At 38.8% G+C, this 57,671-nt stretch carries 58 protein-coding genes and 1 riboswitch (2 of these 59 cut by a window edge); of the genes, 8 read left to right on the top strand and 50 right to left on the bottom strand.

What is annotated here, in order from left to right:
• The 3 genes from AAJG31_RS22970 to AAJG31_RS22960 form a co-directional block, all read right to left on the bottom strand.
• Positions 1–561: the 5' end (the start) of an ATP-binding protein gene (locus AAJG31_RS22970; protein WP_279495433.1), read on the bottom strand. 4,575 nt of this gene lie to the left of the window's left edge; only the first 561 of its 5,136 coding nucleotides appear in the window; the start codon lies at positions 559–561; its stop codon lies off the left edge, out of view.
• Between the two features lie 845 nt (positions 562–1,406).
• The gene (locus AAJG31_RS22965; protein WP_279495436.1) at positions 1,407–2,450 is read right to left on the bottom strand and encodes a beta-carotene 15,15'-monooxygenase; all 1,044 of its coding nucleotides are present in this window, start codon (positions 2,448–2,450) and stop codon (positions 1,407–1,409) included.
• A gap of 98 nt (positions 2,451–2,548) precedes the next feature.
• Positions 2,549–3,442 carry an AraC family transcriptional regulator gene (locus AAJG31_RS22960; RefSeq protein WP_112118334.1) on the bottom strand — a complete coding sequence of 298 codons (894 nt, stop codon included), beginning with the start codon at positions 3,440–3,442 and terminating at the stop codon, positions 2,549–2,551.
• Positions 3,443–3,548: 106 nt separating this feature from the next.
• Here AAJG31_RS22960 and AAJG31_RS22955 point away from each other — a divergent pair, with 106 nt between their 5' ends.
• Both AAJG31_RS22955 and AAJG31_RS22950 read left to right on the top strand, forming a co-directional pair.
• Positions 3,549–4,466: a DMT family transporter gene (locus AAJG31_RS22955; protein WP_279495437.1), complete on the top strand. Its 918-nt coding sequence runs from the start codon at positions 3,549–3,551 to the stop codon at positions 4,464–4,466.
• 160 nt (positions 4,467–4,626) lie between these two features.
• On the top strand, positions 4,627–5,676 hold the full coding sequence (locus tag AAJG31_RS22950; protein ID WP_048392318.1) for a Cj0069 family protein: 1,050 nt from the start codon (positions 4,627–4,629) through the stop codon (positions 5,674–5,676).
• Positions 5,677–5,706: 30 nt separating this feature from the next.
• Here AAJG31_RS22950 and AAJG31_RS22945 read toward each other — a convergent pair whose 3' ends face one another.
• The 3 genes from AAJG31_RS22945 to AAJG31_RS22935 form a co-directional block, all read right to left on the bottom strand.
• Positions 5,707–6,339, bottom strand: a complete 633-nt coding sequence (locus AAJG31_RS22945; protein WP_048392317.1) for a LysE family transporter — start codon at positions 6,337–6,339, stop codon at positions 5,707–5,709.
• 102 nt (positions 6,340–6,441) lie between these two features.
• Positions 6,442–7,170, bottom strand: a complete 729-nt coding sequence (locus AAJG31_RS22940; RefSeq protein ID WP_233732036.1) for a hypothetical protein — start codon at positions 7,168–7,170, stop codon at positions 6,442–6,444.
• Between the two features lie 105 nt (positions 7,171–7,275).
• The gene (locus tag AAJG31_RS22935) at positions 7,276–8,988 is read right to left on the bottom strand and encodes a methyl-accepting chemotaxis protein (RefSeq protein WP_054549178.1); all 1,713 of its coding nucleotides are present in this window, start codon (positions 8,986–8,988) and stop codon (positions 7,276–7,278) included.
• 202 nt (positions 8,989–9,190) lie between these two features.
• Between AAJG31_RS22935 and AAJG31_RS22930 the strand changes: the two genes are divergently transcribed.
• The 3 genes from AAJG31_RS22930 to nspC all read left to right on the top strand — a co-directional run bounded on the left by AAJG31_RS22930 (position 9,191) and on the right by nspC (position 12,189).
• Entirely contained in the window at positions 9,191–9,397 is a 207-nt protein-coding gene (locus AAJG31_RS22930; RefSeq protein WP_054549177.1) for a hypothetical protein, read from the top strand.
• Between the two features lie 426 nt (positions 9,398–9,823).
• On the top strand, positions 9,824–11,053 hold the full coding sequence (locus AAJG31_RS22925; RefSeq protein ID WP_048392314.1) for a saccharopine dehydrogenase family protein: 1,230 nt from the start codon (positions 9,824–9,826) through the stop codon (positions 11,051–11,053).
• Positions 11,050–12,189: a carboxynorspermidine decarboxylase gene (nspC, locus tag AAJG31_RS22920; protein WP_004231219.1), complete on the top strand. Its 1,140-nt coding sequence runs from the start codon at positions 11,050–11,052 to the stop codon at positions 12,187–12,189. The genes AAJG31_RS22925 and nspC overlap by 4 nt, the downstream gene beginning before the upstream one ends.
• Positions 12,190–12,234: 45 nt before the next feature.
• Here the strand turns inward: nspC and AAJG31_RS22915 are convergent, their stop codons facing one another.
• The 16 genes from AAJG31_RS22915 to AAJG31_RS22840 form a co-directional block, all read right to left on the bottom strand.
• Positions 12,235–13,116, bottom strand: a complete 882-nt coding sequence (locus AAJG31_RS22915; protein ID WP_066036258.1) for an amidase — start codon at positions 13,114–13,116, stop codon at positions 12,235–12,237.
• 43 nt (positions 13,117–13,159) lie between these two features.
• Positions 13,160–13,251, bottom strand: a riboswitch (cyclic di-GMP riboswitch).
• Positions 13,252–13,388: 137 nt separating this feature from the next.
• Positions 13,389–13,877, bottom strand: a complete 489-nt coding sequence (locus AAJG31_RS22910; RefSeq protein ID WP_004231214.1) for a CheW domain-containing protein — start codon at positions 13,875–13,877, stop codon at positions 13,389–13,391.
• 23 nt (positions 13,878–13,900) lie between these two features.
• Positions 13,901–15,016, bottom strand: a complete 1,116-nt coding sequence (locus AAJG31_RS22905) for a M20/M25/M40 family metallo-hydrolase (RefSeq protein WP_066036221.1) — start codon at positions 15,014–15,016, stop codon at positions 13,901–13,903.
• Between the two features lie 134 nt (positions 15,017–15,150).
• Positions 15,151–16,104, bottom strand: coding sequence for a hypothetical protein (locus AAJG31_RS22900; protein WP_066036220.1), 954 nt, complete (start codon positions 16,102–16,104; stop codon positions 15,151–15,153).
• Between the two features lie 106 nt (positions 16,105–16,210).
• Positions 16,211–17,758, bottom strand: coding sequence for an acyl-CoA carboxylase subunit beta (locus tag AAJG31_RS22895; protein WP_066036219.1), 1,548 nt, complete (start codon positions 17,756–17,758; stop codon positions 16,211–16,213).
• Between the two features lie 5 nt (positions 17,759–17,763).
• Complete coding sequence (gene mce, locus AAJG31_RS22890) at positions 17,764–18,177, bottom strand: methylmalonyl-CoA epimerase (RefSeq protein WP_004231207.1); 414 nt, start codon at positions 18,175–18,177, stop codon at positions 17,764–17,766.
• 243 nt (positions 18,178–18,420) lie between these two features.
• Positions 18,421–19,431 carry an aromatic acid exporter family protein gene (locus tag AAJG31_RS22885; protein WP_081010952.1) on the bottom strand — a complete coding sequence of 337 codons (1,011 nt, stop codon included), beginning with the start codon at positions 19,429–19,431 and terminating at the stop codon, positions 18,421–18,423.
• A gap of 152 nt (positions 19,432–19,583) precedes the next feature.
• Complete coding sequence (locus tag AAJG31_RS22880; RefSeq protein WP_004231203.1) at positions 19,584–20,024, bottom strand: BrxA/BrxB family bacilliredoxin; 441 nt, start codon at positions 20,022–20,024, stop codon at positions 19,584–19,586.
• Positions 20,025–20,185: 161 nt separating this feature from the next.
• Positions 20,186–21,283, bottom strand: a complete 1,098-nt coding sequence (meaB, locus tag AAJG31_RS22875; RefSeq protein ID WP_048392309.1) for a methylmalonyl Co-A mutase-associated GTPase MeaB — start codon at positions 21,281–21,283, stop codon at positions 20,186–20,188.
• Complete coding sequence (scpA, locus tag AAJG31_RS22870; RefSeq protein ID WP_279495444.1) at positions 21,283–23,436, bottom strand: methylmalonyl-CoA mutase; 2,154 nt, start codon at positions 23,434–23,436, stop codon at positions 21,283–21,285. The genes meaB and scpA overlap by 1 nt, the downstream gene beginning before the upstream one ends.
• Positions 23,433–25,136 (bottom strand): methylmalonyl-CoA mutase family protein, encoded by a 1,704-nt coding sequence (locus AAJG31_RS22865; protein WP_279495445.1) that lies wholly within the window; start codon positions 25,134–25,136, stop codon positions 23,433–23,435. The genes scpA and AAJG31_RS22865 overlap by 4 nt, the downstream gene beginning before the upstream one ends.
• A gap of 121 nt (positions 25,137–25,257) precedes the next feature.
• Complete coding sequence (locus AAJG31_RS22860; protein ID WP_259950890.1) at positions 25,258–26,601, bottom strand: dihydrolipoamide acetyltransferase family protein; 1,344 nt, start codon at positions 26,599–26,601, stop codon at positions 25,258–25,260.
• A gap of 170 nt (positions 26,602–26,771) precedes the next feature.
• The gene (locus AAJG31_RS22855) at positions 26,772–27,755 is read right to left on the bottom strand and encodes an alpha-ketoacid dehydrogenase subunit beta (protein WP_016993882.1); all 984 of its coding nucleotides are present in this window, start codon (positions 27,753–27,755) and stop codon (positions 26,772–26,774) included.
• Positions 27,755–28,771 (bottom strand): thiamine pyrophosphate-dependent dehydrogenase E1 component subunit alpha, encoded by a 1,017-nt coding sequence (locus AAJG31_RS22850; protein WP_048392305.1) that lies wholly within the window; start codon positions 28,769–28,771, stop codon positions 27,755–27,757. The genes AAJG31_RS22855 and AAJG31_RS22850 overlap by 1 nt, the downstream gene beginning before the upstream one ends.
• Positions 28,772–28,857: 86 nt before the next feature.
• Entirely contained in the window at positions 28,858–30,285 is a 1,428-nt protein-coding gene (gene lpdA / locus AAJG31_RS22845) for a dihydrolipoyl dehydrogenase (RefSeq protein ID WP_054549169.1), read from the bottom strand.
• A 178-nt stretch (positions 30,286–30,463) separates the two neighbouring features.
• Positions 30,464–31,558 (bottom strand): Glu/Leu/Phe/Val dehydrogenase, encoded by a 1,095-nt coding sequence (locus AAJG31_RS22840; protein ID WP_048392303.1) that lies wholly within the window; start codon positions 31,556–31,558, stop codon positions 30,464–30,466.
• A gap of 387 nt (positions 31,559–31,945) precedes the next feature.
• Between AAJG31_RS22840 and AAJG31_RS22835 the strand changes: the two genes are divergently transcribed.
• The gene (locus AAJG31_RS22835; protein ID WP_004231186.1) at positions 31,946–32,182 is read left to right on the top strand and encodes a DUF2627 domain-containing protein; all 237 of its coding nucleotides are present in this window, start codon (positions 31,946–31,948) and stop codon (positions 32,180–32,182) included.
• Between the two features lie 47 nt (positions 32,183–32,229).
• On the opposite strand, the gene AAJG31_RS22830 is transcribed toward AAJG31_RS22835, so the two are convergent.
• The 20 genes from AAJG31_RS22830 to AAJG31_RS22735 all read right to left on the bottom strand — a co-directional run bounded on the left by AAJG31_RS22830 (position 32,230) and on the right by AAJG31_RS22735 (position 47,920).
• On the bottom strand, positions 32,230–32,958 hold the full coding sequence (locus AAJG31_RS22830) for a glycerophosphodiester phosphodiesterase (protein WP_279495447.1): 729 nt from the start codon (positions 32,956–32,958) through the stop codon (positions 32,230–32,232).
• Entirely contained in the window at positions 32,951–34,522 is a 1,572-nt protein-coding gene (locus AAJG31_RS22825) for a FapA family protein (RefSeq protein ID WP_048392301.1), read from the bottom strand. Before AAJG31_RS22825 ends, AAJG31_RS22830 begins: the two co-directional genes overlap by 8 nt.
• A 278-nt stretch (positions 34,523–34,800) precedes the next feature.
• Positions 34,801–34,980, bottom strand: coding sequence for a hypothetical protein (locus tag AAJG31_RS22820; protein WP_081010951.1), 180 nt, complete (start codon positions 34,978–34,980; stop codon positions 34,801–34,803).
• Positions 34,981–35,493: 513 nt separating this feature from the next.
• A complete protein-coding gene (locus AAJG31_RS22815) occupies positions 35,494–35,748 on the bottom strand; it encodes a hypothetical protein (RefSeq protein ID WP_131521578.1) in 255 nt (84 codons plus the stop codon).
• Positions 35,749–36,116: 368 nt separating this feature from the next.
• The gene (locus tag AAJG31_RS22810) at positions 36,117–36,383 is read right to left on the bottom strand and encodes a DUF4190 domain-containing protein (protein WP_279495449.1); all 267 of its coding nucleotides are present in this window, start codon (positions 36,381–36,383) and stop codon (positions 36,117–36,119) included.
• Between the two features lie 241 nt (positions 36,384–36,624).
• Complete coding sequence (locus AAJG31_RS22805; protein ID WP_279496361.1) at positions 36,625–37,245, bottom strand: recombinase family protein; 621 nt, start codon at positions 37,243–37,245, stop codon at positions 36,625–36,627.
• A 442-nt stretch (positions 37,246–37,687) separates the two neighbouring features.
• On the bottom strand, positions 37,688–38,041 hold the full coding sequence (locus tag AAJG31_RS22800; RefSeq protein ID WP_279495450.1) for a phBC6A51 family helix-turn-helix protein: 354 nt from the start codon (positions 38,039–38,041) through the stop codon (positions 37,688–37,690).
• 191 nt (positions 38,042–38,232) lie between these two features.
• Complete coding sequence (locus AAJG31_RS22795) at positions 38,233–40,227, bottom strand: tape measure protein (RefSeq protein ID WP_279495451.1); 1,995 nt, start codon at positions 40,225–40,227, stop codon at positions 38,233–38,235.
• A 287-nt stretch (positions 40,228–40,514) separates the two neighbouring features.
• Positions 40,515–40,850, bottom strand: coding sequence for a hypothetical protein (locus AAJG31_RS22790; RefSeq protein WP_279495452.1), 336 nt, complete (start codon positions 40,848–40,850; stop codon positions 40,515–40,517).
• Positions 40,851–40,930: 80 nt separating this feature from the next.
• Positions 40,931–41,173, bottom strand: a complete 243-nt coding sequence (locus AAJG31_RS22785; RefSeq protein WP_279495453.1) for a hypothetical protein — start codon at positions 41,171–41,173, stop codon at positions 40,931–40,933.
• A 2-nt stretch (positions 41,174–41,175) separates the two neighbouring features.
• Positions 41,176–41,853: a hypothetical protein gene (locus tag AAJG31_RS22780; protein ID WP_279495454.1), complete on the bottom strand. Its 678-nt coding sequence runs from the start codon at positions 41,851–41,853 to the stop codon at positions 41,176–41,178.
• Entirely contained in the window at positions 41,843–42,268 is a 426-nt protein-coding gene (locus AAJG31_RS22775; protein ID WP_279495455.1) for a hypothetical protein, read from the bottom strand. Before AAJG31_RS22775 ends, AAJG31_RS22780 begins: the two co-directional genes overlap by 11 nt.
• A 315-nt stretch (positions 42,269–42,583) precedes the next feature.
• Positions 42,584–43,138 carry a hypothetical protein gene (locus tag AAJG31_RS22770; RefSeq protein ID WP_345803563.1) on the bottom strand — a complete coding sequence of 185 codons (555 nt, stop codon included), beginning with the start codon at positions 43,136–43,138 and terminating at the stop codon, positions 42,584–42,586.
• Entirely contained in the window at positions 43,123–43,356 is a 234-nt protein-coding gene (locus AAJG31_RS22765) for a helix-turn-helix transcriptional regulator (RefSeq protein WP_279495457.1), read from the bottom strand. The genes AAJG31_RS22770 and AAJG31_RS22765 overlap by 16 nt, the downstream gene beginning before the upstream one ends.
• Before the next feature lie 113 nt (positions 43,357–43,469).
• Entirely contained in the window at positions 43,470–44,198 is a 729-nt protein-coding gene (locus AAJG31_RS22760) for a hypothetical protein (protein ID WP_279495458.1), read from the bottom strand.
• Between the two features lie 46 nt (positions 44,199–44,244).
• Positions 44,245–45,447: a DEAD/DEAH box helicase family protein gene (locus AAJG31_RS22755; RefSeq protein ID WP_279495459.1), complete on the bottom strand. Its 1,203-nt coding sequence runs from the start codon at positions 45,445–45,447 to the stop codon at positions 44,245–44,247.
• A 376-nt stretch (positions 45,448–45,823) separates the two neighbouring features.
• Positions 45,824–46,045, bottom strand: coding sequence for a hypothetical protein (locus AAJG31_RS22750; protein ID WP_279495460.1), 222 nt, complete (start codon positions 46,043–46,045; stop codon positions 45,824–45,826).
• Between the two features lie 280 nt (positions 46,046–46,325).
• Complete coding sequence (locus AAJG31_RS22745) at positions 46,326–46,856, bottom strand: hypothetical protein (RefSeq protein ID WP_279495461.1); 531 nt, start codon at positions 46,854–46,856, stop codon at positions 46,326–46,328.
• A 371-nt stretch (positions 46,857–47,227) separates the two neighbouring features.
• Positions 47,228–47,590: a hypothetical protein gene (locus AAJG31_RS22740; protein WP_279495463.1), complete on the bottom strand. Its 363-nt coding sequence runs from the start codon at positions 47,588–47,590 to the stop codon at positions 47,228–47,230.
• An 81-nt stretch (positions 47,591–47,671) separates the two neighbouring features.
• Positions 47,672–47,920, bottom strand: coding sequence for a hypothetical protein (locus AAJG31_RS22735; RefSeq protein ID WP_279495465.1), 249 nt, complete (start codon positions 47,918–47,920; stop codon positions 47,672–47,674).
• Between the two features lie 184 nt (positions 47,921–48,104).
• On the opposite strand from AAJG31_RS22735, the gene AAJG31_RS22730 reads away from it, so the two are divergent.
• Together AAJG31_RS22730 and AAJG31_RS22725 are read left to right on the top strand one after the other, a co-directional pair.
• Positions 48,105–48,329 (top strand): helix-turn-helix transcriptional regulator, encoded by a 225-nt coding sequence (locus AAJG31_RS22730; protein WP_009371981.1) that lies wholly within the window; start codon positions 48,105–48,107, stop codon positions 48,327–48,329.
• A gap of 193 nt (positions 48,330–48,522) precedes the next feature.
• A complete protein-coding gene (locus tag AAJG31_RS22725; RefSeq protein WP_279495467.1) occupies positions 48,523–48,888 on the top strand; it encodes a hypothetical protein in 366 nt (121 codons plus the stop codon).
• A gap of 192 nt (positions 48,889–49,080) precedes the next feature.
• On the opposite strand, the gene AAJG31_RS22720 is transcribed toward AAJG31_RS22725, so the two are convergent.
• The 8 genes from AAJG31_RS22720 to dxs all read right to left on the bottom strand — a co-directional run.
• Positions 49,081–49,794, bottom strand: coding sequence for a hypothetical protein (locus AAJG31_RS22720; protein ID WP_279495468.1), 714 nt, complete (start codon positions 49,792–49,794; stop codon positions 49,081–49,083).
• A 726-nt stretch (positions 49,795–50,520) separates the two neighbouring features.
• Entirely contained in the window at positions 50,521–51,492 is a 972-nt protein-coding gene (locus tag AAJG31_RS22715; RefSeq protein ID WP_279495469.1) for a tyrosine-type recombinase/integrase, read from the bottom strand.
• Between the two features lie 140 nt (positions 51,493–51,632).
• Positions 51,633–52,424 carry a sporulation transcription factor Spo0A gene (gene spo0A / locus AAJG31_RS22710; RefSeq protein WP_016993890.1) on the bottom strand — a complete coding sequence of 264 codons (792 nt, stop codon included), beginning with the start codon at positions 52,422–52,424 and terminating at the stop codon, positions 51,633–51,635.
• Positions 52,425–52,808: 384 nt separating this feature from the next.
• Entirely contained in the window at positions 52,809–53,756 is a 948-nt protein-coding gene (locus tag AAJG31_RS22705; protein WP_048392300.1) for a SpoIVB peptidase S55 domain-containing protein, read from the bottom strand.
• Between the two features lie 122 nt (positions 53,757–53,878).
• Entirely contained in the window at positions 53,879–55,570 is a 1,692-nt protein-coding gene (recN, locus tag AAJG31_RS22700; protein WP_054549167.1) for a DNA repair protein RecN, read from the bottom strand.
• A gap of 33 nt (positions 55,571–55,603) precedes the next feature.
• Positions 55,604–56,053, bottom strand: a complete 450-nt coding sequence (gene argR, locus AAJG31_RS22695) for a transcriptional regulator ArgR (RefSeq protein WP_004231170.1) — start codon at positions 56,051–56,053, stop codon at positions 55,604–55,606.
• 100 nt (positions 56,054–56,153) lie between these two features.
• Complete coding sequence (locus AAJG31_RS22690; protein WP_004231167.1) at positions 56,154–56,972, bottom strand: TlyA family RNA methyltransferase; 819 nt, start codon at positions 56,970–56,972, stop codon at positions 56,154–56,156.
• Positions 56,972–57,671, bottom strand: the final stretch of a protein-coding gene (gene dxs / locus AAJG31_RS22685; protein ID WP_048392297.1) for a 1-deoxy-D-xylulose-5-phosphate synthase. It continues 1,202 nt past the right edge of the window; the window shows 700 of its 1,902 coding nt (coding positions 1,203–1,902); its start codon lies off the right edge, out of view; it ends in the stop codon at positions 56,972–56,974. The genes AAJG31_RS22690 and dxs overlap by 1 nt, the downstream gene beginning before the upstream one ends.

Genomic DNA, 57,671 nt, shown 5'->3' with positions numbered 1-57,671 from the left:
CAGTGCATATAAATCTGTCCGATAGTCTACCTCTAAATGAAGTCTGCCAGTTTGCTCAGGTGCATAATAGGGTAGCTGTTCTAGTCGTTCATAGGGATTTTCAATCACAACTGGAGATTCTACATCATATTTTGTACTAAATTCAGAGCTTAATAGTTTTATTTTTAAAGAATTAGGATTGATTAAGATTTGATTAGGATGTAGGTGTAGATAAAGTAAACCACTTTGTTGCATTTTCATACAAATATTGACAAGGTCAATGGCAATCTGGAGAAATTGATGCAAAGAAATCAAGTTATTACTGAATTGCTTTAAGGGGACTCCATTAAAATTTTCATAGATGATTGCATATTGATCATCTATATAATCAATAGCTATTGGCTTTAATAACCAAGGATTTTGCTCATTCGAAAACAAGGAAAATTCATATTGTAGTTTGGCTCTTGTCTCTGCTGAATTATGATGAACACTTTTTACCAGTACCAGTTTGTTAAACTTCTTCATATACATTCTCTGTAGATGCCAATCTTGACTAGACTGTAAAAGAATGCAATCGTTCATACACAATCCCTCCTCTTCTATGCTAGTTATTTATCATCTTTGTAACCGCTTTATATTTTTGCAATGCTACTCTTCGAATGAACAGATAGTAGCGTTTCTCAATAACTCCTCTTTACTTGTTGTAGTGTCGATCATAGTAGGACGGATATCCTTTACATAAAAAACACCAGTAAAGGAATACTTGCTCGTAGATTTTGATCGACTAGAAAGATGCAGAGGTTTTTGTTTTCGTATCTTTTGTTACTCTTACATTTTCATTTTCTAACATTACTTGTTCTTTAAGAACATCGATTGGATGTACGGGAATAAAAATTTTTGTAATGCTGTCAGAAATGGTATGTTGTTCAATAAGCTTATTATAATATTTCTCCAATAAATGCGCTTCGCCTTTTAATAAAGAAAATTTTGGAACAAGTGATCTGGTGTTTCTACATAATATGTAATCTGCTCATATCGTCTTTCTGTCCTTAATTCTGCTAGTGCAGGCTGGAATTTTGTCATTTCAATCCGTTCACTACATACCAAAGGATGGCTGTTGCTCTGTCATAGACTGTATTTGATTGATCTCTTCGTTATTGGAACTTCCATATAGCCCTGTTGAACATTGCGGTTTTTTAATCATGTACTAATTCGTGCTGTTATTACACTTCCCCTTTTATCTCAGGCATACAATTTTCTCAATCTTTCGCTAAAACAAAGCCCTCCTGTAAATCAATCATTCTCAGTACATTAAAACTATAAAATCCGAAGGTTAAAATTAGTTTAAATAGTATTAAAATCAATCAATAAAAAAATAGTCAATGTTTTGATCACAAAACATTGACTACTACTTTTTTATACTAATTTTAATGATGTTGACTCATTGCCATTCCTTCTACAAGCATTTGTCTAAATTCTTGAACCTGGTCTGCTTTAATGGCTATGTGACTATAGTGCTTCTTGATCCCTAGCATAAACGTTACTTCCACAGGCTCCTTCATTTTCAAAATAAAATGCGGATAGGCCTCACCAAAATCACGTGCTATAAAGTCTATCGTATCTTTTGATAATTTTCCCTCTAACCGCTCCTTGTCTTCGATGATTTCAGCAATATGATCAAAACGAATTTCAGTACGTTTCATTAATCCCAGAGATAAGTACAATGTATCATTTGTGACATAAACAGGATTTAGGCGAATAGCCTGCATATCCGCAAGAAAGAAGATTACTGAATAAATATTAAAAACAAGCAACACAATGGAAAGTATCATTGACTTTTCATGTAGCCACCAGTGAATACCAATCGTTTCAATAGCAATCCCATGAATAATCATGAGCTGAAAAGCGATATAGCTAGAATTTTTATGCAAAGATAAACCTTGTCGTTCTTGTCTTTTCCAACTCGCGAAACCATAATAAAGCACTAATAAATCAGCACAGATCATCTGAATAACTGGATGCTTGGGTGCATGTTGTTCTACAGCTTTTGAAAATGAAAAGAGATCTGGTAAAGAGCTTCTCCGCACTTCCCCTAGGATTTTTGGCAGGTATCGTACAAGTGTTGCCACTAGGATAATTTCTAATAGAATAATAGACCCTTCAATCGCAAAGCCAGCCCATGTCACTGCCACATAAGGCTGAAGGTGTTCCATAGGAATGATAAAACGTGCAGCAATACAGCCAGCTGCAGCTAATAGGATGGCTTGCTTTAATGAAAATTTACCTTTATAAAGCATAAATAGCACAGGCACCACCACAATACAGTCAATTAATGAGCCCATGACAACACCATTTGTTTCGATAGGTAAAAGGGATGTGCCAAATCCTGTATTATAGAGTGTATAGTTACTCGCTAATACCACTAATAATAAGGCTAGCCAAATATTTTGCTTACTTTTTAAGACCATCATTCACAATGCCCCCTCTCTACTAATAATTTTACTTTATGCCAAATGGTTCATCTTGTATAGAATTTGAGAATAAAAGATGGTCCTATTTCCATTCACGTTCAATTATTTTTCACACTTAAAAACTTCTTACGATAAACATGTGGCGGATAGCCAGTGTATTCTTTAAACTTTTCAATATAATAACTGACGGTACTAAAGCCTGTATTAACAGCTATTTCTGTTATCGATAGCTCATTACCCTTCAATAATTCTATGCTTTTGCGCAGTCGATATTGGCATAAATAGGTAAACGGTGTCATGCCCACTATTTTCTTAAAAAAACGACTACATTCAGCGCGACTTATATACACATGGCTAGCTAAATCTTCTAATGCTATTTTCTGCTGATAATGTGCATGTAAAAAATCTAGCATAGCTTTTGCTCGTTCATGCTGCACAATAGTGGCAGAATCCATTATTTGTTCTGTCAATAAGGATTGGGTTAGCATGGATTCCCAAATAAATAGAAGCTCTCTCCGTACCTTTAACTCAAAAAAAGCGGTTTGCTCTCGCATTAATTCCGCAATCGTTGCTACTTTCTGTGCCAACTCTCCTGTTAGTTTGACATAAGGTATTCGATTTCTTGTAATATACGGTTCTACATATTTTGAGAAAAAGATACTGCCCTCATGCCCCCCCATTAACTTTGGATCTACATTTACACAATAAACGATCGCTTGCTCAATTTGATAAGGCTTTGCTTCATGTAATCCAGAGGCATTAATAAAGAGCCCCTCGCCTTGGTTCAAAACAAAAACGTCGGTCCCCACTCGATACTGAGCACATCCCTTTTTTATCAAAACAAATTGTATTTCTTTATGCCAATGGAGAGGTAGAAAATCCATGCTTTCTAATCGCATAATCGTTTCATACAAGGCAACTGGAAATTCTTTTGTTCCATGCAAGGTTAATTCTTGTAAATCCTTGGCAATTTTAATATGTGTTAACGGCATCTCTAACACCTCAATATATTGATATTTTATTGGATTAAATCGATATTTATTTCCACTTAGTCACTTTATAATCATCTTATATTGATAGTTTAGGAGATGTAAACAGATGAATCAAATTATCCAAAATAAACGTACACTGGGCTTTCTACTAGTTATTCTTGGAGCAAGTTTCTGGGGAATCGGAGGGGCCGTTGCCCAACGACTATTTCAGCAGGACAATTTAGAGGTCGGCTGGCTTGTTTCTAGTCGTTTACTTTTAGCAGGTCTGTTACTAATAGCTATATATAAAATGACCCATCGGCATGAATCCATTTTCGTCATATGGCGCACAAAGCAAAATGCTTTTAGACAAATTTTATTTAGCCTACTCGGCATGCTTGCTGTCCAATACACCTATATGATGTCAATCGCTATTGGTAATTCAGCTGTAGCCACATTATTGCAATATTTAGCACCACTGTTTATCATGGCTTATTACTTTCTAACGAGGCAAAGTCCATTGACAAAGCAGGATGGTATAGCTGTGTCACTTACACTTGTGGGGACCTTTTTATTATTAACAAACGGTTCTTTTTCAACATTGTCCGTTCCTTTAATGGCTGTGTTATGGGGTATCTTATCTGGTCTTTCTGTTGCATTTTATACCATTTATGCCGTCCCACTTTTACGGCAATTCCATTCATTACTAGTTGTCGGCTGGTCGATGATCATCGGTGGTATAGTAATGAGTATAGCTCACCCACCATGGGCTATCGATCTATCTGATTGGACGTTTTCAACCATTGCCTATTTTCTCTTTATTGTTATTTTTGGGACAATGCTCGCTTTTTGGTTTTATATTGCTAGCTTGCACTATCTTTCACCAAAGGAGTCAAGCCTACTAGGTAGTCTTGAACCATTAATGGCTGTCATCACAAGTGTTTGGTGGTTAAAGATTGCTTTTGGTGGCTATCAGTTTATTGGTACATTGCTAATTCTTCTTATGATTTTATACCTTACAGTATTTCAGAAAAAGCAAGCTTGAAAACAGAAAATTAAGAGAGTTATGAATTTTAATAGTCAATACCTCCTATTACCGAGATAGTAATATATGAATTTATACATAAAATTTACATATTTTATCTATCTTTTCTCCTTATTTGTCTACTATACTGAACATAACAACAGATATAAGGAGGTATTTTATGGATAAAAAAGTTATTTTTTTCGAGGTGGAAGGCGGCACAGATAAAGGCCCAGATGGCTATCGCCCAGATACAATGCCAATGGTGGAAGCGCTACAGCAACGTGGACAGGATGCAGAGGTACTCTTCTTTGATATCACAAAAAAGCAGGAAATCTTTCACTATGTTAAGGAACATGGTATTGCCTATGTATCTCGCATTAACCCAGGCAACTTACAGCATGAGGAAGAGTACTTTGCTATGCTACGCGAGCTATGCCAAGCTGGCGTTATAGGGATGCCACATCCAGACGCCATGATTAGCTATGGTTCAAAAGACGTATTATCAAAACTGACGACAACAAATTTAGTACCTGATGATACATTTGCCTACTACACAATCGAAGCATTCAAAAAACAATTCCCTACTTCCTTAGCTTTAACAGAGCGTGTTTTGAAGCAAAATCGTGGTTCAACTGGAGAAGGTATTTGGCGTGTAAAATTGGTGGAACCGCTAGCAGAGGGTATCACTGAAGTGCCACTTGATGCACAAATCAAATGTACTGAAGCAAAAGATAATCATGTAGAATATTGGCAGCTTGGCGACTTTATGACATTTTGTGAGCAGTATATTACAGGGACGAATGGTATGTTAATCGATATGCGCTTTCTTCCAAGGATTACAGAAGGCGAAATCCGCTTATTCATGTTGCGCGATCATCCTGTACACGTCGTACATAAAAAACCAGCTGCTACCGAGGATGCCTTTAGTGCAACTCTATTCTCTGGCGCTCAATATCGCTATGACAAACCTGAAGACTGGCAAGAGCTGGTACAAAACTTTTTAAAGCAGCTCCCTCAAGTAACAAACCTACTAGGCAATTATGATTTACCGCTAATCTGGACAGCCGACTTTATGCTAGATACCAATGAAGTCGGAGAAGATTGCTATATTTTAGGTGAGATGAATTGTTCTTGTGTTGGCTTTACTTCAGAACTAGCATTAGCGCATGAAGTAGCAGAAGAAATTTTAGCTTGTTTAAAAGAGCATACTGAGGCTATTGCGCAATAAAAAAAGTGCGATCTTTAGGGATCGCACTTTTCATATATAAATCTTAATTCCTTGTATAAATTCATAGATAAAATAACAAGCAAAACCAATCAATAAGAATCCTGCGACAATGGTAAATGTCCTAATCATCTTCCGATTCATAGCTTTACGAGTAACCGAGACAATGGTCAGCAAACCGATATCGTGGAGTAAAATTCCACTTAAAACACCAGCAGCAATAATTAAAAAGCTCGTTGACTCCCCTTGTCCATAAGATTTTGCTAGCACCACACCAAATACGTTGACCCAAAAAACAAGATTACCAGGCGAAATGGCCACTAGTAAGCCGTTAAAATAAGAGGCAAAAAACGATTTGGTTACTTTTTCTCCTGCCAATGTAATATCATGGTCAGCGTTCTTGATAGAATCATAGCCTAACAAGAATAAAAAGCCCGCTCCAATAATCCACATAGGTAGTTGAATTAAAGGCATAGCCAAGATGGAAGCTAGTCCCATATACAAAGCAAAAACCAATACAATATCAATGGTCATGCCACCAAGTCCAACTGCCCAGCCGTGCATAAAACCATTTTTGAGTCCTTGCTTTGTCATTTCTACTGTAATAGCTCCTACAGGCATGGCAATGGCAAGTCCTACCAATACATACGCTACATATAAACTCAAAAAAACACTTCTTTCATGTCATCGATAAGCTTCATACGTCCGTTTATGGTTTCACTATAGCATAATTATACTTGAAAGGAAATAATTATTAATAGATACCTGTTAGAGCATTTGCTTTTTCCATTGCGCTAACAAATCTTTTGACTTCTCCAAATCCAATTTCAATGTGACCTGCTTAGCTGTACAACGTTTTTCAGCTTTCTCCCATGCTTCTTCCAAGGCAGGTAAATAGCTTAAATTTTTTGTCGCTGCTACTAGCTGGAAAAATATATTACCTTGAATATAGTGCCAACGAGGATTCATTCCATCTAGGAGTATTGCTTCTTCAATCAGTCTTAATGCCGAATAAGGGCTACCTTCGTGACGATTTAAAAACTGTGCAAATGCTCCCCAATACAATGCCTTATTAGGCTGCAATTTGATTGCCTCCGCATACTGTACTGATGCCTTATCCTGTTCTTTTGCAAGGACATAATATTCTGCCATTGTATAGTAGGCGTTCGCCTGCGCTTCTATAGGTCCTGCTAATAATTCATCGACCACTTTACCAAATTGCTCATCATCCTGACTACCTATATAAGCTGCGAGAACATCTCGTTCTGGATATGAACCATCTATACGTTCCACACTTTGCTTTGCTTTGTCATCAGTAGGCTGAGGCATATTTGCATACCCATTTGCCTCTAGCATTGCCACATGCTGCTGAATGACTTGATAGGCCTCTTCTGCGATCGCTGTATCATTGCCCAATATTTCTTTGGCTAGTTGATAACTTTCCTTTACTTGACCACTCAAAAATAAGTCATTGACTTGTTGAACTTGCTCGTTCATTTGTTTTACCACCATTAAAATCCTCACCTTCGCAAAAGAAAAATCTTATTGCTAGTTTACCATTTAAGTAGTATTAGCAAAAGCCAACATGTCCTAATCTTTCTATTATTCTTTTAATTTAAACGCCTTTACATGCTGTTCGAGTGTGTGTGCCATGTGATTTGTTTCATTAGAGCCATGTGCCACCTCATCAATGCTTGCAGTTGTTTGCTGTGCTGCGACAGTAATCATATTCATCGTTTCTTCTATATCACGAATAGATTCTGTTAATTGTTGAATCATCTGCACAATACGTGTAGATTTTTCGTTTTCAGCGGTCATAGCATTAGAAATGGTAATCATTTCTTCTACTGTGGCAGCCACTGCTGTAGAAATATTTCCTAAAGATTGTGCGGTTAGACGTACTGTCTCTGTTCCTTTTTCAATATATTGCGTATTATCATTCGTAGATGACATGACCTGCTGCACATGCTTCATTATATCCTGAATAAGCTGTTCAACTTGCAATACCTCTTGATTAGATTGCTCAGCAAGCTTCCGTACTTCCTCAGCAACAATAGCAAAGCCTTTGCCATGCTCCCCTGCTCTAGCCGCTTCAATGGAAGCATTCAGTGCTAGCAAATTTGTTTGTGATGCGATGTTTGCAATAGACGTTGTAATCGTTTGAATTTTGGTTGCAGATGTAACCAAGTTTTCTACTGTTTGTTGTACCTCACCCGATCCGCTGTGGATTAATGCCATATCATTGCTTATATCTTTTGCTAGTCGCTCACCCTCTGTTGCTAATTCCATCGTTTGTCTAGCATTATCAGCACTGTTATTGGTATTGCTTTGAATCATTTGAAGGTCCTGCGCTAAAGAAGTAAGAACATCTGTCGCATTTTCAGCATGGTGCATCCCTGCCGTCACGGCACTTGTTACCTCTTCGATATTATTAGCGACACCTTGAATGGTATTGCTCATATCGTTCAGGGTGGAAGCGGTTTCATCTGCGTTATTCGTTAAAGTGTTAGAAGTGGAACGCATCGTCATAATCATATTTTGTAAATTAGCTGTCATTCGATTTAATGTATTCGCTAAATCCGCTACTTCATCTTTACTGTTAATTTTTGTTTCAGGTACAGCTAAATTACCATTGGCAATTTCTTTCGCCTGCTGAATCAGCACACTAATCGGTCTTACTTTACGACGAATTAAAAAGCCTGTAATGATGGAAGCAATTAGCATAGGGAAAATACTAATTAAAATCCCATTTCGTACAACATCCCATGTTCGCTCCTTCACGATATTAGCATCAAAGTCGATGACACTAATGGCAATAATTTCTTTACTGGAATCATGGTCTTTAAAAATAGGGGCATAGCCAGATAAACGGTCCATCCCTGCATAGGTATAAGGCTGTGAATATGTTGGATGCTTATGTGTAAGCAACATATCAATAGCTTCTTTATCTAAATAAAATTGATCACCAGGGGCATAACCTTTTTCAGCCAAATGATCATCAAGCGCTAATAATGTGCCATCCAACGATAAAATATATTGTGTTTGGAAAATATCTTTATGACCTGTTGTCCAGTTCAAATCGTTCCCAATGCTTTCCTGTACAGCCTTGTCGCCTTGAATGGCCTTGTCCAATTGTTGCGGATTGATCAAACCTGTCGTAATATTGGCACAGCCATAGGCCTCAACACCAGCAGCATCATAAAGTTTATTGTAAGCAGTTATGTATGTAGCGAACGAAGTAATCCCTAGCATCACCACTAAAATACCAGCGATAATCGTCCCAAGTTGAAAAGTTAATGAATTGCGTAATTTCACGATCCATCCTCTCCCCTTTCTTGTAATAATCTATGAATATTCCTTTTGTGTTTCATCATACTACAAAAAGATGTATTAAAAAAGCATCTTTAATTATTCTAGTAAGATAAAAACATTGGAAAAAGTTCTGAATTGTGCGATAATTGAAGTTAATTATCTTAAATCCTGAGCATTACCAATTCATCTAATAGGAGGGCTTGCTATGAATAAACGCTTTCATCTAGTATCGATTGTTACAGGCAACTTGTTAACAATAGGGGCCATTTTTATTTATGCCATGCAAAGTCAAGTGGGAGTAGCCCTCAGTACGTATGCTCTTGTGATGGGTTTTTTTAGTACTTTGCTTGTGATTTTCTTCTATATATGGGGGGAAGAAAAACAACAAGTATCCAATCGTTTTCTGAAATAATATGCATCATTTTCCAGTACACAGATTTAATGTGGTTCCTTCCCTTTCTATATGTAGAGGGATTTTTTTATGTAAAGTTAGTAGAAATGATTTAGTAGATGGTATCAAATCGTCAATCGGAAGAGATACTATGTCAAAACATTCATTTAGAAAAATATTTACTTGATGTCGTAGTATCTTGGATGAATTGTGATGAAACTTCACCAATTATTTAAGTCTATACAACAGCTATTTTTACTAAAATGGCGTTGTAGATTTATTCATGATTCCCTTCTTTTCCGAGGCAATCCCCTCCGTATACGTCTAATTGTTGTAGAAAAATAAAATTTTTTGTAGAAAATTTTAAAACAATGATTGAGTAGTATATCAATTTTCTGTATAATCAGCTTGTTTGACAATACTTTATATGAACTTGGGGGTAGACAATTGGGTAAAGCATTGATTATCGGAGCTGGCGGAGTTGCCAGTGTTGTGGTACACAAGTGTGTTCAAAATTCGGACGTATTTGAGGAAATTTGTATCGCAAGTAGAACTGTTTCAAAATGTGACGCTCTAAAAGAAAAACTAGACGGCGGAAAAACAAAAATTCATACTGCACAGGTAGACGCAGACAATACAGAAGAGGTTATTGAGCTTATTAAAGCTTTCGGACCAGATGTAGTGATTAACGTGGCTCTACCTTATCAGGACTTAACGATTATGGATGCTTGCTTAGCGACAGGTGTGCACTATGTGGATACTGCAAACTACGAGCCACCTGAAACGGCAAAATTTGAATATAAATGGCAATGGGCTTATAAAGAGAAGTTTGAAAAAGCTGGCTTAACTGCATTACTTGGAAGCGGTTTTGACCCAGGTGTAACAGGCGTTTTCACAGCTCATGCACAAAAACATGAATTTGATGAAATCCACTATATCGATATCGTGGATGCCAATGCGGGAGATCATGGATATCATTTCGCAACAAACTTCAACCCAGAAATTAACATTCGTGAAATTACAGCGAATGGTCGTTACTGGAAAGAAGGCGAGTGGATTGAAACTGCACCACTTGAGAAAAAAGAAGTGTATAACCTACCTGAAATCGGACCAAAAGATATTTACCTTCTATACCATGAAGAGCTTGAATCCCTTGCAAAAAATATCAAAGGTTTAAAACAAATCCGTTTCTGGATGACGTTCTCTGAAAAATACTTAACACACTTAAAAGTGTTAGAAAACGTAGGTATGACGTCAATTGAGCCAATCGAATTTGAAGGACAAATGATTCAACCAATCCACTTCCTTAAAGCGGTATTACCAGATCCAGCTTCACTTGGACCACGTACAAAAGGTAAAACAAACATTGGTTGTATCATTCGCGGTCTAAAAGATGGCAAAGAAAAAACGTACTATGTGTACAACGTATGTGACCACGAAGAGTGCTACAACGAGGTTGGTTCACAAGCGATTTCTTATACAACTGGCGTACCAGCTATGATCGGTGCAATGCTTGTGATGAACGGTGAATGGCGTAAACCAGGTGTATGGAATGTGGAAGATTTCAATCCAGATCCATTCATGGATGCACTAAATAAATGGGGTCTACCATGGCAAGAAAGCCATAACCCAGAATTATTAGACCTTGATTTAGATGCAAAGGAATTAAGCCGATGAAACCAATTGATTTTTCAAAAGTTCCATCCCCTTCTTATGTAGTGGATGAGCGATTATTAACAAAGAATCTTGAGCTTTTAAAATCAATTCAAGATCGAACAGGCTGCCGCATTTTATTAGCCCTTAAAGGCTTCTCTATGCATTCAACATTCCCGCTAGTAGGGGAATATTTAGCGGGCATTACATCTAGCTCACTGCATGAGGCACGTCTTGGCTATGAAAAAATGGGCAAAGAAGTTCACGTTTATGCACCTGCTTATATTGAGCATGAAATGGACGAGCTTCTAGGCTATGTGGACCACATCGTATTTAACTCATTTAACCAATGGGCTCAGTTCAAGGATAAAGTTAAATCTGCTGGTAAAACAATTGAATGTGGTATTCGTGTGAATCCTGAATACTCTGAAATTGAAACAGCTCTTTATGATCCTTGTTACACAAACTCTCGCCTTGGTACAACATTGGCTAACTTTGATAAATCACAGCTTGATGGTATCGATGGCTTACACTTCCATGCGATGTGTGAACAAAATTCTGATACATTAGAGCGTATTATTGAAGTAGTTGAGGAAAAATTTGGTGATGTTTTACACCAAATGAAATGGTTAAACTTCGGTGGCGGTCACCATATTACACGTGATGATTATGATGTAGAAAAACTTGTGAACATCATTAATTATATTCAAGAAAAGTATAACCTGCTTGTTTATCTTGAGCCAGGTGAAGCAGTAGCCCTTAATACAGGCTATTTAGTAGCAACGGTGCTAGATATTCAAGAAAATGGAATGGATCTTGCTATTTTAGATACATCAGCAACATGTCACATGCCTGATGTACTTGAAATGCCTTACCGTCCAATGATTATTGGTTCTGGACAAGCAAATGAATTAGCACACACGTATCGCTTAGGTGGACTAACATGTCTAGCTGGTGATGTGATTGGCGATTATTCGTTTGAACAGCCATTAAAACCAGGTGATCGTCTTGTATTCACAGATATGGCTCATTATTCAATGGTGAAAAACCATATGTTTAACGGTGTCAACTTACCATCTATCGTTTCTTATAATGATGAAGAAGGTATTAAAGTCATTCGTGAATTTAAATTCGAGGACTACAGTGGTCGACTGTCCTAATACCAATAGAAAAGCCCTTCCAGTTTAACACTGGAAGGACTTTTTTTATGGACGCATGGTCATCCAATTCTCCACATAATGAATGGCTACTCCATGAAAAGCATCGTTATTTGAAAAATGTCGCTGAACAAGTATAAGCTGTTCATTCATAAAGGCTTCTCCATTATCATAAAAAGTAATATTTTCCCCTTCCTCTGAAGCGCCTGTTTCTACACCAATTACAATTGATTTATTCACAGTGGAAGCATACGCGATTTCATGTTCTACAATAGAGATAATATCTTTTGCAGCATCACGATAGGCCATGATCGTCACACTATCCGTATGCTCAATGACCCAATCAGCTAATAACCCTTTTCCAAATTGGTTATTATACTGAACTTCATCAAACCAAAATGGCATATCTACTTCTAAAGTAAGTTGTAACTGACTTGCTTTCTCACTTGCTTTCATTATTAGTGTTTGATAGGATTCTATCGTTTGTGCTTGATGTAAGCTCCATCCACTATTTAAATAAGGTTCTACATCAAGATGAACCCCAGAAAATTGCTCAGATTCAGTTGAATTCTCATTATATGTATGTAACCAATTAAACAATTCGTCTTGGCTTCGACTACCCTCAGCTGAAACCCAGCTTGCAGCACCATCCAATGCATAAATGCGAATACCTCTGTGAGAAGCGTTACTAATAAAATGCTTATAGTCATTGCTCGCTATGCCTTGATCGATTTGCAGATAAACTTTATTGACATCGTTATGTTCTAAAAATAATAATATTTTTTCTTGGTCATCAATGATGAGGGATGTATCCCACAGCCAAGTAGCCTTTTCCTGTATAGACATTGCATCAACCTTTCCACTTGATAAAGCTAATGAACTAATCATGATGACGATTAGTGCGGTCCATACTTTTAATTGTCTCTTCATACGAACTAACTCCATTCTACTCGCCACGGCTCCTAGAACAGAACCTGGCAACCTGACAATCTTGCACTGAAATTATAGTGTTTAGACTCATGGCTTTGCGTCCCTCCCTTTCGGTGAAGTTTGCCTTTTTCAGTTTTTTCTTAATCATTATCATACGCGGTTAGTAATTGTTTGTCTGTAGGTATAATGCATAATTGTCACATGTATGATCAGGTAAAAACGACAAAATACAGGTTAAATTTACTATTCAAACATAAAAAAACGTAGAGTACTTAAGCCTCTACGTTTTCCTTTTCATTTTCAAGCATTTTGTGTAAATAATCGATAATTTCCCTAATTCCCTCTAATGAATTAACCAGTATTTTTGGATCAACATATGTTATCATTCGATTTTCAAGATTAGCTACCGCAGTAAAATAGCGTGTTTTACTATAATTGACTAGACCCAATTGCTGAAGTACTGATTCATCGAAATCAAGAATTTCACGTGCTTCTGTAACAAGTAATCCATAATTAACAACATCTGTATTCAACACAATGATACGAGCAGTTGCTGTATTCGATGAACGATTGTACAGTATGCGTTCAAAATCAAGAACAGGTACAAGCTCACCGCGAATTCTTGTAAAGCCTAGAAGATAGTTAGGTAAATGAGGAATAGGTGTTACTTGCTCTAATTTTTCAATTGAAATCGCTTGCTCCACAGGCACAGCATACTCCTCTGTCCCACAAGCAAAAACGACTGCTTTGACACTTTCCATAGGGTCACATCCTTATTCGACTGTTAGTTTTTCGCCGATTCTTTGACGATTTCTACTAGTAAATCTGCTAATTTTTCAAGTTCTTCTACTGGTATTTTTTCATTTGTTGTATGGATATCCTCGTATCCAACAGATAAATTAACTGTAGGAATACCAAAGCCTGCGATGACGTTTGCATCTGAGCCTCCACCAGAAATGCCTAGTGTCGGTGTACGATCAATATTGCGTGCAGCAGCCATAGCTACCTGAACTACTTTATCCGATTCCGTTACACGGAAGCCTGGATACATTAGCTTCACTTCTACCTCTGCACGTGCGCCTAAAGAAGCAGCTACTTGTTCAAACGTATCTTGCATATGCTTTGTTTGCGCATCCAATTTAGCTTTGTCTATAGAGCGTGCTTCTGCAAGGATTGTCACTTCGTCACAAACAATATTCGTCGCTTGTCCACCTTCAAAACGCCCAATATTCGCTGTTGTTTCTTCATCTAAACGACCTAGTTTCATTTGAGCAATGCATTTTGATGCGACTGTTATGGCAGAAATGCCCTTTTCAGGAGCAACCCCTGCATGTGCCGTTTTTCCAATAATCTTTGTGAAAATTTTCGCTTGGAATGGTGCTGCTGTCACGATACCACCAACTTTGCCATCGCTATCAACCGCAAATCCATATTTTGCTTTAATGTTAGCTGGATCTAACTCTTTAGCGCCAACAAGGCCACTTTCTTCACCAGCCGTAATAATAAATTCAATATCGCCATGTGCAATATTTTGCTCTTTCAAACGTTTGACCATCTCAAATAGAGCAGCTAGTCCTGCTTTATCATCGGCACCTAAAATCGTCGTACCATCTGATACGATATAGCCATCTTCACGTAAAGACGGTTTGATGCCTTTTCCTGGAACGACAGTATCCATATGAGAAGTGAAATAGATTGACTCTACATCCAATGTGCCTTTTAATGTGGCAATAATATTACCTGCCCCATGTCCATTACGCGTATGTGCATCGTCTTGAATCACTGAAAATCCAAGTGCAGTTAACTTATCTACAAGAATTGGTGCTATTAGTTGTTCATGTTTTGTTTCGGAATCAATTTGTACGAGCTCAAAAAACTCTTCTACTAAACGACTTGTCATGTTGTAAAACTCCCTTAGTTTACGTGTATTTCCACGTTATAGTATATGTATCATTTTAGCACAACGTCAGAAGAGTTGAAATCATTGAACAATACTACCAAAATAAAAAGTCTGAGAAAAATCTCAGACTTTCCCTAGTCATTGAAAATAAGCTCTTTTTCTTTTTCTAATGATTGTAGGTAGTTGACAGCTTTATTATGTTTATCCTGTAAGCGCCAAATCGTATTATGTACATCATCTTGAACACGCGAGACCTGTTCCCTTGCTGTCGAGATTTTAGAATGAACAGACCATGCTGAAAAAATATCATCAAAAAAGTAATCAGCAAACTTAACAAACCCATCTGTTTCAATATGCAGCGATTTCGTAGACATTTCATGAACATCTAATAATTCATTATGAAACCGTTGTAACGCAATTTGAGCACTATGTAAATAGTTTTCAGACTGATCGAGTGCATCATGCTTTAAGTGCGTAGCAATCAGCCCACCGCCAAAAAATGTATCCCATGTGGAATATCCATTGGCCGAATGTAATGAAGCTGCTGCTTGCCCTAGCCTTGTAAGAGCTACTTCTCCCGCTTCCTCCGCCTCTTTAATTTCTCTAATGAGCTGCTTTGTTAGCATTTCCTCATGTGCTAAATGCTCTAGCCTTTCTGCTTGGGCAGCATCATGAATCTGTAAATACTTCTTCTTTTTAAGGTAGACCTGTTGAAGTGATTGCTGTAGCGCATTTTCATCAATCTGGGCAAGCTGATTCATCACTTGCACGTTGTCCTCTGCTAAATCATTTTGCATTTTCTTTGCTTCATTCAGCTTTAATTCAAGTACTGCCGCCTTATCAATTTTTTCTGCCCTCAGTTCATCTTGTTGCCCTGTCCACGTACGAATCATATTCATAAACGAGAAACCATCCAATTTATCAAGTTTGGATCGAATTTGGTGGAGTGCTGCTGTATGAGTGTCTATTTCCTGTTGTGTATGTTTAATTTGCCCATCAATTAACTGATTTTGTTCGTTTAATCTAGATGCTTTTCTAAGTTGTGCATGAATCTTTTCTTGCTCTGTTTGTAATTGCTGCCATTCCATTCATCTCAACTCCTCATATCTATCAGTACGGATGACATACAAAAATGTTTCACTTTTTGGCAATGAAAAACCTAGCAACTTTTGAGCTGCTAGGCTTGTATGACTATTATAGAGGAATATTACCGTGCTTTTTCTCTGGACGTGTTTCATGTTTGTTTGACAGCATATCAAGTCCTTGAATCAGCTTGATACGTGTATCTCGTGGATCGATTACGTCGTCTACCATACCGCGAGATGCTGCAACATATGGGTTAGCAAATTTCTCTTTATATTCTTCGATTTTTGCTGCACGAGTTGCTTCTGGGTCATCTGATTTTGCAATTTCACGGGCAAAAATGATGTTAGCTGCGCCAGCAGCACCCATAACAGCAATTTCAGCATTTGGCCATGCAAATACAAGGTCAGCACCAATTGATTTAGAGTTTAAGGCAACGTAAGCGCCTCCATAAGCTTTTCGTAAAATCACTGTAATTTTTGGAACAGTCGCTTCTGAATAAGCATAAAGAATTTTCGCACCATGACGAATAATACCACCATGTTCTTGTTTAACACCTGGGAAGAAGCCAGAAACGTCTTCAAATGTGATGATTGGGATATTGTATGCATCACAAGTACGAATGAAACGAGCAGCTTTATCAGAAGAATCGATATCTAAGCCACCAGCAAGAACTTTTGGTTGGTTACAAACAAGTCCAACTGATTCGCCAGCAATACGTGCAAAACCGACTACTACGTTTTTAGCAAACTCTGCATGTACTTCCATGAACGAACCTTCATCCACTACTTGCTCAACAACTTTACGTACATCATATGGACGTGTTGTTTCGATTGGTACTGTATCTACGATTTCTGGACGGTAGTCATCCCCTTCAGGTCTAGTTTGACGAGGCGCCTTTTCTTTATTGTTTTGTGGTAAGTAGCTTAATAGTTTTTTAATTTCATCAATCGCTGCCTCTTCAGAAGGAGCACGGAAATGAGCATTCCCACTGACCGCATTATTTACTTTCGAACCACCTAAATCTTCAGCAGAAATTTTCTCTCCTGTTACCGTTTCGATTACTTTAGGTCCTGTAATGAACATTTGAGATGTCTTATCCACCATTAGAATAAAGTCAGTAATAGCTGGAGAATAAACAGCTCCACCAGCACAAGGTCCCATAATCACAGAGATTTGTGGAATCACACCAGAATAAATGGCATTTCGGTAGAAGATATGACCATAGCCATCTAATGAAAGAACACCCTCTTGAATACGTGCACCGCCTGAGTCATTGATGCCGATAAATGGTGTACCATTTTTAGCAGCTAGATCCATCACTGTTGCCATTTTTTTCGCATGCATTTCACCAAGCGCCCCACCAAACACTGTGAAATCTTGAGAGAATAAGTATACTGGACGTCCGTTAATTTTACCGAATCCAGTTACGACACCATCACCAGGTCCCTCCATTTTTTCCATGCCGAAGTCTACTGTACGATGTGTAATAAATGGGTTGATTTCGAAAAATGTACCTTCGTCTAGCAACAAGTCTATACGCTCACGAGCAGTAAGTTTCCCCTTCTCATGCTGCTTATCGATGCGATCATAGCCACCACCAAGTTCAATTACCGTTTTACGGTCATACAAGTCATTGATTTTGTCGAACATATCCATACTAATCACTTATCCCCTTTTCCACTTTTATCACATAATTCATATAACACCCCAAATGAGGATTTAGGATGCATAAACGCAACCTCTGCCCCTCCAGCACCTGGCCCTGGCTCTTCGGATAAGAGACGTACACCTTTTTCACGAAGCTCTGCCATTCGTTCACGAATTCCCGTCACACCAAACGCAACATGATGAATTCCTTCTCCACGTTTTTCAATAAAACCATGGATGGCACTTTTATCACTCATTGGTTCTAATAGCTCGATTTTCACGTTCCCTGCATCGATAAATGCCACACGAACCTGTTGAGATTCTACTTCTTCCACTTTCATCAACTTTAAGCCCAAAGTTTCTGTATAATATGTAATGCGTTCATCAAGATCGCGCACTGCAATCCCAATATGGTCTACTTTCTCCATGGTGACATCTCCTTCTGTTATGGTACATACTCTATTTTACAGACTTTTTTGTCAAAACTCTACTACTTGAGAAATTTTTCAGATTTGCTAAACTATTTATAAGAAAAGAAGGAGCGAACGAGCATATGAGTAATAAAAAATTTCAAAAAGTCGTTATTTATAGTATGATCGCAATTATGCTAATCTCATCTCTAGCATTCGGATTATCTATGATAATTTAAGGCAAAGCACGAGGCGTCCACACTACTGTGGGCGCTCTTTTTTAGCCTTTAACCCTTTAAATGACTGCTTTATTTCTAAATACCTGTCCATTTCCTCTATAAACTGATAGAGGGCTGCCTGAGCGATAAATTGCTCGTGGCTTTGTGGTAAAGGAAGCTGAGAAAAATCGCGCTTAACATGTTCGAGCTTTTCGCGATACTGACTAGCCGTATTCCCCGAATGAACATGCTCACCTAGGTCTTGTAAAAAATCTGCCACAATTTCAGCCTCTTGTACTATAACAGGTAATGTCGTCACTTTGGGTAGCACTCTTTCGATAATTTCTAGCTGCTGCTCTCGCATATCGAAATATACATAGTAATCATTTTTACGTCTTGTAAAATGGTTTTGAACATCTTTAAACGCTAATGATTTTGCCTCTTCTAGTGCTTTGATTGCATCGATAATTTCTTGGCCGTTCCACAACGTATCTCCTTGCCGTAAATAGCTGGCAATTTCTAAAAAAATCTTACTATATAGCTCCTCTATTTTGACTCTGTAGTAATTTAATTCCTTTTGAATGTCTGGCATATACATATTAATGGCAATCCCTGTTCCATAACCGATAGCCATCAACGCTAATTCATTATAAACAAGTGTTAATGAATAACCTTCAGCAGCGTAAATATGCATAATAATCACGACACTGGAGATAAATCCATCCGCAACCTTTAAAGATACAATAGTAGGAATAAAGAGTATAAGCATGCCTGCTAGCGTAAGTGGATGATAAGCAAATAACTCAAAGCTTACAAAGGCAAAAAGCATTGCTACAATACTTGCAACCAATCGTGTATAGGCTGCATAAATGGATTTCTTTTTTGTTGGCTGCACACATAATATGGTTAGAATACCAGCAGATGCATATGAGGCTAAATCAAAATACTGTGCAATGGCAATAGCGATGGCCGCACCAATTGCTGTTTTTAAAGTTCGATAGCCGATTGAAAACTTCTTCAGGCCGACTGCCTCCCATCCTTTAGTACTCTTCACTCATTCAGCTAATTATTTAGCCAATATTACAAAAATTTTAATAATAATGAAACTACCTATACATGAGGATCAGTAGGAAGCCTACATAGATAGCATGATCTATGAGGCTTTTCTACTTGATTGAAAATGATTTTTCTTATGCAAGAATAGACTTAAAGCTCGTCACAATATTCTTCAAAGTTTGCTTGTAAATTTGTCACAACTGACATTGGGTCATGCCCTTCAATTTCATAGCGTCCCACTTCTGCGACAACTTGTCCGTCTTTTAATAGAACGAATGATGGTGATGAAGGTAGATGATCTTCTCCAAAATGGTAACGCGCTGCTGCAGTTGCCTCTTTATCTTGCCCTGCAAACACTGTTACTAAATGGTCTGGACGTTTATCATAATGAACGCATTGTGCTGCTGCTGGACGAGCGATACCACCCGCACAACCACACACTGAGTTCACCATTACTAATGTTGTACCTGGACGAGCAAACGCCTCTTCTACAGCTTCTGGTGTTGTTAATTGTTCATAACCAGCTGCCTCAATTTCAGCACGTGCTGTTTTTAAAATTTCCTGCATAAATAAATCGTAATCCATATTCATATAGCGATAGCTCCTTTCAAGTTCGCGCCAATTTAGTTATATTTCAGATAGTAGATTTTTGACGCTTATCCATCTCTTATCATAGCAGTTTGCAAGCAATTTGTGCACCTACTTGCTCAACACATTTCAGTTGAAATTACTACGATTTCAATAAGACTCGTTTACTTGTCTTCCTGCTCCTCGCTAAATAAACGATCCACACCTTGTGTAACTGTCAACTGTCCACTTAAAATTTGACGTTCAAGCTGTTGTACTTGTGCTTTACGTTGCGGGTTTCCATAAAAGAGATCTATTAAATGATCGGTAATCATCGATTGGAACCATTCTTTTGTTTGTTGCTGGCGTCGGGTAGCCCAATAGTGATTTGCTTCTACGATTTGCTTGAATTCCCCAATTGTTTCCCAAACCTTATCAAGTCCTCGATTTTCTAGTGAACTAACAGGCATGGCAGTTGACATCCAACCAGGTGTAGCAGGCTGTAAAAAGTGCAAAATTTGTTTGTACTCTGCAACCGTTTTTTTAGCTAGACGTACATTATCACCATCCGCCTTATGCACGACAATTGCATCTGCTAATTCCATAATGCCTTTTTTCATGCCCTGCAATTCATCCCCCGCTCCTGTTAAAACAAGAAGCAGGAAGAAGTCAACCATGCCACGGACATAGGTTTCACTTTGTCCAACACCCACTGTTTCAATTAAAATCACATCATAGCCTGCTGCCTCACAAACTAACATGGTTTCTCGTGTCTTTTTGTGAACACCCCCTAGGGTACCTGCCGATGGCGATGGACGCACAAATGCACTAGGCTTCTTAACGAGCTCTTCCATACGCGTTTTATCGCCAAGTATACTTCCTCCCGATAGAGAAGAACTTGGATCAATAGCAAGAACAGCAACTCGTTTCCCCATATCACAAAGCATAGTACCGAAAGCCTCTATGAATGAGCTTTTTCCTGCCCCAGGCACACCTGTTATGCCAATTCGGATACTATTGCCTGTATGTGGAAGAAGCTCCTGCAATAGTTCTTGTGCCTGTACTTTATGGGTAGCGTTTGAACTTTCAATGAGGGTAATGGCTTTTGATAAATGTGTGCGAGAGCCCGCACGTACTTGTTGTGCAAGCTCTCCTACATTTAGAGTGTCTGCCTTTTTCTTTCGGAACTTTTTGGGTGTACCATATTGCATCCCGTCGTGAGTCGCCTCTACTCCGTCCATGACAAATAGCGCACTTTCTTCCATTCCTTTATTTTTGTCCATTATTCAGACACTTCCTCATAGCCTAAACGTTTGTAGATTTCTTCAATAATTTTTTGTGCGGATACAGGAATCACTGTACCTGGTCCGAAAATGGCTACTGCACCAGCATTATAAAGGAAATCATAATCTTGTGCTGGTATAACACCACCCACAATAATGATAATATCTTCACGACCTAGTTTTTCAAGCTCAGCTATCAATTCAGGCACTAATGTTTTATGTCCTGCTGCTAGTGAAGACACACCAATAACATGAACATCATTTTCAACAGCCATTTGAGCAGCCTCAGCAGGCGTCATAAATAATGGAGAAATATCTACGTCAAAGCCTAAATCTGCATAACCAGTTGCGACAACCTTTGCACCACGGTCATGTCCATCTTGTCCCATTTTAGCAACTAAAATACGCGGACGACGACCTTCATTTTCAAGGAATTCTTCTGTCATTTGTTTCACTTCCGCAATTTGCTCCTCATCAGAGAAGTTTGCAGAGTAAACACCAGAGATCGAACGAATGACCGCTTTATGACGACCAGAAACTGCTTCAATTGCATCAGATATTTCACCTAAAGAAGCACGAGCGCGCGCTGCATCCACTGCTACCGCTAGCAGGTTTTCTTCTCCATCTTGAGCCGCCTTCGTTAAGCGAGCTAAATGTTTTTGAACTTCCGCTTCATCACGAGCTGCCTTCATCGCTTCTAAACGTTCAATTTGTTTTTGACGAACAATGGTATTATCGATATCTAAAATATCAATTGGCTCTTCTTTTGCTAAGCGATACTTATTCACGCCAACAATCGTTTCTGTTTTAGAATCAATTTTCGCTTGACGTTTTGCTGCTGCTTCCTCAACCTTCATTTTTGGAAGTCCCGTTTCAATCGCTTTAGCCATACCACCAAGCGCTTCTATCTCTTCGATTAACGCCCAAGCAGATTTCGTAATTTCTTCTGTTAATTTCTCTACGTAGTACGAACCACCCCAAGGATCAATGACTTTTGTCATCGCTGTTTCCTCTTGTAAAAATAACTGTGTATTACGCGCGATACGTGCTGAGAAATCTGTTGGAAGTGCAATCGCTTCATCTAATGCATTTGTATGAAGGGATTGCGTATGTCCCATCGAAGAGGCATTTGCTTCGATTAAAGTACGTGCAACATTGTTAAATGGATCTTGCTCAGTTAATGACCAGCCAGATGTTTGGGAGTGCGTACGTAATGCTAATGTCTTTGGATTTTTCGGGTTAAACGTAGACATCATTTGTGCCCAAATACGACGTGCTGCACGCATTTTAGCAACTTCCATGTAATAGTTCATACCAATTGCCCAGAAGAACGATAAGCGAGGTGCAAATGCATCAATATCAATACCTGCTTTTAATCCTGTTCGAACATACTCCAAGCCATCTGCTAATGTATAGGCAAGCTCAATGTCATTTGTTGCGCCTGCTTCTTGAATATGGTAACCCGAAATTGAAATAGAGTTAAATTTTGGCATATACTTCGCTGTATATTCAAAAATATCTGCAATGATTTTCATTGACATAGCTGGTGGGTAAATATATGTATTACGCACCATGTATTCTTTTAAAATATCATTTTGAATGGTACCTGCTAATTGATCTGGCGTTACCCCTTGTTCTTCTGCTGCTACAATATAGAATGCAAGGACGGGTAATACGGCACCATTCATTGTCATTGAAACTGACATTTGGTCTAACGGGATTTGATCGAAAAGGATTTTCATATCCTCAACTGAGTCAATCGCAACCCCAGCTTTTCCTACGTCCCCTGTTACACGTGGATGATCAGAGTCATAGCCTCGGTGTGTTGCTAAATCAAACGCGACAGAAAGACCTTTTTGTCCCATGGCCAAATTTCGTTTGTAAAAGGCATTGGATTCTTCAGCAGTTGAGAAACCAGCGTATTGCCGAACCGTCCATGGACGTGCTACATACATAGTAGGGTATGGTCCACGTGTGTTGGGTGCAATCCCTGCCACATCATTTAGATGTTTAGCCTCTTTAATATCTTCTTTTGTGTAAATATCTTTAATTTCAATCCCCTCATTTGTCATGAACTTATCTTCAGACGCTTGAGGTGCTTCAGCTGTTAAAACCTTTTCTATTTCTATTGCATTAAAATTTGGCTTGCTCATCGTTGGACCTCCTTCATGCTCGCAAACACGGACTGTAATTTTTCAATGATGTTTTGTCCTGCGAAAATAAAGCCGTTTAAGCCATTTGCTAACCATGCTTCTTCTTCGTCTTTAAATTTGCCCGCTACATCTACAAGCACATTCGCTGGTTTTTCAGCTAAAATGGCTGATACAAATGCTTTTGTATCATCATCATTGCCTGCAATCACTACATACTTAGCCTCTGTCGCCTTCAGCCAAGCTACTGCCTCTTCTACAGTTGTCACTGGCTCACTTTTTTCTGGTACAAGACCCACTGTGTTTAAGAAGCCCGCTACAAAATCTGCGCGTGGTTTAGAGCTTTTTAATGATCCTAATGCTAAAATACCTGTTTTTACATCTCCTGCTGTCATATCTGCACGTAAATCCTCAAATGGAGCAGCGATACGCTTAATATCAACAAATAATGGATTTGTATCCTGTTCAAGAATATCAGCTGGATTAGCATAAATATTCGTTCCAATTAATGATTGCTTACGTGTTTGGGCAGCTTTGATGCGTTTTTGATAGGATGCTTCCACTTCTTCTGCAAGCTTGCCAGAGGCTGTATATTCATCGATACCGCCAGCTGCCTGGATGTCTAAAAATAGTGCCCATGCTTCTTTCACAAAATCTGCTGTTAACGACTCGATAAAGTAAGAGCCCCCTGCTGGATCTTTTACTTTTAAGACATTTGTTTCTTCTCTTAAAATTAATGATACATTACGAGCGATACGAATGGATTGATCCGTAGGCTTTGTTAACACGTCATGTGGATGAACCGTAAAGAGATCAGCACCACCGATTAAACCAGAAAGCGCTTCATTTGAAGAGCGTAATAAATTTACATACACATCTAATTTAGAAAAGCTTCTTAATGATGTTTCAGCAACAGTAGGGATTTTGATATGATCTGTTACGCCATAAGCGGATGAGAACGCTTTCCAAAGTACTTTAAAAGCACGTAGCTTTGCAATCTCCGTAAAGAATTGTGTATCAATGGCAAATGATACAAAGAATTTCTTCGAGAACGCTTCAAAGCTTTCTTCTTGTTCTGCAAATTTGGCTGCTAATGCAAGTGCATAGGCTAATTCTTGTACAGCGTTAGCACCTTCATTATGATAAACCGTTGTGTCTGCACTGACTGAGCGCACGTTCGGAAATGCAGTCAAAGTGATAGGGTCTTTTGAAATAATGTAACCTTTAATGGCTTCTTGTTGATCTACTGGAATGTTGTCGAATACTGCTAATAATGGGTCTTTTGAATTTTCAACAGTAATTTTAAACGAATATTCTGAGAAATATGATGCTAATTTGACCAATACTTCTTCTGTCCAAGCAAAGCTCACTCGGCTATCAATCGTAATAACTTCATTGCCTCGAGCTAGACTATCCTCAAGCTGTGCAAAAAAAGCTTCGCTTGAATCAGCGTGAATTTGTTGTGCCACCTGAAATACTTGATCATTTTGTAGGGAACGGATTGTGGCAACTTGTAAATCAAGCTCTTCTCCAAGCTTAGCTACTAAACTTTCTTGCGTGTAAAGCGGCTGTAGTGTAACACCTTCATTTGTTTTTGTGAATAGTGACTCAAATGGTTTCCCTTTTAAAGCTTTGATTGCTGCATCTTGCCAGTCTGAATAGGCTGGTATTTCAAATTCAATATTTTTCATGTTGTTTGACATGCGGACGCTTAATCAGCTTCCCCCCTTAGTAGTTTCTATTTGTTATTCTACATGACAAATTGCGACTCGAAAAGCATAAAAAAAATCGGAAACCCTTATACAGCAGGTTTCCGACAAGTCATCAGTAGACTGACGTTGAAGATTTATTTGTATTTTCGAGTATTTCTTTTACTCTATTTAGGAATTTACCACAGACAAGTCCATCAAGCACACGATGATCTAATGATAAACATAAATTCACAATATCACGTGCAGCAAACATTCCACCTGGTAAAACAACAGGTTTTTTTACAATACTTTCCACTTGCAGGATCGCTGCTTGTGGGTAATTGATGATGCCCATTGATTGAACAGAGCCAAATGCACCTGTATTATTCACTGTAAATGTACCACCAGTAATGTCATCCATTGCTAATTTTCCTGTACGAACTTTGATAGCCAGTTCATTGATTTCTTTCGCAATTCCTTTAATGGATTTTTCATCTGCGTGTTTTATAACAGGTACAAATAAGGCATCATCCGTTGCTACTGCAATCGAAATATTGATGTCATGTTTTTGAATGATTTTATCTTCCGCCCACATCGAATTCAGCATTGGGAATTCCTTTAAAGCTTGAGCAACCGCTTTTACAAAGAAGGCGAAATATGTAAGATTAAAGCCTTCTTTTTGCTTAAATTCATTCTTTAAGCTATCACGATAAGTCACTAAATCTGTTACATCCACTTCCATCATCATCCAAGCATGCGGCGCTTCATGTACACTTTTCACCATATTATTCGCAATGGCACGACGGATCTTCGTCACTGGAATTTCGATATCTCCTGGATGAATAGGTTGTACAGGTGCAGCTGCTTTTTCCACTTGTTGCTGTGGTGCAGAAGCTGCTGTAGGTGCTGATGTCGTTTGAACGGTTGGAGCTGCTTGTGCTACATCATTTGCCGTTGGGATATTACCTGTTTCAATGAGCTTTAACAGGTCTTTTCGTGTAATACGACCACCCTCGCCAGTACCTGTTACAAGGTCTAAAGCTATATCATGCTCCTGTGCAAGTCGAAGAACAGCTGGTGAATAACGTACTTTACCCGTACGTGCCTCTTTTGGTGCAGATACTGGAGCTGCTACCTGCTGTGGTGCCTCCTGTTTCTTTTGAACACCTGCATTTAAAATAGCCGTACTTACCGCTGATTTTTTTTCAGGTGGTGGTGCTGGTAATTCACCTTCTCCCGCTATTTCAATCGAGCAAACGACTGCTCCAACTGGTAATGTCTGACCTTCTTGCGCAAGTAGCTCCGTGATAACCCCTTCAAATGATGACGGGATTTCAGCATTTACTTTATCTGTAACAACCTCTGCTAATGGATCATACTTTTTAACTGTATCTCCAGGCTTTACAAGCCATTTTTCAATTGTACCTTCTGTTACACTTTCGCCGAGCTGTGGCATTGTAATATTTTGAACCGACATCTTTTATTCCTCCCATCAATTAAGCCTAGGCGTCATTGTACCTGATGCAGCGCTAAAAACATTAAACGTAGACAGGCATTTAGACAGATTTTGACTTTCATATGTGCAAAGTCAAAATCTGTTGTTCCGTCTGAGGCTTTTATTTTTTCATTCAGCCTTGTTGTAATCTATTAGAACGCAGCAAGTTCTCGCATAGCACGTTCCACTTTATCAGGATTAATCATAAAATATTTCTCCATCGTTGGTGCATATGGCATGGCTGGCACATCAGGTCCCGCTAGACGTTGAATTGGTGCATCAAGCTCAAATAAACAATGTTCTGCAATAATTGCAGCAACCTCACTCATGATACTACCCTCTTTATTATCCTCTGTGACAAGCAATACTTTACCTGTCTTACTTGCAGCCTCAATAATCGCTTCTTTATCCAGAGGGTAAACTGTACGCAAGTCAAGGATATGAGCGGAAATACCATCCGCAGCTAGGCGTTCTGCCGCTTGTAAAGCAAAGTGGACTGCTAAACCATAGGTAATGACTGTCACGTCATCTCCTTCACGTTTTACATCTGCTTTACCAATTGGCAATGTGTAATCATCTAGTGGTACTTCCCCTTTAATTAAACGATAGGCACGTTTATGTTCGAAAAATAATACTGGATCTTCATCACGAATAGCAGCTTTCAATAAGCCTTTTGCATCATACGGTGTTGATGGAATGACAATTTTCAAACCAGGTGTACCAGCAAAAAGTGCTTCAACGGATTGTGAATGATAAAGTGCCCCGTGAATACCTCCGCCAAAAGGTGCGCGGATGACCATTGGACAAGTCCAGTCATTATTAGAACGGTAACGAATTTTGGCTGCCTCTGAGACGATTTGATTGACAGCTGGCATAATAAAATCAGCAAATTGCATTTCAGCAATCGGACGCATACCGTACATCGCAGCACCAATACCCACACCAGCTATTGCACTTTCTGCAAGCGGTGTATCAAGCACGCGGTATTCACCAAATTGATCGTATAGCCCAGTAGTGGCTTTGAATACACCACCTTTACGACCAACGTCCTCTCCTAAAATGAAAACTCGTTCGTCACGTTCCATCTCTTCTTTCATTGCTAATGTAATCGCATCAATATAAGACATTACTGCCATTACATGTCACCTCCGTCCACTGGTGCATAAACATATTTAAGTGCATGCTCTGGTTGTGCATATGGAGCCGCTTCAGCATAATCAGTTGCTTCATTTACTTCTGCCATAACACGCTCTTCGATTTCAGTACGTATCGCGTCAGTCATCACGCCAGTATCCATTAAATACTTTTCAAATAATACAATTGGATCCTTTGCTTTGCCTTCTGCAATATCTTCAGCCGTACGGTATTGACGGTCATCATCATCTGAAGAATGGGCTGTTAAACGATAAGTTACTGTTTCGATTAAGCTTGGACCTTCCCCATTACGTGCACGATCTGCAGCCTCTTTCACCACTTTATACACTTGTAACGGATTTTTCCCATCCACGGTCACTCCTGGCATTCCATAGCCAATCCCACGATCAGATACTTTTGCACAGCCTAGTTGACGCTCTACTGGCACAGAAATCGCATATTGATTGTTTTCTACCATAATAATGACTGGTAGCTTATGCACACCTGCAAAGTTCGCTCCTTCATGGAAGTCTCCTTGGTTGGATGAACCTTCACCAAGCGTAACGAAAGAAACAAAATCTTCATTTTGTAGACGTCCTGCAAGTGCAACGCCCACTGCGTGTGGAACTTGAGTCGTAACAGGAGATGAACCTGTTAAAATACGATTTTTCTTTTGACCAAAGTGGCCTGGCATTTGACGGCCACCAGAGTTTGGATCTTCTGCTTTAGCAAACGCAGATAGCATCAGTTCTCTTGGTGTCATACCAAAATGTAAAACAACACCCATATCACGATAATAAGGTGCAATATAATCCTTACTTTTATCCAGTGCAAAGGCTGCTCCAACCTGTGCCGCCTCTTGACCTTGACAGGAAATTACAAACGGAATTTTACCAGAACGGTTTAACAACCACATACGCTCATCCAGTCTTCTGGCCATTAACATTGTTTCGAACATAGCAAGTACATCTTCATTTGACAAACCTAAATCTTCATGTTTGATTTGAACATCTTGCATACGAACACCCCTTTCGTATTATAGAGAAATAACTATCTTATCCTATATCCCCACATTTGGATATGTTAGTTATGAAATTCAGAAAATTAAAAATGGATAGCGCGATCATCCACTGCTAGAGCAGATTCCACTAACACCTCATTTAAGGATGGATGTGGATGAATTGCCTGACTAATTTCCCATGGTGTTGCATCTAACACTTTTGCTAAGGATGCTTCACCAATTAAATCTGTTACATGAGGCCCTACCATATGAATACCCAAAATATCATCTGTTTCTTCATCAGCAATAATTTTGACAAAGCCTTCTGTCTCTCCATTTACTAATGCTTTACCAATGGCCTTAAACGGGAATTTACCAATCTTTAATGAAAATCCTTGTTCTTTAGCAGCACTTTCTGTTAATCCAATGCTAGCAACTTCTGGATAGGAATAAACACATTTCGGTACTTTTAGTGCATCCAATGTCTCGGTTTTCCCTGTTGCTATATGCTCAATAGCTGAAAGCCCTTCATGAGAAGCAACATGCGCTAATTGTAAGCCACCAATCACATCTCCTATGGCATACATATGAGACTCTTTCGTTTGATAGGAACCATTCACTTTAATAAAGCCATTTTCCACTTCAATCTCTGTATTTTCTAGACCAATACCTTGCGTATTCGCCTCACGTCCTACACAAAGTAATAGTTTATCAGCCTCAAAAACTTCTTCTTTTTCATTCACTTGCGCAGAAATGAAAACGTTATCATTTTCAATTTTGAATGTATTTGTATCTAAGCGAGCATTCGTAACAATACGAACGCCTCGTTTCTCAAGTTGTTTCGTCACTTCTTTAACGATGTCCGCATCTTCAGCTGGTAAAATGGATGGACCATATTCTACTACTGTTACATATACACCAAAATCGCATAGCATAGATGCCCACTCAATTCCAATAACACCACCACCAACGATTAGGAGTGACTTTGGTAAACTTTCTAACTGTAATGCGTGGTCTGAATTCAGCACATATTGCCCATCTATCGTTAACCCTGCCATACCACGAGGCTTTGAGCCCGTTGCAATGACAACATTCGTAGGCACAAGCATTTCATTTTCATCGCCATTGGACATTTCTACAGATATTGTACCAGGCATAGGTGAGAAAATAGATGGACCCAAAATTCGCCCTGTACCATGATAAACATCTATTTTGCCTTTTTTCATCAGTGTATTCACACCCTGGCTTAATTGCTCAACGATTGCTTGTTTCCTAGCTTGAACTTTGTCAAATTGTAATGTTACACCTTCAATATCGACACCATATTCGCTAGCTGTTTTATTAGCCATACGATATACTTCGGCACTTCGGAGTAACGCTTTACTTGGAATACAGCCTTTATGCAAGCATGTACCTCCTAAACGCTCACGCTCTACAATGGCTGTTTTTAAGCCTAGCTGAGCAGCTCGGATGGCTGCAACATATCCACCTGTACCTCCACCTAAAATGACAACATCATAATTTTGAGCCATGTTTATTCCCCCTATTGAGAAAAGTGCTAAAGGATTCTATTAAACAATAACCAAGTGATTTTTTTAACAGTCAGTGCTTTAGAAAAACTTTAGCTTTACTTCATTAAAGCCCTAATTTCTTTGTTGAAAATAGAAGAAGTCGACAATGCGACTTCTCTTCATGTATCAACTGTCTAAATTAGCGACCGTGTAAAATATTTTTTTCATTTTTTAAAAATTGGCTGCGCGATTTTGCTACGCGAGCGATACGTTCCTCAGCTAAGCGGTTCGCTGCCACATATGTTGGAATGCCATCTCGTTTTGAAATAGCAAAGATTTTTTCAATACTATCATAAATGCCATCAACGCGTTTCATTGCACGTTCACGATTATAGCCATATAATTCATCCGCAACATTAATAACGCCACCAGCATTGATTACATAATCTGGTGCATAGACGATACCTAATTCATGTAGGTAGTCACCATGACGTGAATCTTTTAATTGGTTATTTGCAGATCCAGCAATCACTTTCGCTTTTAATTGCGGAATTGTTTCATCATTTAAAATTGCCCCTAATGCACAAGGTGAGAAGATATCTACTTCTTGCGCATAGATTTCATCTGGTGCCACTGCAATCGCGTCGAAGTCATTAACAACTCGATCAATAGCTGCCTGATTGATATCTGTTACAACAAGTTTTGCCCCTTCATTATGTAAATACTCGCAAAGCTTGTAGGCTACATTTCCTAGACCCTGTACAGAAACTTTTAATCCTTCTAGTGAGTCTGAACCGAATGCTTCTTTTGCAGCTGCCTTCATACCACGGTAAACACCATAAGCTGTTACTGGAGATGGGTTACCTGAAGAACCGAATGCAGGAGAAATTCCTGTTACATAATTTGTTTCTTCATGGATTAAATCCATATCTGATACCGTTGTACCTACATCCTCAGCTGTAATATAGCGGCCATTTAATCCTTGAATGAAACGACCTAACGCACGGAACATCTCTTCGTTTTTATCTTTAAATGGGTCACCAATAATGACCGTTTTTCCACCGCCAAGGTTTAAACCAGCTGCAGCATTTTTGTAAGTCATTCCTCGTGCTAAACGTAATGCATCTTCAATTGCATTTTCTTCCGACGCATACGTCCACATACGTGCTCCACCTAGTGCTGGTCCAAGTGTTGTATCATGGATAGCGATAACCGCTTTTAACCCTGATGCTTCATCTTGGCAAAATACCAATTGTTCGTAATCATACTTTTCCATATACTTGAAGATTTCCATGAAACTCGCCCCTTTGCTTTGGAAAGTGCATCCCCAAATGCCCATCCAATCAAGTTTTATCTAACAATCTAATCTTCATAGCGTCCTCACTCAGCAAATTCTGAGCTCCTATTCGGTAGTAGGTGTTTAGACCCTAATACTTAAAGAAGAAATTGTTTAGTAATGGATAATATTGCTCCACTTATTTTTACAATACTGACAAATTCACAATTTCGCAACTATTATTACATATTCTTATTTAAGTAAGAATTTTCTAAACATTCAGTTACAATCGCTACTTTCTGTCCTGTCACGTTTTTAGCTAAAAATATTATATTGGTTTATACCCTTCCTTGACATTCCCCCATCCACAGGTAAAATTAATCATAGGAATAAGGAGGGGTATACATGGCCCGTTTAGCTGCATTTATTGTAATGCTTATTCCAGGTCTTATGGCTGCAGGTGGCATTAAATTTATGCGTGATACATTATTTGGTAAGCTCATTTCACCATTCCCATTTTTATGGCTGCAATTTGTAGTTGGTGTCATTTTCTTCGTCATAGGCTTTGGGTTTTTCGCTGGATTTTTACTGCATCGCGATCGAAAAAACGGAAAAGTAGCACCACGCTTCCAAAAAAAATAAAAAAAGCTATCCAAATAAGTCATGCAAGACTTACTGGATAGCTCTTTTTATATCCGCTGCTGAGATGTGATAACTTTATCAGGAAAATCCGTAATCCAACCAATAACAGAAGGATGCGGATTAGTTAAAAATGGTTCCGTGCCATCAATAGCATAAAAACGACAGGCTTTTTCACTTGTAACACAGGCCTCCAAATATCTTGGTTTGTAGTACCTTTTATGCATATGCACACTATCAGCCGCTTTATAATCAGCTAGAAGATCCCATTTTATTTTTTTCGTAGCAATAAGGGCCGTTTCAAATTCAGGTCTATGCTTTTTTACGATCTCTAAAAGCTCATAGTGAAAGGATGAAAAATGACTACCTTTTGGCAGAGCCAAGCCTCCAAGAAAATGAATTAGCCCACTCTTATTGTCCAAGATCGTTGATTTTAATTCAATATTCAACGGCATCTGCTGTATATTTGCCCATGCTAAAACTGCCTCAAACGCTGGCATTTTATAGGACGAAAATAGACGTCTCCAAGGCTTGCCAAGTTTAAAGCGCAGAAGCTCCTCCATCGTACAATCGCTCACCAATTTATTGGTGCCTACTAACCTCGATAATTGTGGATCATGATACACTACAGGTAATCCATCTTTTGAGAATTGAATATCTAGTTCAATCCCATCAGCACCTAGCTCTAATGCCTTTTCAAAAGCTTGAAAGGTATTCTCTAATGCATAAGCAGAAGCACCTCGATGTGCAAAAACAGGGATAAAAGCTGCCTTAGACATTTAACTCACCAAATTCTAGTAGGAATTTACCATTCGTCATTTTGCTTAATAAAGATGATTTTCTACCAATTTGAATATAAGTTCCAGGGTGCGCCTCTTTTGTCACAATAATCTCTTCTTTCCCTACATGACGCATTTCATCCATTAATAGTTTTATTTCACGATCTAATGTAATCGCTTCAGCCTTTAATTTAGTTAAGGCTTGTTTTGTTACCTCAAATGACGCTGATTGTTCTTTGGACATTTGATTGAGAAAAGGTAATAAATTTTTCATGCTATTCTCGTGTGCTGAAATCTCTGTTTGCAATTGTTTTAGCTGTGCTGCTTTTTCCTGCATCACGGTGTTATTTTCCTGCTTATTAATACTTTCTATTATTAAATCTGTTCGACGCTCTAATCGGTTTCCTGAAATGGCCGTAACAATCGTATTTTTAGCTACTGCACGTCCCCCAATAATTTTACCTTTTCGTTCATCCACATATATTGAATGAGCAGAAAGTTGTGAACCTAGTGCGTAAAAACCAATATGAATACTATTAGCTGCAAATAAATTTGCTTCATTTACATGTTTAACAAATATATTGCCACCTGCTTCTACCACTGTTGAACCAAGCCCAAAGATGCCCCCACGAATATATACATCACCCTCAATGGATTTAATAAGCTTGGCACCGCTTACACCCTCAGCACCTTCAATGGAAATATCGCCAGTCGCAATAACTGTATAGCCATTAGTTACTGTACCTTTAATACTAAGTGAACCATTAAATTCAAGGTTACCTGTTTCTACTCCTACATCACCATTTATAGGAAGGTGCCTGTTTACACCAATCATGCCTTTGACATCATCTAAAACGCCAGCAATTTTCGAGCGAATGACGATTTTTCCGTCTTCTTCCACTTCATAGGCAGATTTTGTATCATATTTGATAGGATAATCTCGTCCAGGTACAGCAGCAACTTCTTGACCTAGCACATTTTTCCCTGGTTTACCTAATGTAGCAGGAATCTTTTCACCTAGCCAAGAGCCTTCTGAAATTTCCGAAATAAAATTCATATCATAGTAATCCGCTTTACCGTCTTCACGAATGACTGGCTTTCTCTCGGGTTTAGGTAAGTATGTAATTTGTGCATCTATTCCTGCTATAGGTTGCTCACCTTGAGCAATTAAGAATGCTTTTCCTGGTTCAGCCTTCAATATATCAAAATCTAATATGCCATGTATAATTCCATTTTCATTGAGTGTTTCTCGGATTTGTTGTGTTAATTTTTCTTTATTATTTTGAATATAATCATGCGTTTCATATATAAAAACAGAGGCTGACATCTTATCACGTGCCACTTCTGCTTCAATGTTCGGAAGCCAGCGTCCAATTTCAACAGGATTGGTATTCTGGGTTGATAACACATTTTTTAAAATTGAAAAATTAGATAATTTCAGTCGTGGATGACTACGTAGGATGCTATCAAATTCTTTTAATGGGAAACCTGCGCTAAAAGTAAGCATAAATACCTTGCCATTTTCCTCAGAAATTTCGAAGTTTTCATTTCGAACTAGAATCAAGCTACCTCCTCCTTCCCTCTATATGTAAGTATATACAATCCACTTACATTTGTTTAGAGACCATTGTCACTACCGAGAAAGAAAATAGTACCACTTAATCATTAAAATATAAGACAATATTTTATTTACCCTAAAAGATTATAGATATTTAGTACTAATAAATTGTTTGTTTTTGAGTTTTTTTATTAAAATTACCGATAAATTCAAAGTAATTCCATCAGGCTATTTTGAATATATCATCTTCCAAGTACAGGTATCCACGGGTGCTTCCCACTAAACTATAGGTCTAAATAGGTCTTTTTAACTAACGGTGTATTGATATTCCTTTCAATTCGGAAAGTAGAACCTAGTTGTATCAATTGCTGTCGATTCATATATTGCATACTTATTTTACCATCGAATGCTAAACGCACCTCAAATAGCTCTTCTGTTATCTGTGTGATTTCGAGCGAATTCATTCCCTCTAATTGAAAATTTATACTTTTTATTGTAATCACCTACTATAAGTTTGTAGAAAGGTCTCAAATGATTTTACTCTTCATCTTTAGACGTTAAATCCACTATACATGTATATATCGTGTTTTTTAGCTGATTTGACGTTCTTTTAACGATTTCAATGTTAAAGGTCAGCCACAGAAATTTCCACAGTATTTGTTCAAGTAACAAAAAAAGCGCCCCTTTAAACTATAGATTTAAAAAGGCGCTATACTATGCGAAGTATAATTGCTGTATATGTTAATGATATATATCGGTACTAGCTAGCCATCATATCAATACGAATTTTGTCTGCGATCATGGCGATGAATTCGCTATTTGTTGAGAGTAAAAACGGTAATTTAATGTCTAAAACAGTTATACCACGTAAGTTTACCGTATATTCTATCGGTAGCCTTCGCAGTTTTTCTCGACTTGTATTTACCGATAATATTACAGTCAATTAAACGGAATATCAAGCAAAAATATTGCTTTATTTAGAAATCTACTAGGAACTCAGCCATTCGATGGCGCTCTAAAAACTCAATTAAATCCGTTATTGCAAAACGATGATCTCTCGTTGTCTCATAAGTGTTTCGGTATATTCGATACGCCTCTACTTCTACATCTGAAAATTTCAACCTACCACGTTCGAAAGCGAACCATGGTTTATACATTCTAATCGTGTCCACATCCATGCTGACTTTCATAGGTAATATTCCAAATTTTTTTGCCACTTGTTTTTCATTCATTACCACTTTCTCCATTTTCAAAACCGCTAGCGAGTTATATTTGACGTCGAATCAAACTATACAACTTACGATTATAAAACGCAAGAACAAAAACACCTTGAAACCGCGTCACTACTGCGTTAATTACGTTTTCAGTAATTAATAACGTTTAGAGTTATTTCCTATTATATATTGTGTCAATTCTACGTAAAAACACCATTGAGACGATTCGAGACAATCAACTATCCGATTCAACGATTCTCGATGCGTCTGACAGCGCTGAATACTGTAGTTGGCGATTGACCGCCCGAGTTTTAAAAATTATAGCGAAAATTTTCTGAGGCCAAATATTAAGCTAAAACCCCGTTAGTAAATAAGAACCTGTGATACTAACTAATACTAGTGAATGAATAAAAAGCGATAATAGACAATACTGCAAAGGTTTGAATGATAATCCCGATTACATTACAAATTAAACCAGAAATTGCTAAACCTTTACCATTTTCATTTCTTTTAGCAATTTCCTTTGTTGCTATTCTTGATAAAACTACTCCGAGAATACCAAGAACTAATCCAATAAGTGGTACTATGATTGAAAGAATACCAAGAGTTAATGAAATTATAGATTTACTATTCGTTTTAATTTGTCCAACCATTTTTTTCACCCCTCAACTATAAGATTTTACTTATCTAATCACTTCTTCAACACACCTGCTCTGTTAATTTTATCAATATTTTTTAAAATCATCTATGATTTACCAAAATTATTAAAAATTGTATGTAAGGTCAGATCAGCAGAAAGCGCCTGTCAGAATCGAGGCCTTTGGGGTCACGCAGTTTTAACGCAAAAAAAGAACGACCAACAAACGAGTTTTAATTCGTTCATTGATCGTTTTGTTATCGTTTTATTCCTTCACGCTCAAGCAGTCGATAAATTGTTCCTGTTCCAACTTTGTAAGTCTTGCGAATATCAGCGATTGAAACGCCGTCTTGATAATCCTTAATGATTGCGTTGCGTCTGACTTCTTCTTCTCCGCCTTCAACTAACTTCGTTTTACGTCCTTTAAACTTTCCTTTGGCTTTAGCGATTTCAATTCCCTCACGTTGACGACGCTTAATCTTCTTACGTTCTTGCTCCGCAACATACGCTAACATTGATAGGAATTGATCCTCTAATAGCTTACCGATGTCACCCATAGACTTAAACCGTCTACTATCGAATAGCTCTGCATTGGACGATATAACGATGTCCGCGCCTACCTTCCGCGTGATATATTTCCACTCGTCTATTACATCGTCATACGAGCGCCCTAATCGATCCAAGTCGTCCATATAGATTAAGTCGCCACTTTGTATGATGCTGCGTAACTCTTGATATTGCGGACGGTTCGTATCCTTCCCCGACGCTTTATCGACGTATACATTCTTACGCTCAACTCCTAGCTCCTTCATTGTTGCTAACTGACGAGCCTCGTTCTGCTCAACTGTTGATACACGTACATAACCGTAAGTTGTCATCGTATTACCGCCTTTACTCGTTATTGTTACCATTATCGTACCAACAATTACGGTAACAGTCAAACGGTAATTTAAGAATAGCGCTATATCAACGATTGTAATCATTCATTTTCGTTACCAGATAAGTGTACTCTAACGGTAATGAACCCCTCGAGTTTTAGACCGCCCCGTCCAATCCGACTTCCTGCCCCCTGTAATCTGCGTTAACATTACGTTATCTTACTTATGTAAATCGTACAAAATCCACGTTCCTTCTATTATATGTAACGCAAAACTAACGCATTTTACAAAGTAATGTGACTTCCCAAAGTGTTTTAAGGGCGTGTCCACAAAAGGCGTCTGCCCGACATTTTACGCCCCCCCAAAACGTTCTCTGACTCTGAAAAATGTAACATTAAAAATGCATCATATATAGTGATTTGCGCAATTTGTAATTTCACCTTTACGTTAAACCCATCATCATCATTACATTGGCATAATCGCTCATTATCGATTCAGAGGATGGCTTACGTCTACTGCTCCGGCGAAACTCTTTCGAATAATGCTCGCTCATAAGGTCATACTGACGTTCTAACTCGTACTGATAAACGTAGTCATAGTGTCTCCATCGATACAGCGTCATTCTTCTAACGCCGACTAATTGTGCGACTTGTTCTTGCGTCAAATATCCGTCATTTTGAGCGAGTAGAACGATCGCAGTAAACTTCGCTTCGTGTCCCTTTAGCTCGCGCATAAGGCGGGCTTTTTCCGTATCTGATACTAAGTACGGTTTATAGAATCGTTTTCCGTATATCATTTCCTAACCCCCTTCTTTTCGTTAAATAAAAAAAACGGCAAGCAACGCTATAAAAGCCGATGCCCGCCAATTGTCATTTATTATTAACCGTTGTGAAATCGAAAGGAGATTCGCGGTTGATTGTTTCGGGATTGACCGGAAATTGCTTATAAACGTTGTTACGATCTTTTAGCCATAGACCGATAGTGCTTTTAGCCAACTTGCTTCCTCTCCTTTTCGATTAATTTCGCTAGTTCGTAAGCGATTCGCTGCACGTCCGCATCCTCGCGCACAGTAAAGTTGTTGCCTGTAATAACGACTCCACCACTCATGCCTCCGCCACCTTGCGCTTGCTCTTTGTTTTCTTGCGCAGTAAGTACGCGTTCGCCTTTGTGTAATCGCGCGGAATATCCGTCATATGGAACGTTGCTAATTCCGTGATAATGCGATTTAGCATTGTCGTTGCCACCGCCTGGTATCAACTTCTTCGCCCAACTAACGGCCCCTGACCCGATTTTACCGATCCAATCCGGCACTTTAATCTTGCCTAAAATCGACGCAAACTCTTTAAGATAGCCTGCCGCTGTACTAATCCAGCTACCTACTGTTTTAAATACTGGAGTTAACGCCTTTACAATTTCTGTAGCTGCTCCGAATACTTGTGTAAATGTTCCCGCAAGAAACGCAACAAACGGGCCGACAATTGTATCCCACACCAAACGCAATACCGCGAATGCTGCGCCAATTACTGAACCCATAAGCTCCATAATCGGACCAACGACCGCCCATAGCATCGTGAATGCTTTCATAACGAATGTGATCGCCGGTGCAAGGATATTATTCCAAGCGAGCATCGCAACGTCAGCTACGATTTTTAATGCGTTCCACAAGGCGCCAAGTATCGGCTGAGACGCAGCCCAAAACGCTTGAATTACAGGCATCACGTAGCCAGCGATGCTAGAAAATACGCTGACAAACTGCTCCTTCAATGTTGCAAAGCGCGCCATTATTGCGTCAATGGCTTCAGGAGATATTAGCGTCTCAAGCACGCCTCTAAATCCGCCTTCTTTGAACGCAGTCATTAATCCGGAAATCTTCGTCTTGATTTCGTCAACTGCCGAATTTACTTTCGCAGCAATATCAGGCGGGAATAGTGCGTTAATTAAGCCGCCTGTTCCGCCTGTCTTGAATGCGGACATTAGTGTTTTAACCTTGCCGACTATGCCGTCGATAGCTCCTCGGAATATCTCGCTATTGTCATAGAGCGTTTTAAAACCAAATATAAGTCCGGTTATACCAGCGGCAATCAATCCGATTGGACTCGCGACAAATGCTAAGGCCATACCAACTAATTTGACGATTCCAACGACTGCTAGTATGGATCCAGCAACTAACGCAAATGTTCCTATTACCTTCGCTACTTTGATAACTGATGGTCCAATCGTTTGCCACACTTGATATAACGACTTTACTACGCTAAATACCTTCGACAAACCATTGGCTGCTATCTTCACGAAGCTATGCGCCTTGTTTTCGATCTTTTCAAATGTCTTTGAGTTAACGAAGCCAATAAACTGGTCAAATAGCGGTTCAAACACCCGTTTGGCACTACTCTTAAATACCGTTACAGCTTGCGAGAAAGTCATAGGCATATTACCGAATTTCTCCTCTATCTCGTCTGCAGCATTAAATAAGGATCGCTTAATTAAATCCGCTGTAATAGTACCTTCTGAACTCATTTCCTTTAACGCTCCCATACTCACGCCCGCAGTATTTGAGATTGCTTGCGCTAATAAAGGTGCGTTCTCCATGATTGACCTAAATTCATCGCCTTGAAGCTTTCCTGACGCCATGGCTTGAGTTAATTGATACATACCCGATTCCATTTCCTGTTGTCCTGCACCGCTGACAGAAAAGGATTTCGTCATCAATTCCGTAAACCTAATAGCTTCATCGTTACTTGAAAAGGCGTCCTTTGCGAGTAGATTCAATTTAGCTACACTGGATGCCATTTCATCATAGGATGACCGGCTCCGTCGGGACGCCTTGAATATCTTGTCTTGTAACTGTGATTGAGTTTGCAGTCCATCATTAATGTTAGCTAGGCGAGCGTTGATATTCGAATATGAGTCTGCAGCTTGAGTAAAATTGCTGAATCCACTCGCTAATCCTGATGCAGTCAAGAACGCACTTGCAATGCCTAGCAAAGCAGTCTGAGTTCCTCCGAGAGACGCGCTTAAGCCATTAGTTCCAACTCGTAGACTATTAACGCGTGTGGCTAACGAGCCAGTAGCGTTGGTCGCTCGGCTGGTCTCCGATACAAATCGCCCCATCGAATCGTGTAGCCGACCATTAGCATCTCGATATAAGTTCGAACTTTGCGTAGCTGAGCGAGTTGTACGATTCATCCTATCCATCATCTGAGTGATTCGTCTTAGGCGGCTTGTTCCGTTAATATCTCTAACACGAAACACCGCTGTTAAATTTACGGCCATTAGATTCTATCAACTCTCTTTGCTACTAAATCTGCTAGACGGTCAGCTTGTTGACTTGCCGTAATGTATCGTTTGCGTGCGCTTCTATCACCCTCGGCATATTCGATAGCTGCATTCAGCGCCTCTAATCGTTTACGAGCATGGTCCGCTTGTATTCGCACACTCATTGCGATAGCTAATAATGGTACTTTTAAATCGGTTGCCTGTTTAATTTTTAATTGCGGCACTTTACCGTGAAGGCGTTCAACTTCTACTACAAACTTAGCTGCAGCAAGTATTACTTCGTTATCGTCTAGTAATTGCGTTATTTCCTGCTTACGTTTGATTAGTTTCATCCCTTGTATCCCCCTTATTTTTTATGAAATGAAAAAAAGACACGACGTTAATTACCGGCATGTCTTTCGTTAATATTGCGTTATTCAGTTTGTTGTGTTTCATGCTCTTGTTGTGCAGCTCGTTTAATGTTTGCGTATAAAACACGCGATCTTAACGAACCAATTTCACTTGCGACTCGTAATGCGATTGCTACGTCCTGTTGTTGAATTGTACCGTCTTTCAATTTTTGCCTTAATCCAGATTCTAAAACGCGGTAATTAGTGCCTTTACCCTTCGCTTGTTGTGCCATCAATGCTTCTACTTGATCGTTATATTCGCTCATAATTATTTCGCTCCTTTAATCTTTGTTGGTACTTCTGCGATATATTCAAAATCGTTCGGCTTATGCCCGTATGTGAATCGACTAACCTGGCTGATTACTTCATGTACTCCATTTGTAACTCCCAGACTTCCCATAACTTTCGCTGTACTTGTCGGGTGATCTATTACCGGACTCTCACTCGTCTTACCTTGACTGCGATTTGCTCTAGTTATTTCAGCTATTTCTTCACGTAAATATCCGTAAGCATCTTCACCATCGCGGTGATCAATAATACAGCTAATTAGCAAATCCCTCGCCATTTTTAATTTTGCATCAACAATCGGTTCATACTCCGACCTAACTTTTGGTACAAACACATCTACGTATTCCTTGACTACGTCTACAGAAGAAATCTTACCTTCTGGCATAGCCGCATGTGCTAAACGAGCATCACGCTCCCGTCGTGCTACAACCTCTTTTTGTAGCGCAATGTCATCGTCAATTTTAGCTAGTTGCTCAGTTGCATCTGTGCCATGTTTAACGCTCTCAGTAAATGTGTGCTCATACTGAGTCTGCAACTCACTTAAACGTGTACGAACACTTTCCAAGTCTGCTTGATATCGCTGGTGTTTAGCTGCTCGTTCAGCGCCTTCTTCTTTATAATCTTGCAGCAGTTTAAATTCGTGCGTCTTAATTGTCATCTAGTTTTATCCCCTTTGTTTTTAGCATTTGAATAATTTTTTCTAGCTTGTTGATGCACCACAACCGCCACATCGGAATAACAGGCGTTGGCTGTTCGTCTTGCTTGTCCAACTCGAATAATTCGACTAACATTTCCTCGTTACGAGTAATCTGCTCGCGCGTTCCTTCGACTTCTCTGCGATAAATCACAGGGTACTGAGCGCTTATTAAGTCTCGATACAACTCTTGGCTATCCGTCTGCAGCTCGCTAATTTCAAACGCATATAAATCGTCTAGCAAGTCGATAACATCGTCATAAGGCTTTGAAATTTCACCAATTAAATTGGATATGCCTCGTTCATCCGTTTGATAAATTAACAGTGAAATGAACGGAACATCTCGCAAATTGACGATTGAAAGTAAGGCGAAGCGCATTTAATCACCGCCTTTTAACAGCTGTTGAATTACGTAATTAGCTGCCTCTGATTGCACAAAATATCGCGCATCCAGTGTGGCCACTTCTTTCGGCAAGAATATCTGATACTGGTGTTCTCCCTCATCGATGTAAACGCAATGTTCTTTGTTGTCATTACTGTAGTAAATCTGCATTAATAAAACACCATCCCATTAATTACTCGCGGCCTTGGCGGTCGCTGTCCGTGGATTTCGATACCATTGCGATTGAATTGTTTCCTTCTTCGTTTCGGCTTTGCTCGCTTACCTTCGCCGTGATAATTAGATGAATACTTTTTATGCTCCATATCGTTTCATTTCCTCGCTTTCTTCTTTAAAGCCTTGTTTCCAGGCTTCGATTTCTTGTTCGTTTGGCTCACGCCTCAATAATCGACTTGCAAATTGTTTAACGAATTCATTCCACAACTCGTCTGTGAAACTAGCTGACCGTCGGTAATAGTCATAGATGTGTAATTGTCCTTTTGAAGTATTACAGCTACGACAGCAAACAACCACGTTATCATCGATATTGTGACCGAGATATACGTGATCGAGCGTCGCTTGTTTCGCATGTTCCTTTTCCCGTGTAAGTTCGTCACCACAGTAACAGCATTTATCTGCAGTTAATACAGCGTTAATAGTCACATCTGTATAAAACATAGTGCTATTATGACGATACTGATGTTTACGAAATCGCTCTCGTATGTAAGCTCCATTTTCATAACGAGCTTTACTACGACATGCCTTGCATTGGTACTCTCGTCCTTGTGGCGCTTTTGGACGTCGGGTAAATTCGGTTAAATTCTTAACTTCTTTGCAAGTGCGACATTTGCGTGTCATTTCATTAACCATTGATGCTCACCTTCTTTTTCTGCATATAAAAAACGGTCAAACGCTTCATTCCGAGGAAATTCACGTCTAACCGTCGCTTTAAATTTATCTGATGCTGGTTTTCTTCTATTCTCAACATCGTTAATATGTCCGATTGAATAGTTAATACGTTCTGATAGTTGACTAAGTGTTAAGCCATAGAAAAATCTCGTTTTTCGTAGGAAATCGCTAAAATCCATAATAAACTCCCCTCCCGTTTTGTAGTCTTTTGTTGTTATTTACGCTAAATATCTAAATAAAATAGCCGACTTTTCCGTATCGGCTTCCTCATATATAGCCGAGGTGTCCACACCTAAATTCTCCCGATTGATTTAGCATGGCCAAGCGCTCTTTGGCGAGCATTTTCGAGTTTTCTTTCCCCGTACCGAGCCAATAACTCTGCTTCTATTTCTTCTCGAGTCATCTTGATTATTTTGCACTTTCCACCTGTTGTTGGCGTATCGCCCCAAAACTCAGGTAGTCTTTGAGTTTCAGCAGTACTCCACTCACCTTCATAAAGCCCGAAGTTAGTTGTGATACGTTTCTTTCCTCCCATTTGTGCTCGGCGCTGTGCTCTAGCCACCACTTCTTCTAAATCCTCACCGTGCTTATAAATTTTATGCTTACGATCATACTCAAACATTGCGTCATCATTAATCCAAAACGGGTACTCCCCTCCAAAATACCGACCGTGTTTATAAGATTTGCGGGCCGTACCTTGCTGTTCTGCCTTCACTCTACGTTTGTATGTTTTTAAAACTACATCTTTACCTGCTTTGCATTCTGCAGAACAAGTTGTCGCGCTGTTATTTTTAGTTTTATCACGATAGTAGAACCCACAGCATTGACAACGTTTTACCTTTTTATCATGTACCTCAGTGAAATAACCGTCTATTATATCTGACATAATTTCGAGCATTTCATCATAATCATGCCCTGGTCCAATATAACTACGTGCAAATTCGATTGCTCCTGTGCCTGGATTTTTAAAAGCAGTATCTTTTAACACTTCGCCCTGTTTTAGTTTATAAGTAGTAGTCATAATCTAATTTCCCCTTTGCAGAATAGTTTTTTGAAGAGTTTTATCATTAGATTTCGTATCGTGCCCATTTTTCGAGTAGTTCTCGCATACGTCTAGCAGGCATATATAGATTGATAGATTCGCCTTTACGGATGCGTGAGCGCCAAACCCATTGAAGTAAGTCTGATACCGCTAGCTTATCCTCACTAACAGTTATATCGTGATCTTGAAAGAACGACTTCTCGATAGGATGCATGTAACGGTTGTAGCAGTACATTAACGTTGAACGGTCTGCGTATTCGTTAGACGCACGGGCATTACACGCTAGAAAACCCTTTGTGTAGCCCTTACCTTTTAAATCCGTTTGATAACTTTTAATCGTCGTCCATAAAACTTCGTCAGTCTTTGCTTTGATGATATTTCGGACATACGACTGCATACTAGAACGAATTGCAGCCATTTCTCCATCGCTTCGACGGCTCAGCCAACCTTTAGAAAACGCGGTCGGAACACTGCCATGATCGTTGTGCGGTCCGTCATAGAGAGTAATTAATGAACGAAGGTGCTCTCGTCCTTCCTGGCGCTTGTCATACTCGATTAATTGGCCGTCTTTGACTGCTTTTAAATCGTAAGGAATCGAATACAACTCGAAATAATATTTCATTAACTGCGCCTCAAATAGATATGTCAAAACGTATACACTAGTAAAAGTTTCGAAGATTGAAGGCGGAAACGCATAAATTAAGTATTTGTCACGGTGATAAAAAAGCGTCCCAGCTTGCGCTAATAACTTGATGCGGTCGAATACCCCGTACTCATATTCAACTTCGCTCGCAGTCCAAACGACTTTGTTGTTCTCCATTTTTACTAAGCCTTTATCGAGTAGTAGTCGCATATCAGACGGTGAAACGCCTGCCTTATCTATGACGCTTATAACCTCGTCCAAAATCAACGTGTAGTTATTCTCACGCAACAAGTAGCGCAGTTCATCGTCTGCCATTTCAAATAGGCTATGCGTCGCTACGATGTCTCTACCGTCCTCAATCAATCGCTTTAGGCTCGTTAATTTACTACCGCCTTCTACGTTATTCGTTGGTTGTACAAACTCGCGACCCGTTACCGAGCTAATCACACGGTCGACCTCAGCTAAGAACGGCGTAACATAAATGAAACGCTCCAATGGACTCGCACCGTTAATGTAGTCAATAGCATAAGTCGTCTTACCTGCTCCCATCACCGAATCAATTACCGTTACGTTTTTCATTTCCATTTGAAAACCTCCGATTTGTAGAATTATTGTTGTAGACGACGACCCCACCGCCTCAGCACTTTTTATATGCCTATCTTTAAGGGACAAAACGATATACACGAATAAATGACAACAAAACTGAATTTACGAGAATATAAGTTACATAGAATTAGCGTTAAGCACTTTTATATCGATATAAGTGTTTATCAACAGATATCATTTTTGCGATTAGCAAAAATAGAAGTATGAGCGTTAGCGAATGCTTCGTAAAGAACTCTACGGCTCATTTCATTCGCCTATCGCTGCCAGTAAACTGTCATCGATGATAAGCACTTTTTATATACCTCTCTTTAAGGACGACACCTCACAAACGTTGATATGACGAGGTTTCTAACGGTCAATAAGCACTTTTTATTTCGGATAAGTGTTGCGGTTGAGGTCGTCGAGAACTACGGGTCAGAATTTCATCGATAAGATGTGATCGTTCAAATATAAAGACAAGTTTGCCTCGCCTATGTCGACTTGGCTCCATTTTGATTAAAGCTTGTCCCGCATCGATAATTTCCTGTGCTACTTGGCGAGAATGGATTACTATAAATTTTTCGATTTTCGCTTGCATTGTTGTTCATCCTCCTGTATAATGACATTATAAATAATAAAAATGTTATGATGGTTATATTTTGCGCAAAAATATAAATACCAACTTTTATTATATCGTCAGCACTTGCGGAATGTAAAGTGCTTTTTTGCATTTTTTTAAACTTTTTTCCTTCACTTCCATTCAATCTTACTCGCTCTAAGCGTTAAGCCACTTTTGATATGCAATATTCGTGCCCCAGATCGTCAAATGTTCGGACGTCCGAATTTCTGCAAAACTTTCATCTACTATATAATGCACACTAAAACGTCCTATTTAGGGACAACTTTTCGATAAAATATATTTCCTCGGCTATTTGTCGGGCAGATTCGGCTTGCTCTGCTTTTTCCGTAGCCTGTTTGGCTTGCGCTTCTAATTCGTTGATACGTTCGCGATACGCTTTTAATGTGTCGATTTTACCATCGAGTACTTCCGATTTTGCTTGCGCCTTTGCTTTCGTGGACTCTGCGGAAGGCTTAGCGATTTCGTATGTTAAGGAAACGGGTAAGTCCTCGATTAATTCGCGAGTTTGTTCATCCGAAATTCGGATAATCGTTTCATATCTCCTAATTAAATCGTAAACCTTATTACGTTTGATGCCGATACTCTCTGCCCACGATTGAAAACAGCCGTACCCATTCTTTGCCAGCACGTCTTGTGCCTCTTTTAATTCTCGCCCTAAATTCGTATACGCCTTACCTACAATCTCTCGCATATTCGACTCTTTCATACGTAGAAAGTCAGCGGTTGCTAAGTCTAAATTTTCGTATTGAAACACTGCTACTTCGTTCATTTCCGTTAATTCTCCTTTCGTTTTAGACGTTCTAGCCTTCGCATGATAAATACGTCGACTTGCGATTTAAAACCGTTTTTAGCCACGTTTATAAAGGCGAATCGATGGCGCTATGCTTCGTTTGCGCGCACGGCGCACAATCAAACGTCAAAAATTTTGACAATCGAGTCAACTTATATATGAGCTAAGCACGTAATAGAAAAACGGCTACTCTGCAAAGTAACCGTCTCTAATCGCAGTTGGCGCTACGATTTGATTGTGACAAATTGTCACGAACAAGAACTACTCTAAGATTTGCCAGTCCTGTTGGCGCAGGATCAGTTGGCGCAAGTGAGCTTCCTCATAACAATTCGCTTTAATATCGTTCAGGATTAATTTGAATCCGAGATTACTTCCTCTATAGTTAACGTCATCTTAAAATCTCTTTTCCAGCGTTTACTGACCTTCTTACGAATGTTTACTGAAGTTTCAATATCTCCGGCTATATTTCGTAGTGGATTTAAAACAGCATCCAACCTAGCCATTTCATCCTTCACAACTCGACGCTTTTTAAGTGTGTCTTGTAATTGCGTTACAAAACTTAACGAAAATTCTTCTGATGGATCGATTCCCTCTAAGTCGTGATACATACTACTAATATACTTATCTAGTCGAGACAACTCTTTAGTTAATATGCCTCGTTGATTGTTTAATTCCAATAATAATCCATTAAATTTTGAATGATACTCGCACATATTAACTCCTCCAATCGTTTATTCAGGTACAAATGATGTCAATCAAAGCGTGATTTAACGTCAACAGAAGTAAATAATGTATTAAGAAACTAATCGATCAACTTGCGCTAATGCCAGGAGCAGTTGCTCCGCTGTATAGTTGCTGAGGTTTCCTATGATATTCGCTAATTCCGCTGTGTAAACTAGATTGATATCCTGGTCATTAATCATTAACGTAGCTTCACATTCATCTGCGCAAGTAATTAGCTGCACACCTTCCATTAATTCCGTTGTCACCATCGTTACTGAGTAGTCGTCATCTAAAGTTACGTGTTCAATAGTTTGATTCATCTGTAAAGCCTCCCCATATTTTAAATTTCTTAATATAAGCAATACCCATCGTTTTTATTACCTAAAAAGTATTACTTAATTCGTAATATAAAGATACCACCTTACATATAATACGTCAAGCGTAATACGGGAAAAGTTTTATATTGTTTTAAAACATGCTATACTACGAGGAAGGAGTGATATTATGACAATAAAAATTACACTGAACGAGACATTAGAAAACACATCATTAACACGAAATGCAATCGCAGTTAAAGCAGGAATAAGACCAGCAACACTTCATGAATTAGTAAACAATAAAACCAAAGGAATCACTTTTGAGACATTAAGTAAAATCCTAAACGCCATGAACGAATTAGACACGACACGCACTTACGATATAAAGGATATTTTTATTTATGAAAAGTAAAAAAGCACAGGCCTTATTCGCCTGCGCTCAATATTTTGCAATTATTAATTAAAAAATGCCGGAATAACGTGATGTAGCACTACATAAGCACCTGCACCGAGACCCATTCCTACCACAAATAGCATCTAAAACACCTCGCTATATTTTTTATTACTTTAACCCGTATTCGCAAAAAACATACGGAGGTGCAACATTGGAAAGTGTTTGGGATTTAAGAGACAGTTATAGTCCGTTAGTAATCCGTAAACCAAAAGAAACTGTCTTGGAAAGAAAGACTTTGAATAGTAGCCTTAAAGTTATGTACTCAACGATCCCTCTATTACTGACGCCAGGAATTGCGTACGCAAACGACGGAAGCAGCACGTTTTTTAAAATTTACGATACAGTTATGACTCTATTCGATCAAGGCGTCGTATTGGTTATCGTATTTGCTGGCGCTTCTTGGGCGTTAGGTCACCGCAGTAAAGCTATAGAATTATTAATCGCTTGTTGTTGCGGATATTTACTAGCAGCTCATGCCGTCGAGATTCGCGACTTTTTAAAAAGTATCAAAAGTTAGTTCTAAAACGACATATCAGCTTCATAAGCTATATAGCAACAACGTGCTATTAGCTTTTTCCAAAAATATGACGCTTTACTGCCCTCGCAGTGAGGCGTTTTTTATGGCCAACGTCTAGCAATTTACACAAATCGTCGGAGGTTTTATTTTCTAAGCTTGACAAGACGAGTAAATCGTTAGCGTGCGCCATTTTTAATTGGATAAATCGATATATTCGTCTCTCAGTTTCAATACTTCCGAATTTAGATCTGTTTTAAAGCGTCTCATTACCTTTAACTCATTCTCGATATTTTCATATATAGAAGGATCGTATCCTTTGTAATCATGTATGAACTCCGCATCTTGATATTCTTCGTCCACGTAGATGTAAATTTTATCAGAATTGATTATCCTATCTATTCTAATTATTCTTTCGAACATAGAATAAACACAATCATAGAATTCAAAATTAACTTTTGCAGCATCTTCCAAGTATTTTTGTTTAAACTCCATGCATGAACTTGTTAGCTCTCTAATTCTATTTACTGACCTTTTAGGAATAAATGCTTTTGATTCGTCCAATTGATTATGCACTTCATAGGATTTTAAAATATCAAGCATTAAACCATTTAATTTTTCAGCTTCCATCATTTTTTTAGGTAATTGGTTTCGTCTTTCTTTTTTATCTTGAGAATTAATTGTATGTATTACTCCTAATAGAGTTAACCCTCCACTTATTACCCCTCCGAAAATAGCAGCGATAATTGTGGCGTAAAAGCTAATCCAAGTGGAATTTTGAGAAACATTAAAACCTAAATCTGTTTTAGCAATTAAGTTAACTACAATTGCAGCAATAAAAACGAATATTATTATGTAAACACTGTACTTAAGAACGAATCTTTTATTCTTTATTAAATAATCCCGCATCTAAAACACCAACTTTTTTAATTTTTCAATTAACATATAGTAATTATAAATTATTATTCTATTATTTGGTATTATTAGTTGACTTGAAGCTTTCGCTTTGGCTGACTGAATTAGAGCGGAAGGCTGACCGCAAAATTATCTACCTTGTTCGCAAAACAAGGCTGAAATAGCGATGTTAAGGAACAAGATAGATAATCCGGTTCGGCTGACGTCACCGTCGCGTTGAGTGTGCCGCCCTATTCAATTACGAGATTTCTCTCCGTATTCCTTTAACTCTCACCAATCCCTTGAGCGAGCTATAACGCTTGCAAACGCAGTCTTACGTTGCACATTTAAGCCGCCGTTCCGATCATATTGTCGGGCTGCGACACGTTAAGCATGAAATACGCTACTGCTCCGTAGAGCAATCGGTATCCTTCATACAGCACTTATCGGTAGCTTTCACCGTTCGGCCGCAACGAGGAATAGGGAACTCGTATTCTGCAGCCTACGCTTAATTATTGCAACGGCTAAGCGATAACCTTCCAAGGTTAGATTAACGACGAATTGGTTGGCGAATCCTCGTCGCTACTGCTAAAAAAGTGTGCACTTAATAGGAGTTGCATCATCGAATTTTTTTCGATATAATGAACCCTAAGTAAACGCAATTGCTGGCAGGCAATTATTAGCGTAGATATTAAGTTGTAAAGTCGGTCGACGCTCCAACGTCAGCCGGCTTTTTTCTGTTTAAATATCCAAATTTTCAAGCGGACTATGCTGTCGATACTTCTTCATCACTTCCTTATCAGCGAAATCAAGATAGATTTGCGATGTGACCTCAACACTCGCATGTCCGAGAAGTCGAGATAATGTTGCTAAATCACCACCGTTTATTAGATACCTCTTAGCAAAATTATTTCGAAGTAAGTGCGGTGTTATTTGAAGGCCAACGTCTCGACTCCGAAGTCTAAACGAACGCTCCACGCCTTCTATACGATGCTTTGTCCCTCGATTTGTCGGGAATAGGTAATTACAATCTGTATATCTATCTTTAAATGCAATCCACGATTTTAAGTTATTGCGAGTTTTCTGTGAGAAATAAACAAATCGTTGCTTTCCCGATTTAGTCTTCCTTAATAAAATTGCGTTACTACGTAAATCAATATCTGATGGCACCACTTCTAAAATTTCGCCAATCCTAGCACCGCTATCAAAGATTAATCGAGCTATTACCCAATCACGGTATTGATCGAATTTAGTAACGTCGAAAGAACGGAAAAACTGTTTTAATTCATTATCTTCGAGCATAACTTTGATTTTTCGCTCGGGTTTAACATTCTTTAAATCCTTTAACGGATTGCTGCGAATAAGTTGCTCTGAATATAAATGCGAATAAAATGCTTTTATGTTACGTACATAATTCGCTATTGTCGTTTTACTCACCGGTTTACCAAAATCGACCCGTCGTTCTGGGTAGTTTACAGGCGATTCTACGGCACTTACTGTAAACTTACCTCTATCTTCGATTGAACGAATATAAGCTTGAATATGCTCTACCTTGACGCTTTTAACGTCATCTATTTCGAAGTTATCCAATAAGTACCTTGCGAATAATCTAAGCGTCTGTTCATACGATTTTAATGTTTTAGGCGACAGACCTTTCGCTGAACAATCGAGCATGTAGCGATCAATTTCTACTAAAAACGGATTTAAAGCCATAAAAAAATACGCCCCCTTAATCAGTCGTAAAAAACTGTTTAAGAAGACGTTATAATTAACGTAATATAACTGTTTTATATAATAAGTTTACCGCATATTCTCCGCTAGCCTGTCGTCCATAAACGCAGTCATACCAACGTTTAGCTAGCCATCATATCAATACGAATTTTGTCTGCGATCATGGCGATGAATTCGCTATTTGTTGGTTTGGATTTCAAGTGATGGACTGTATAGCCAAACATTGACGAAATGGATTCATAATTGCCACGATTCCAGGCTACCTCTATGGCGTGACGAATCGCACGTTCCACGCGGGATGGTGTCGTATTAAATTTTTTAGCGATTTCTGGATATAAAATTTTTGTCACAGATCCTAATAATTCAATATCCTCAAAGACCATTTGAATGGCTTCACGCAAATAGGAGTAGCCCTTAATATGTGCAGGTACACCGATTTCTTTGATGATGGCTGTAATCGTACTGTCTAATTGATGCTGATTTAATTTTTGAGGTACTGTCGGTTGTAATACGCTTGTCTTTTTCGGAAGTGTCGCCTTCTGTCCAGCACAATGTAAAATCTTTTGTACCAATTGGTCGAATTCAAAGGGCTTTAGCATGAAATAAGAAGCTCCTAAATCCACCGCCTGTTTCATGACATCCTCTTGGCCAAAAGCCGTTAGCATAATGACTTGAATGGATGACATTTTCTCATTTTGATACATGGACTCTAATACAGCTAAACCGTCAAGATGAGGCATTATTATATCTAGAAGTAAAATATCTGGTGTAAATTCCTCAAGCATTTGTAGACATACTTTTCCATTTGAAGCAGTTGCAATAATTTCTATTTCGGCATGTCCTTGAAAATACTGCTCCATTGTTTTTAATAACTCACGATTATCATCTGCAATCGCTACTTTTACCTTTGTCATTTCAATTCCTCCTTCTGGACTTGCTTTGAACACCTCAAAGCGATAACCTAAACCCCTAAATGCCGTTTTTGGCACACTGTGGAATTTTCGACATTTTTGTTTTAAAAACCTTTTCTATTTCCAAAAATGAGTATGTAGTCCGATACTTTCTTTTAATATCGACAAGTTACGCTAAATGACGCGACTTGTCGAATGCTCTTATAACTTATTTTAGATAAATTTAGTAGATAAAACTACAGTTTTTTTAAATATCATGCCTTCTTCAGGAAATTATCGGAAATACATGTTGGATTCGATGAAATAAGGGTAAAAAATCCGTGTAGTTTCCCGCGGCTTTTGTCCTGCCTGGGGAAAATTAAACGGATTTTTACCTTTCATACCTTTTTATGAAGACCTTCTTAACATTTCCGCTACTGTTAGCGCTGCACCTTTTTTCGGCTCCTCCACAAACATATGTGTCACAGCACCGACAAAACGACCGTCTTGGATAATAGGACTGCCACTCATTCCCTGCAAAATGCCACCTGTTTTTTCAATGAGCTTCTCGTCAGATACTATAAATTCAAGGCGTTCATTTTCCACTTTGGTAATTTCTATTGAAAAGGTTTCCACCTTACTGCCTTCAATGGCTGTATAGATTTCAGCTTTCCCCGTTTTTATATCTTTTTCATGCATAATTTCTATCGCTTTGGGTAATCTTTGTTGATAACCGTCTTCCCAGCGGCCAAAAATACCATAAATAGTATTTTTATCTATACTACCTAGACGTTCTTGATGCTTTTCAATGGAGGAAATTTTATAGCCAGGTTGGCCTGGTGTGCTTTTTCGGATTTGCTGAATAGAAGCTAAAAAAATGGAGCCAGCTCTAAAAACAGGGGCTTCTTGTAGGGTTGAATCGACAATTTGATGACCTAGTGCACCGTAATTTTTTGTCTCTGGATCAATATAAGTCAGTGTTCCTACTCCATCTGTTTCATCTTTTAAAAAGGAAATGACATGCTCTGCTTCTTGGTTTTGTAATTCCAATGTAATTTGTTGGCCTTCACTATTGATCGTCCATGTCTGTTGGCCATCTTTTGCCACAGCCTGCTTGGCATCAGCAAGAGATTTTACTGGTATATCGTTTATTTTTTCAATAACAGCGCCTCCTTTCATCCACTGATTGGAAGCTAACAGTACATCGTGTGCGACAAATACATGGGACAATTGAAGTTGAATTCCAATTGCTTCGCCCATTGGTATAAGCTTTTTGGCGGCTAAAGCTTGTATAGGCAACACTAATAAAAAGATGAGCATAGGCAAAATGACTAATTGACGCCAATGACGATTCATACGACACCTCCTTTTCATTTTTGTCTTTTTACTATGTGTTGTTGTGACGTTCTTATAAGCGGTAAATATTTGCGCAAAATGAAAAAAGCCAGAAACAGCTGAAACTGTTTCTGGAATAATGGTTAACGCATTTGTTTTTTTCGTTCATCTGCCATTTTTAAAAGCTCCGTGGCATGCTGTAGTGTCAACGCTGTAATTTCCGTTCCAGACATCATACGGCTAACTTCCTCTATACGAGCATCTTGATCAATCTCTGATAAGGAAGTAAACGTTCGATCATGCTCGACTTCTTTTTTAATGAAGTAATGATGATCAGCCATCGCTGCAACTTGAGGTAAATGTGAAATACATAAAACTTGAGAATTAACAGAAATCGCGGCAATTTTCTCTGCAATCGCCTGCGCAACCCGACCACTGACACCTGTATCCACCTCATCAAAGATAATGGAAGTAATTCCATTGGAAGAAGAGAAAATGGTTTTCAACGCTAGCATCATTCGTGATAATTCTCCACCTGATGCAATTTTCGGTAAAGACTTTGGTGGTTCCCCAACGTTTGTGGAAATGTAGAAGATAATTTGATCTTTCCCATTGGCATCGAAATAGGGTAATTCATCGAAATTGACAATAAATTTTGCTTTTTCCATATGTAATTCACGTAGCTCTGCCATAATTGCTTCACTCAATTGTTGAGCTGCAGCTTTACGTACAGTTGAAAGTTCACTAGCCAGCTCATTGAGTACAGCTTCCATCTCTAACACACGTCGTTCTTTCACCTGCAAAATCTCATCACGATTCAACAGCTCATTTAACTCGTTTTTAATTTTTTCATAATAAGCCAAAATCTCTTCCACTGTCGTACCATATTTGCGTTTTAAAGTTTGCAACAACGCTAAACGCTGCTCAACCTCGTTTAAACGTGCAGGGTCAAATTCCAATTCATCTAACACATTTTTGACCTGATAGGCTGCATCCTGTAATGCATAAAACGCAGTTGTCACTGCCTCAGATGATTCTTTGAATTGTTCATCAACCGTTGCAGCATCTTCTAAAGCACCCATTGCTGTTCCGATCCAATCAAGCCCTTTCGTTTCGCCCTGAATGGCTTCATAGGCTGCACTAGAACGTTCAAAAATTTTATTAAAATTCATCAGACGACGGCGTTCGTCTAGAAGCTCGTCTTCCTCACCTAACTTTAAATTAGCTTCGTCCAACTCTTTAATTTGAAATTGATACAAATCGATACGTTGTGCCATCAACTGCTCATCAATGGATATAGAAGCTAAGTCTTTTTTGAGCAAACGGTATTCATCATATTGGGCGCGATAGTTTTTTTGAATCGGCGACAGCTCTTCTTCTGCAAACTGATCAAGCAAATTGATGTGCTGCTTTTCATCCATTAGCTCTTGATTTTCATGTTGGCCATGAATATCTATGAGACTTGCCCCAATGTCTCTTAGTACCGACAAAGGCACGAGCTTTCCATTCACTCGGCAAATACTTTTACCGGTATCATTCAAATCACGACGTAAAATAATTGTATCTTCTTCTATTTCAATGCCTGCTTCTTCTAACTTTTTCAGAACAGGATGAACTGAACTCGAAATTTGAAATAAGCCACCCAATTCTGCTTTTCTTGCGCCATGACGAATAAATTCAGTGTTGCCTCGTCCTCCTGCAAGTAAATGCACCGCATCAATGATAATAGATTTTCCGGCACCTGTTTCCCCAGTGAGAACTGTTAAGCCTTCTAAAAAGCTGACAGTCAAATCCTCAATGATGGCAAAGTTTCGAATACTAAGCTCTCTTAACACAAATTGTCACCTCTAAATCAAATTAACCATTTTTTATAGCATGTCTAATAAACGATTTTTTGTATTTTCACGCTCATTTTCATTTCGACAAATAATTAAAATGGTATCATCTCCAGAAATTGTACCTAAAATTTCGGGCCAATCTAAATGGTCAAGTAGGGAAGCAATGGCATTCGCATTCCCAGGAAGAGCTTTCATGACTAAAAAATGTGATGCCCCATCAATACTTACAAAAGCATCCGCTAATGCACGATGTAATTTTTGGACTGGATTGAAACGTTGATCTGCGGGTAGGCTATATTTATAACGCCCATCCTGTAATGGTACTTTTACTAAATGAAGCTCTTTAATATCTCGTGATACAGTAGCTTGTGTCACATTATAGCCTGCTTCTTTTAAAAAATCGACTAAATCATCTTGTGTTTCAATTTCATGATTGGCGATAATATCCCGAATCCGTATATGTCGTTGTCCCTTATTCAACGAAATCACCTCTTATAAATAATTGTATATGTGTATAATCACACTACCATTTTCAACAAAAAAGCACAAGAAAAAACACGGCTCTATAAGCGAGCACGTGTTATTTTAATGAATTATGCGCTTCTTCAACGAGTGCATTAAAAGCTGTATATGCAGGTAGCACTTCTTGTCCAATAGGATTCACTAAATGGAATAAAAATTCAATATTTCCTTCTCCACCTGTGATTGGAGAGAATGAAGCATCTTTTACTACAAAACCAACCTCAGTTGCCATTGCAGCCGTTTTTTCCAAAACTTCTAAATGTACTTTTTTATCACGAACAATTCCTTTTTTACCTACTTTATCTTTCCCAGCTTCAAACTGAGGTTTCACCAATGCCATAACATCCCCGCCTGGCAGCAATAATGTTTTTAATACTGGTAAAATCAGTGATAACGAAATAAAGCTAACATCGATTGTTGCAAAATCAGGTAAACCTTCTGATAAATCAGCTGCCGTTGTGTAGCGAAAATTCGTTTTCTCCATTACTGTCACTCGTTCATCAGAGCGAATTTTCCATGCTAATTGGTTCGAACCAACATCTAGTGCATAGCAATGTCTTGCACCATGTTGTAAGGCACAATCTGTAAAGCCACCTGTAGAGGAGCCAATGTCAAGCATTAGCTTCCCTTCTACAGACATATCAAAAATTTGTAGCGCCTTTTCTAATTTAAGGCCTCCACGACTCACATATTTTAAATCTGAGCCCTTTACTTGTAGCGGTGCATCGACGGCAATTTTCTCGCCTGCCTTATCAATTCGTATTTCATTTGAAAAGACAAGGCCTGCCATAATGGACCGTTTTGCTTTTTCTCTTGTTTCACATAGTCCACGCTCTACAAGTAAAATATCTACACGTTCTTTTGGTTGTTTTGTCATTATTTATTCAAACCCACTTGCTGTTTTTGTTGAAGTAATACATGCATACGTGCAACCGTATCTTCTGCTGTCATATGAATTTCTGCGAGTAGCTGATCTACGTTACCATGCTCAATATATTGATCTGGAATGCCCATTCGATCAACTAGTGCATTTAAATAGCCGTGGTCATGAGCAAACTCTAATACACCACTACCAAATCCACCTTGTAGAACAGCTTCTTCAATTGTTAAAATCGGTTTTTGACTAGATAATATACGGTGTAGCATATCCTCATCCATCGGTTTGATAAAGCGTGCATTGACCACTTCAATATCGATTCCTTGTTGCGCAAGCATTTCAGCAGCAGCCATTGCCATTGGAATCGTTGTTCCAAATGTCAAAATAGATGCATCTTTCCCCTCACGTAAAACTTCCCAGCTACCAATTGGTAAAGCTATAAGCTCATCATCTAATGGCACACCAATTCCATTACCACGTGGATAACGAAGTGCAATAGGACCACCATCATAATCAATTGCTGTTTTTACCATATGTTGCCCTTCATTCTCATCCTTTGGCATCATAATTGTCATGTTTGGAATATGACGAAGGAAAGCAATATCAAATACACCTTGATGTGTTTCCCCATCTGCTCCCACTAAACCAGCCCGATCAATACCAATAAAGACATTTAAATTCGGGCGAGCAATATCATGC

This window comes from Lysinibacillus sp. BS3 (assembly GCF_039614735.1).
Lineage (GTDB): Bacteria > Bacillota > Bacilli > Bacillales_A > Planococcaceae > Lysinibacillus > Lysinibacillus capsici.
The sequence above is the reverse complement of the archived record's forward strand: the minus strand, read 5'-3'. Positions and strand labels throughout refer to the sequence as shown.

Bases quoted from the DNA above. Each gene is read 5' to 3' on its own strand.
- AAJG31_RS22800 (WP_279495450.1), bottom strand. From the start codon at position 38,041: ATGATATACGGAAAACGATTCTATAAACCGTACTTAGTATCAGATACG.
- AAJG31_RS22960 (WP_112118334.1), bottom strand. From the start codon at position 3,442: ATGCCGTTAACACATATTAAAATTGCCAAGGATTTACAAGAATTAACC.
- AAJG31_RS22790 (WP_279495452.1), bottom strand. From the start codon at position 40,850: ATGAAACTAATCAAACGTAAGCAGGAAATAACGCAATTACTAGACGAT.
- AAJG31_RS22940 (WP_233732036.1), bottom strand. From the start codon at position 7,170: ATGAACGAGCAAGTTCAACAAGTCAATGACTTATTTTTGAGTGGTCAA.
- AAJG31_RS22745 (WP_279495461.1), bottom strand. From the start codon at position 46,856: ATGAACGAAGTAGCAGTGTTTCAATACGAAAATTTAGACTTAGCAACC.
- mce (WP_004231207.1), bottom strand. From the start codon at position 18,177: ATGGAGAAAGTAGACCATATTGGGATTGCAGTGCGCGATCTTGATGAA.
- scpA (WP_279495444.1), bottom strand. From the start codon at position 23,436: ATGAGCAAGCCAAATTTTAATGCAATAGAAATAGAAAAGGTTTTAACA.
- AAJG31_RS22905 (WP_066036221.1), bottom strand. From the start codon at position 15,016: ATGACAAGTCGTTTAGTAGAAGAGTTTTTTGAGCTCGTACAAATTGAT.
- AAJG31_RS22955 (WP_279495437.1), top strand. From the start codon at position 3,549: ATGAATCAAATTATCCAAAATAAACGTACACTGGGCTTTCTACTAGTT.
- AAJG31_RS22785 (WP_279495453.1), bottom strand. From the start codon at position 41,173: ATGAGCGAATATAACGATCAAGTAGAAGCATTGATGGCACAACAAGCG.
- AAJG31_RS22820 (WP_081010951.1), bottom strand. From the start codon at position 34,980: ATGAATTCGCTCGAAATCACACAGATAACAGAAGAGCTATTTGAGGTG.
- AAJG31_RS22805 (WP_279496361.1), bottom strand. From the start codon at position 37,245: ATGACAACTTACGGTTATGTACGTGTATCAACAGTTGAGCAGAACGAG.
- AAJG31_RS22860 (WP_259950890.1), bottom strand. From the start codon at position 26,601: ATGTCGGTTCAAAATATTACAATGCCACAGCTCGGCGAAAGTGTAACA.
- AAJG31_RS22840 (WP_048392303.1), bottom strand. From the start codon at position 31,558: ATGGAAATCTTCAAGTATATGGAAAAGTATGATTACGAACAATTGGTA.
- AAJG31_RS22750 (WP_279495460.1), bottom strand. From the start codon at position 46,045: ATGCAAGCGAAAATCGAAAAATTTATAGTAATCCATTCTCGCCAAGTA.
- AAJG31_RS22755 (WP_279495459.1), bottom strand. From the start codon at position 45,447: ATGGAAATGAAAAACGTAACGGTAATTGATTCGGTGATGGGAGCAGGT.
- AAJG31_RS22765 (WP_279495457.1), bottom strand. From the start codon at position 43,356: ATGGATTTTAGCGATTTCCTACGAAAAACGAGATTTTTCTATGGCTTA.
- AAJG31_RS22915 (WP_066036258.1), bottom strand. From the start codon at position 13,116: ATGAAGAGACAATTAAAAGTATGGACCGCACTAATCGTCATCATGATT.
- AAJG31_RS22705 (WP_048392300.1), bottom strand. From the start codon at position 53,756: ATGAATCGTCATTGGCGTCAATTAGTCATTTTGCCTATGCTCATCTTT.
- AAJG31_RS22830 (WP_279495447.1), bottom strand. From the start codon at position 32,958: ATGTCTAAGGCAGCTTTTATCCCTGTTTTTGCACATCGAGGTGCTTCT.
- AAJG31_RS22965 (WP_279495436.1), bottom strand. From the start codon at position 2,450: ATGATGGTCTTAAAAAGTAAGCAAAATATTTGGCTAGCCTTATTATTA.
- nspC (WP_004231219.1), top strand. From the start codon at position 11,050: ATGAAACCAATTGATTTTTCAAAAGTTCCATCCCCTTCTTATGTAGTG.
- AAJG31_RS22730 (WP_009371981.1), top strand. From the start codon at position 48,105: ATGACAATAAAAATTACACTGAACGAGACATTAGAAAACACATCATTA.
- AAJG31_RS22720 (WP_279495468.1), bottom strand. From the start codon at position 49,794: ATGCGGGATTATTTAATAAAGAATAAAAGATTCGTTCTTAAGTACAGT.
- AAJG31_RS22810 (WP_279495449.1), bottom strand. From the start codon at position 36,383: ATGGTTGGACAAATTAAAACGAATAGTAAATCTATAATTTCATTAACT.
- AAJG31_RS22865 (WP_279495445.1), bottom strand. From the start codon at position 25,136: ATGTCAAACAACATGAAAAATATTGAATTTGAAATACCAGCCTATTCA.
- AAJG31_RS22760 (WP_279495458.1), bottom strand. From the start codon at position 44,198: ATGACTACTACTTATAAACTAAAACAGGGCGAAGTGTTAAAAGATACT.
- lpdA (WP_054549169.1), bottom strand. From the start codon at position 30,285: ATGGCTCAAAATTATGATGTTGTCATTTTAGGTGGAGGTACAGGTGGA.
- AAJG31_RS22770 (WP_345803563.1), bottom strand. From the start codon at position 43,138: ATGGTTAATGAAATGACACGCAAATGTCGCACTTGCAAAGAAGTTAAG.
- AAJG31_RS22735 (WP_279495465.1), bottom strand. From the start codon at position 47,920: ATGAATCAAACTATTGAACACGTAACTTTAGATGACGACTACTCAGTA.
- AAJG31_RS22880 (WP_004231203.1), bottom strand. From the start codon at position 20,024: ATGAATATGGATTACGATTTATTTATGCAGGAAATTTTAAAAACAGCA.
- AAJG31_RS22930 (WP_054549177.1), top strand. From the start codon at position 9,191: ATGAATAAACGCTTTCATCTAGTATCGATTGTTACAGGCAACTTGTTA.
- AAJG31_RS22780 (WP_279495454.1), bottom strand. From the start codon at position 41,853: ATGACAATTAAGACGCACGAATTTAAACTGCTGCAAGATTATAAAGAA.
- AAJG31_RS22815 (WP_131521578.1), bottom strand. From the start codon at position 35,748: ATGAATGAAAAACAAGTGGCAAAAAAATTTGGAATATTACCTATGAAA.
- AAJG31_RS22715 (WP_279495469.1), bottom strand. From the start codon at position 51,492: ATGGCTTTAAATCCGTTTTTAGTAGAAATTGATCGCTACATGCTCGAT.
- AAJG31_RS22900 (WP_066036220.1), bottom strand. From the start codon at position 16,104: ATGGAATGGCAGCAATTACAAACAGAGCAAGAAAAGATTCATGCACAA.
- spo0A (WP_016993890.1), bottom strand. From the start codon at position 52,424: ATGACAAAGGTAAAAGTAGCGATTGCAGATGATAATCGTGAGTTATTA.
- AAJG31_RS22950 (WP_048392318.1), top strand. From the start codon at position 4,627: ATGGATAAAAAAGTTATTTTTTTCGAGGTGGAAGGCGGCACAGATAAA.
- AAJG31_RS22910 (WP_004231214.1), bottom strand. From the start codon at position 13,877: ATGGAAAGTGTCAAAGCAGTCGTTTTTGCTTGTGGGACAGAGGAGTAT.
- AAJG31_RS22895 (WP_066036219.1), bottom strand. From the start codon at position 17,758: ATGGATATGTTCGACAAAATCAATGACTTGTATGACCGTAAAACGGTA.
- AAJG31_RS22835 (WP_004231186.1), top strand. From the start codon at position 31,946: ATGGCCCGTTTAGCTGCATTTATTGTAATGCTTATTCCAGGTCTTATG.
- AAJG31_RS22690 (WP_004231167.1), bottom strand. From the start codon at position 56,972: ATGACAAAACAACCAAAAGAACGTGTAGATATTTTACTTGTAGAGCGT.
- AAJG31_RS22775 (WP_279495455.1), bottom strand. From the start codon at position 42,268: ATGCGCTTCGCCTTACTTTCAATCGTCAATTTGCGAGATGTTCCGTTC.
- AAJG31_RS22855 (WP_016993882.1), bottom strand. From the start codon at position 27,755: ATGGCAGTAATGTCTTATATTGATGCGATTACATTAGCAATGAAAGAA.
- AAJG31_RS22850 (WP_048392305.1), bottom strand. From the start codon at position 28,771: ATGCAAGATGTTCAAATCAAACATGAAGATTTAGGTTTGTCAAATGAA.
- meaB (WP_048392309.1), bottom strand. From the start codon at position 21,283: ATGGACAAAAATAAAGGAATGGAAGAAAGTGCGCTATTTGTCATGGAC.
- AAJG31_RS22740 (WP_279495463.1), bottom strand. From the start codon at position 47,590: ATGTGCGAGTATCATTCAAAATTTAATGGATTATTATTGGAATTAAAC.